A 57,671-nucleotide genomic window follows, 5' to 3' on the forward strand; every position below is an offset into this window, starting at 1 on the left:
ACCAAGCACCAACTGCGCTCGCGCGAACGCAGTTTCCTCTCTATCACGTACAGTGACTGTTGGTTGCTATCTCATGCGTTCTGGAACGCCGATGTGGGCCACGAGAACCGATGTGTTTTTGAAAAACATCTACCGCGTGTACAGTGTCATACCCTATGACGAGTCACACGCGGTCCGCGATCGAGCGGCGACGAGAGCACATCAATCAATGATGTGCCCGAACACAGCAAACCAATCCGGTTCCCCGAAGTTTTTCGAAATCGCAATCTTGCGACATCACGCACGCCTCGCTGAGAAGTGCCTTAAGCCGGCAGCTTTGCGTTGTGATAGATTTCTTGGACGTCGTCGCAGTCGTTTAGCATGCCGACAAATTTCTCGAACATCGGGACGTCGTCCTCTGAAATTTCGCTGCTGGTTTGAGGAATGAACGAGATTTCGTCGACGGCCAAAGTCGTGTCGGGGTAGCTATCGAGAATCGCCTGTTTCGCTTTTGCGTATTCGGTCGTGGGGGCAAAGACGAGAATTTGTCCGTTCTGTTCCTCGACGTCGCTCACATCCACCTCCGCCATCAACAGTGCTTCGAGAACCTCATCGACGGACGGACCGTCAAACGCAAACACCGCGAGATGGTCGAACGAGTGAGCGACTGAACCGGGGGCACCAAATTTGGAACCGGTTTTGGTGAAGCAGTTTTTCACATCCGTGATCGTCCGCATGTTGTTGTCTGTCAAGCAGTCGATGATCACGGCACAACCTCCGGGGCCATAGCCCTCGTACCGGGCGCTGACATAATCTTCGCCACCGACGCCTTTGGCTTTCTCCAGCGCGCGGTCGATCACATGAGCGGGCACTTGGTCGCGTTTGGCTTTCTCGATCAACGCTCGCAGTGACGAGTTGTTTACAGGATCGGCCCCGCTGTTTTTGGCCATCACGTAGATTTGCTTGCCATATTTCGAGTAGACCTTCGTTTTCTGGCCCGCGGTTTTGGCCATCGATACCTTGCGAACTTCGAAACTTCTGCCCATCGCGATTGACTCGTACTTTTTTGAATTGTTGGGGGTGGGGGATGTTAATGATTCCGGTCGCCATCCTAACGTGCCTGGCTTCCCGATGGCAGGCTGCCATTTTTGACACGGTTGACGCGGCGTAATCCCCGCCTCGGTAATCCTTCGAGGCGAGCAAAACGTTTCCCCATCCACCGACTACCGCTCGTTCAACGCGATCAGGCTGCGTTCGGTCAGGTTCTCGTGCGTCGTCGCCCAGCAACGGACGTTTCCGCGAATATCGATGGAATAGAGCGTTTGGTGGGCATCGTTGAAATACAGATCGATGATCGGTGCGCGGTGGCCCGGCAACATCGCCATTTCGAGCCCCGTGTCGGTATCCCAAACGCGGACAACACGATCCATTCCAGCCGAAAACAATCGCGGTTCACTGGGGTGAAACAGAATCGCCAGTACGCTGTCAGTATGGCCGACGAATTTCTGAACGCGTTCGCATTGGGGCAGCTCCCACATCACGACTCGGCTGTCCCAACTGCCTGTCGCGAGACGTGATCCGTCACGATTGAATCGCAACGCACTGATGACACGCTGGTGTGAGTGAAGAATTTGATGGGGCGCGGTCGGGTTCGTGTTCCAAACCGTCGTGGTGCTGTTGTCGCAACTCGATGCCAGCCACTTACTGTTAGGGGAAACGGCAAACGCGCGTCCGGTTCCCTCCTGCGCGTCTTGGACAAACGAGAATTCCGCGGTTTTCGCGTCGAACTTCCAGATTTGGTTCTTGTTTTGAAGGTCAACGGCTCCTTTCATCGCGAACCCGGGCAGATTGATGTAAATCTCGTCGGCGCTGCGAACCAGTTTTAAACGTGCGCACGCAAATCGATCAGTGACGACAAACGGCACCTCTGCTTGGACGAGCGTTTTCCCGGACGTGCGTCCGGCACGCGATCCATCATCAACATCCGACAAATCCTCGATTCGAATCGTTCCATCATCGAGAATCAGCACGATCGTTTTGTCGTTCGGATCGTGAGACGCTTCCATCGCCACGATCGGGCTCGGATATCGAAGTATGGTTCGCGGGTTGTCGACGTTAAGGTTTCGTCGCATCGGGATTTCGAGCACTTCGCTCAGCGCCCCGTCGGCCGCGTTAAATGCGACCAGAAGGCGATCACCAAATTGAGTCGTGCAGCAGGGGCGACCAAATTTCGAAAGATTGAGAACCTTGTCGTTCTCGGGCGACGCATCCCAAAACCGGATGGCTTCGTCGGAACCTCCCGTGATCAATTGTGTGTTACTAAGAAACGCCAAGCAGTTGACGCCTTGCGAATGCGTGTGGTCGCTCTTGATGATTTTCCGATCGGCGACGTTGCAAAACAGTGTTTGACCGTCATCGCCAGCGATCGCGAGCAATTCACCATTAGGGCTGAACTCACACGACCGATATCCTGCCTCTCGGGGTGGAAACGCGAAGAGAACCCTTGACGACGTCTTGTCCCAAATCCGACATTTTCCGTCTGATGAACATGTGGCGAAGACGTCGACTGAGGTGGGATGCCACGCGACGCCGGTAAGAGCACCCGTGGGTTGTTTGATCAAACTGTTTTCCCACGTCGATGTGTCCCACAAAATCACGTTGCCCTGTTTGAATCGAGCCTCATGATGCGTCGACGCAACGCCTCCGGCGCCCAGCAATTGATCGCCCGATGGACTCCAGTCAAGATCACGCACGCAACTAGGCAAATGCTCATCGCGAAAAATTTCTTCACCGCTTGCGACGTCAAAAACAACAAGGAATCCTCGGTCGGGCACGACCTCTTCACGCAGCGGTTGCCCCCCACCAAACGCCACATGTTGAGCATCAGGCGAAAATGCGACTGAGTAGATTGCCGAGTCGGCCAACGTCAGGACGCATGTTTCGATATCATCCGAATCAATCGTTCGTAGGAACCCTTCGCCCGTGTTCGTCCCGTACGCGATCCGCTGTCCGTCAGGTGAACAATCGACCGTAAACAGCCCACCCGGTTGAAAGGTGATTTCCGTGTGTGAGTGCTGGTCACGGGTCAGGTCCCAACGAAAGAGACTACCCGAGCGAGATGCCGAAAAGAGAGTCGTTCCATCGGGCGTCAACGCCAGCGACCGCACGCTGTATTTCGTCCCTTGCGGTGATTGATGTCGTAGTTCGAGGCGATATCGATTGATCAGACGGTTGTAGTAATTCCATTCCCACTTCTGGTGTTGCGGTTGGCATTCTTCGAGTAACTGTTTGGCCTGTTCCGCGTTGTTCATTTCCCAATGCGATCCGATGCGTCCAATCCGATAAGAGGCAAGGTTCGACTCGAGCGTTTTCTGAGCGATCCGGGCGAGCTCGACGGCTTGGGTTGCCTTGGAATACGACGCCTGCAATTCGTCCAGGTAGGATTCGCGAACAATCAGAAGAGACGTCGTCATGACGGCGATCATGACCGCCACGGCGCTGGTCATGGCCGCGGGGTGACGTTTTCCCCACTGGGTCGTCCGTGACAGCAAGCTCGGTTGCTGCATGCGGATCGTTTCATGTCGCCGGAATCGACGCAGGTCATCGGCCAAATCGCGTGCCGAACGGTAGCGATCATTGGGGGACTTTCGTAAGCATGCCGTGCAGACCTGTTCCAATTGAGCGGAGAGATCACGCTTCGATTTGCGAAGAGGTTTGGCCGACTGATAGATCACATTGTGAACGAACGTCGCCGGATCGTTGCCTTCAATCGGCAGATGACCGGTGAGCAGTTCGTAGAGGATCACGCCGAGGGAGTAGATGTCACTCGAGACCCCAACATCGTGGCTGTTCCCTTTCGCTTGCTCGGGGCTCATGTAGGCCGGCGTGCCGAGCAGTTGATTGCCGTGTGTCATCGTGACTTGGTCGGAGGCCACGGCCAATCCGAAATCGATGATAACCGGGCGTGCGGGACTGACAGTGCCTTCGGCGGAGCGTTCCAGCAGAATGTTAGCGGGTTTCAGATCGCGATGAACGATCCCCATCGCGTGAGCATACTCGAGTCCGTCAGCGATTTGAATTGACAACTCAATCGCTTGGTCGACCGACAGTGTGTTTTCCGCGACGTAGTCCTTCAACGTGACGCCGTCGATGAATCGCGAAACCAAAACTGGTAGATCGCCGACCATGACGACTTCTTCGGGAGCGCCAATGCGTGGATGACGCAACCTCGCCTGCCATCTCGCTTCACGACAAAATCGGATCAAAGACGTCAGTGAGCCCAACGCTTCCAAACGCGGAACTTTGATCGTGACCAGTTCCCCGGTTCGACGATCGATCGATTTCCACACTTCGCTTGTCGCTCCCGAGCCGAGTCGTTCGACAAGCGTGAATTGCTTTTGCAGGCGAGTGTAAATTTCCTTTGAGTGAAGGTTTGCTGGGTTGGATCTCGCCGGGGCTGGTTCGGTATCTTGGACGGCGTCCGATGGTGCGTCTGGTGCTTGTTCGGTGTGTGCGTAGGAGGGAACATCGTCTAGGTATTGCTGTTTCCAGTGTTGAGACAACGCGAGTAATTCGTCGCGTGCGAAACCATGCAGTTCTTCATCTAAATCGCCAATCAACGACTCAACATTCGGTTCACCTTCGCCTTCCCGCCATGCCCGTTCGTACTCGTCACAGATCGCATCGATTGCGAACAAGTCATCTTGGCTGAGTGCTCGCTTTTGGGATGGGCTGTGCAAATCATGGTGGGAATCGTGTGGCGCGGTCGACATCACTCGGTCTCCGGCTGTTGGCCGTGTGATAGCCAGATTTCTCGAATGAGTTGCAATTTGCGTTCGACGCTGCGCACTGCGACGTTGACCTCTTTAGCCACTTCTTCGTTGGTGAAACCGTCCATCTTGAGAATCGCGACCCGACGCAGAAGCGGTGTTCGCAAGCAATCCAATAACACCGTCACTTGTTCGTTGAGCAGCATTACCTCGTCGGGCGGCAACGTGCTCGACGCCAGTTCCAACGTGTGAAGTTCACGATGGTCGCGACGCAGCGCCGATCGTTTGAGACGCAGTTCATCGCGTGACAACCGTGCGGCCCGTCGAGCCGTGATCGTCATGAGGACTGGCCACAGCGATTCACGGTCGGTAACCCAAGGAAAGGCACCGTCCGCAGCATCGAGACAGAAATGACCGAATGCACTTCGCGCGACATCCTCAGCATCATCGTTTCGCTCTCGACGCATTCCAAACTTTGAAAACGCAACACGTACCATTCGTGGAGCGTACTTGTTCCAAAGTTGTGTCACGCCATCGTCGTTACCGACACGCAGTAGATCCATCGCACGCGTCACAGACCCGAACTCGTGAATCGATTCCATAGAATGCCTCCAGTCAAATAGATGATACAGCAAACATTGGATCGCAATCGGCGAACATGTCGGTTTCCACGTTCGCTTCAGTTTGCCCCAATCTCATCCCCGCCGGAGGTGCCGCGTCTCACGCTCATTCGCGATGAAGCATGCTCGCAAGGAACACCGCCTTGAATGCCCATGCGGTGTCGAATTGAGCCGAAATCGTGACACAAAAAAATACTTTTGACTTTTTCAGAAATTCGTGACGGGTAGAGAACACCGACAGTAATGTAATTCTTGCGGAAAACAATCCCCCGGTAAGCCCGTATAGGGTGTTCATTTTTAACAGGGTAGTGTACGTCCGTTCTTTCGGTCCTCGTTGGGCCGCTGCCGTTCTTTCTTGCTTTTGGGAGTCGTATTTATGATCCAATCTCGTCGTCAACAAGGTTTCACGCTAGTGGAACTATTGGTTGTCATCGCCATTATCGGTGTGCTTGTCGGGCTGTTGCTACCAGCCGTTCAGGCAGCCCGCGAAGCAGCTCGTCGGATGAGTTGCAGCAACAACTTCAAACAGATCGGGTTGGGGCTGCATAATTATCATTCGGCCTTCAATCGCTTGCCACAACAAAGGACCGGTACTCACGCAACGCAAAACTGGCCGGTCTCGTACAGTGATACCGAAAATGTTTTCCAATTGAGTTTTCTCGTTGGCATTCTCCCCTTCGTCGAGCAGCAGGCCGTTTGGGAACAGATCTCCAATCCGAACGGTTTTCATTCAGACTTGACCACACGCACGCCTCCATGGCCGGCAATGGGACCGAGTGTTGACAACCACGACAACTACGGCCCGTGGGTAACAGAAATCGTCACGTATCGTTGTCCGAGCGATCCTGGACGTGGCGCACCAGCGTACGGGCGAACTAACTACGGTGCGTGTCTCGGAGACAGTTGTAACATGCCAAACGGCGACTACATGTGGTGGGATCACTCATCGGATAGTTCCGCGGCAGGATGGCCTTCCGCAAACGGTGTTGGCCGGGGAACGTTTGTTGCGCGAAAGCAAACGGCGTTTCGTGATATTCTCGACGGCTTGGCCAATACGATCGCGTGCGGTGAACTGGCAACGGATCTTGGTGATCGCGACAAACGCACATCGACTGTTGAGCAAACCGGGGCATCGGGAATTGGTGACGTTCCGACATCGTGCCGAGGGAGTATTGCTGCTGATCGACCGAACTTCTGGTCGCCCACTGCGCAGACTCCCGCGGATGCCGACCCCGGCCAAGGGGCACGGTGGGCACGCGGATATCAGTGGTCAAGCGCGTTTGCGATTTACAGCGGTGTTTACACCAACTTGCCACCTAACTCGGAGATCTGCCAAGAACTGCCCGCGAGCCAGTGGGGTGGACCGATGGCTGACCGAGTCAACACCACCGTTTCGAGTCGCCATCAAGGTGGTGCCCACGTTTTGATGGGCGATGGTGCGGTGAAGTTCGTGACAGATTCTATTGAAGCGGGAAACAGCAACGCGAACATGGTCAACCCTTGGTCGCAACAAGGCATTGCAAGCCCGTACGGTTTGTGGGGCGGTTTGGGAACCAAAGCCAACAAGGAAATTGGCTCTGAGATCTAGGCTACCGCGTACCGTTTGAATCCCACTTTGCAAAATGAGAGTTTGAAATGATATTGAATCGATCCCTAGCGACCGTCTGTTTTGCTACGCTGCTGGTCGTCACCGTAGGATGTAGCGGACGCGCCACAGAGTCTGTCTACGACGCAGACGAGATGGCGAAGTACCGGTCGTCACCGGAGCAAATTGCGGCGGCGATGAAAGCTAGTCAGAAGGCGGCGATTCCTGATCCCAAGCAGATCAAGGAAATGGCCAAAAAATCCGCCCGCTTGGCTGCTGATTCGAGATGATACGCGTCGTAAAATCAGACGCCGATTCGTGTCGCTGAACGAGCGAGACTTCGCCAAAACCGCTTCGCATCAGCGAGGAAACAAACCGTCTGCATTTTATGCCGACGGTTTGTCGTTTGGTGTTGTCCGTTATGGCATTCGTGCATCAATTTCGGTTTGTAGGCCCCAGTGCTTGAACCGGTCGCGCGAGTGGCATGGATCGACGCTGCCCAATTTTCTCAGCAGAGAGCACGGTGATGACGGAATACGCAGTTTGCGGAAGAAACGTGTTTCGATTTTCGAACGGGCATCGGTTCGCGTTCGTGTTTTGTTTCGCTGCCGTGATGACGGGGGTTTCGCAAACTGGTTGCGAGCGATCGCCAGTGCCTGAGCGGAACCAGCAGTCTCTCGTTATCAACAAAATGATGCCGGAGGAAACCGAGTCTCGCCGTAAAGCGGATGCTGAAGTTTCTTCGGAGACGCAGGTCGCCGCTTCGCAACGCGTGACAGGTCCCTTGACTGGTCGGGGCAACTCCGATCCATCCAACCGTGATGAGCTTATTGCCGAGTTCACGCGGTTGTTGGATTTGGGACAAGACGAGCAGGCCGAAAATATCCTTCGGCAAATGCTGATTGGAGACCCAGAAGACTTCGAAGCCCTTTTTCATCTTGCCCGCATCACTTTCAATCGTGGTCAGCATGATGAAGGTTTGAATCTGATCTCTGCGATTCCGCCCTCGCACCCACAACTCGGGATCCCGGCGTTGGGAGTGGCCGCAGATTGGTGTTTCGAGCTCAAGCGATTCGATGGCGCTGAGAGACGTTATTTGCAGATAGCCAAACGCAATCCGCAGATCAGCGTCCCCTTTCGGCAGTTAGCCTATTTGTACAATCGCCAGGGCCGACGGCACGAAGCCGTTGAAATGACGAGGCGACTTTGTTTGGCGGGCGACGTTACCCAGGAGGAGTTGCTGACTCTCGTCGTAGAATCGGATGCGATCTACTATTCACCAGAGATGGAGGCGGCGAAAGGAACTCGGCCCTATTGGCCGATCGGTGAAATGGGTCAGGCACGTTACTTGTGGACGCAATCGCGATATTCCGAGGCCGCCGAACTGATTGAGCCGCTGCTCGTCGATGGGACTGCCAATGCCTCCGAGATTGCCTTCTACGGTGCCGCGATGAGTGAAGCTCAAACGTTGGAGAAATTCGCGTGGTGGTTGGAACGAGTCACCGATGAGGTACAGCAATTTCCGGAGTATTGGTCGGCTATAGGAACGTACCAATTGGCGAATGCACGTTTTGAATCCGCGGTTCGTTGCCTTGCCGAAGCAATCCGTCGCGATCCCACCGACATTCGCTCTACCCGCCGGATGGTCAGTGCGTTCCGGTCGCTCGGCGATGTTGATCAGGTTGATCGTTGGACGCAACGGTTTGAATACCTGATCGAGACGTTGGAAGCCAGTCGCACAATCATCGATGAAGGATCGAGTGAACAGGATATTGAAAGATTCGCTACGTTGTTGCAACAAGACGGGCGAAACGTGGAGGCGTTGGTGTGGCGATGGATTTACGCGATGCGAACGAACGCGGGTCAGCAAACTTTCGAGCGACTCAGTGCACGGCGGGTAGCGGTTCTGCGCGAAGGTACAGCCTTCCCGGATTCATCGACGCTTCTGCGGAGCATTGATGTCGATCAGTTTCCGCTGCCAGAATGGGAAAGTGATTTCGACACGAACAACGAACCGGCGTCCCCGAGTATCGTCGTCAATCAAATTGAAACACCAAGGTTCAAAAATGTCGCGGGGAGTGCTGGTGTCACACACGCGTACCGCGTCGACGTGGACGGTCGAGAGTCGGGTTTTACGATTTACCAAACGTTTGGTGGCGGTGTTGCGGTGATCGACTTTGATCTCGACGGACTCCCGGACTTGTATTTCGCACAGGGCGCCTCCGAATCGCCGCACGCTTCGGCAATCGAATCGGATGCCATGTACCGAAATTTGTCTGGCGCTGACGAGATGCAGTTGAATGATGTCACACTCCCATGCGGATTGATCGAAGATCGCTATACGCTCGGCGTTACGTCAGGAGATTGGAACCAGGACGGATTCCCCGATCTCGTCATCGCGAATTTGGGACCGGATTGTTTGTGCCTCAACCAGGGAGACGGAACCTTCGTTCCTATCACGCTCAACCCCGGTGAGCCGTCCCAGCGGTTGAGCACATCGGTAGCAATCGCTGATGTCGACAACGACCAACTGCCGGACATCTACATGGCGAATTACCTCAATGACGCAGATCTATCGCGGCGTCCACCCGTGGACGCGTCCGGGATGCCGACCGCACCAGTCAACCCGACTTCGTTCGTCCGCGCAAACGACGACGTGTTCGTCAACGACGGCGCCGGCAACTGGGTGTGCGAGCGTGTGGGAAGCGCTGAATCGGATGCGAGCACGAGTCTCGGGATTTTGATTGGGGACCTCACCGAACAATCGGGGAATGAAATTTTTGTTGCCAATGACGAACTTCCAAATCAGCTCTGGTGTCATCAATCACTCGCCCACGAGTGGACTGATTCTGCGGTGTCGCGTGGGTGCGCCTACGCCAGTCTCGGATCACCCACTGGTGCGATGGGAATTGCGGCAGCCGACTTCGACGGTTCAGGAACGCTTGATCTTCACGTCACCAATTTTTACAAGGAGTCGTCCAACTTCTATGTCAGCGATGGAGGTCTGTTTCGCGACCTCAACGTCCGTTACGGTTTCGACCGAATGACATCGTTGATGCTCGGTTTCGGCTGCCAATCAATTGATTATTCCAATAACGGAATTCCGGACTTGGCGATCGTGAACGGGCACGTTGAGAATCTCGAGTCCAAGGGACAGCCGTTTCGACAGCCTATGCAACTGCTCGCTAATCGCGGAGACCGTTTTGAATCCTTGGACGTCGATGATGTCTCTGGTTATTGGTCGGCAAGCCATCTCGGTCGAGCGCTCGCTCGCGTTGATCTGGATCGAGACGGTCGCTCGGATCTAGTGGCGACCGACTTAAGCGAACCGGCCGCGATTTTGATAAACCTCACGGTATCCAATCATCATTGGATTGACTTACAGTTGTTCGGCACGCAGAGTGAGCGTGACGCAGTCGGTGCAACGATCGAAGTACACCGGGGAGATGTGATCACGTCTCACTGGCGCACGGCGGGAGACGGCTATTTGTGCAACAACGAGTCGAGTATCCATGTCGGGTTGGGAGATCACAGCACCGTCGACAAGGTGATCGTGAACTGGCCGAGCGGACACCACCAATCGTTTGAACACCTCAAGGTTGATCGTGTTTATCAGCTCGTCGAATTCGACGTGGGTGCCTTTGAAACCAAGACCACCGTTTCAGCGCATTAGCGTCGCTAGTGCACTGAAGGAATCCTTGGTCGTCAATCTACTTTTCCGGTCGGCTTTGTTCGTCGGATTTCATTCGCGGCAAGGCAACACCGGTGACGTAGGGTTTGATCGCCTGCATCAGGAAATCAATATTGGCTTTGGTGAAATAGCCGGCGACGTTTTTCTCATATGCTAGACGCAGGTCGCGTTCGTGTTCGGACGTCGTGAGGACGAAAACAACGGCGGACTTTAGGTCGGGATCCGAGCGGATCTCGTCAAGGAACTCATGCCCGTTCATGCCCGTCATGTTGAGGTCGAGAAAGATGATGTAGTCGCTTCGGGCGCCTCCGACGAATTCATCTCGAAGCAAATGGATGGCCTCACTGCCGTCTTTTGCGAAACGCATTTCCTGTTTGATGTCGTGTTTCTTGAGCGCGCGTCTGAACACCTCCATGTCCAACTCGTCGTCTTCCACTAGTACGAACGTCATCTTGATTGATTCCATTTTGAATGACCTCAGGCGCTGGAAGATGCATTAACATCATGCACCTTACCCGACTTCTGAAGCGGCCATGTAAAGCTGAACGTGCTGCCTTGCCCCTCACTCGAATCGACGTGAATTTCGCCTCCGACGATTTCAATTTGCTTTTTGACGATAGCGAGGCCCATTCCGCTGCCTTCAACTTGAAGAGACGATGCGCGCTGGTACATCTGAAAGATTCGCTCGTGGAACCGGGGGGCGATCCCGATTCCGTTATCAATGACTGCGAACTCCAACATACCACCATTTAGGTTACCTGTAACCTGGATACGGCCATCGGGGCCCTTGTCGTTGTACTTAATCGCGTTTGCGATCAGATTGAGCAGCACCTGTTGCAGTGGTGTTTTCAATGTTTCAATGACCGGCAAATCGCAGTCGACGGAAATTTGTACCCCGTTGGAAACGTCCATGATATCGAGCACGGAGTCGACGAGTTCATGGACGTCCACCTTCTCAACTCGCTGCGCGGTTCGTCCCACGCGGGAATAACTGAGCAGATCGTCGAGCAGGCTTTCCATTTTCGTGACACGTCCTTGCATTTGCAGGAGGTGTTTTTGCGAGTCTTCGCTCAGCAAGCCTTCGCAGTCTTCTTGAACCCACTCGGCGAGGCATCGCAATCCACGCAGCGGTGATTTGAGGTCGTGCGAGGCCACGTAGGCAAAGTTGTCGAGTTCTTGGTTCGACTCCTCGAGCATGACTGCTTTTTGGGACAGCTCCTCGGAGAGTGATTGTGACCGCTGGAGCAGTTCTTTCGTTTGTTGGTTCTTGCGACTGAATACTTCCGCGGCACGTGCCATGCGGCCGATTTCATCATTTCGCCCGACCGCCGGAATGGATTCGATCGTTTCACCCTGGGCGAGTCTCAAGAATGTTTTTGTCAGGTTTGAAATCGGATCGAAGATCACTTTCGAAAGGCGAAACGCAAGGATCGCGGCAATCATCACCGCCAATGCTGCGGCTAAGACGCCGAAAACGCGGCTGCGTGTCACCGCCCACTGTCGTGCCGCACGGCTGGCTTCTCGCTGTTCGCCGACGAGGTCTTTGATTTCGTTTGAATAGTGCACGAACTCCGAAATTTGTCCGGCCATGACCACATTGACATAGAACATGTAACCACGCGTCGCCTGCACCGCACGCACACCGAGTGATTGGAAGTTCGCGAGCGCTGTCAGCACCCGTTGTTTCGCCTCAGCTGCGTCTTCGTCATCGGCGGGCAACTCGATTCGCCGCACCTCTGATTGCGATTCCTTCAAACTGTCGAGCATCCTTTCGTAATCATCCGAGCTCGGTTGAATGAAATAACGAAGCATGTTCTTACGAGCCGTTGAGAAGGCACGCACCGCGACCAAAAGTCTTCGTGACGCATCGTTCTCGTCGAGGGTAACGAGGTATTTCTCGAGTTTCGCAAGAGAGTCGTCGACCTCCGATTCCTGGCGGAGCAACTTGTTTTGGAACAGGTCGGTTCGGACGTTCCGTTCCGCTGAGGCGAGTTGCAGTTGGTCGCCGAAGGAGGCGATCAACTCACGCATTTGGTCCAGTTTGTCGGTGAGTGGATCGTTCTCGCCGACCTTTTTCTTGAGCCCATCGATTGCCGTCAGCAATTGAGATTGCAGTTCATGTGCTGTGTTGTACTGAGCGTCGGCGCCCGTTTGCGCATAATTCTCGGCGCTGGCTTTGAGTTGCAGGGCACCTCGGTTGACTTGCAGCACCTCGGTCGCAATTTGATCGGAAGATTCAATTGCCCGGAAATTCGACAACAAGACTTCCTGACCGAACCAACCGATCATGTTGCTGAGCAGGCAAATCGCGACCAGCAATCCGGTGCCGATGTGCAGACGTCTCTTGAGCGAATTGGCTTCCGAGGGATACATCATGGGCGCGTGCTCCGTCGACGCAAACGCATTGAGAAAACGCGGACGCACCGAACCGATCGATCGAGAGAATACGGCATTGCAAGCATGCAGTGTAACAAAGTGGTCGGGATGTTAATCGTGGTGCGGAATTGCAGGTGCGTTCGAGTGAATCGGCAAATGATCGTCAGGGTGTGGAGTCTGTGGCATTAAATGGTCCGCAGTCGCTGTCTATCCGGGTTGGTGGCTAAGCGGACAAAAATTCATTCCATCGTCGCAGGCTGTATTCGTACGTGTTCATCACGGTGTTCCACACTGCAATGTTGCTAAATCGTTTGGTGTAGGAGCCTCCATCGCGAACGCGCCCCTTCGCGACAACGCGTTTCCCGCTGGTACCCAACAGGTCCGTCGCCGCTGGCTTGCCGAGGTACCAATATTCCCACTCGGCGTCGGTGAGTTCCTCGCGCGATCGCTCGGGGTTAGAAATGTAATACCCTTGTCGTGCGATGAATGCGCCCGGCCAACCTGACAACCACCAATTCATGTATTCGTAGGCGGCATCCTTTACAATTCCGGTGGTCGCAGAGGACAGACACATCACGCCGTGCCAAGCCCGGTATCCTTCCTTGGGCGAGGCGTAGATGCACGGGATGCCGTTGGCATTGAGTTCATAGACTGCGGGTGAGAACATGCTTTCGATGACAGATTCACCTCGTTTCATCAATTGGACCGACGCCGGCACGCTGCTCCATACGCCACGGAAATGCCCGTCCCGCCGATACTTTACCAATATCGAAAACATGTCATCGAGTTCGCGCCGCGTCAGATTGCCAATATCTCCGAACTGCATCAGCCCTTTCGCTTGCAACGCCAACGCGAGATCGAAGAGTCCGATCGTGGGCTCGTTGACGATCGCAACCTTGCCTGCCCATCTCTCATCGAGCAACCACGCCCAACTTTCCGTTTCGTAGGGCACGCCCTTGGGAACGACGGTCGGGTCGTACCCAAATGAATCGACATTGTGCACGTAGGGTAGGAAGCTGACGTCCTTTGATTGCTGCGTCCCCAGCTTGCCATCGGGTTGAACGTATAAAATAGTGTTCGGTGCGTCTCCCGCACCCATCTTCGCCGTTGGCGTTAACCGTCCCGTTTTGGTCAACGCATTGATTTCATCCCAATACCGAATTCGATTTATATCGATCGACTGGATCGCGTTGGCTTGCCAGAGCACTCGAATGCTGTTGGACCACTGCTCATAGAGGTCAAATGATTCGGGATGAGTGGACGCTCGGTGTAACACTTCCGCACTCCCGCCGGGGGAAAAAACGAGGCGGATTCCCAACTCCTTTTCGGCGCGGCGACGAATCTCTTCTTGAAGCGTGACGTGTGTCCCTAAGACGTGTACAACGGTGCGCCGTTTGACATGAATGACCGGGCCACTGCTACCGTCCGCTATGCTGTTATCATTGGTATCGCTAACACTATCCGACCCGTCGGGGGCTTCGGCATACGCTCCGGTGCAGATACTCGCACCTAGTGCAGCGGCACCTGAGATGCATTGGCGTCGGTTGAGTATCATGAGGGCGGCTTTCTAACGCAACGAGATGAACGCTGGGTGAGACATCGCGGGTTGAAAAAATGGATGGTAGCGTTGTAGGTATACGACCACTATTGGAAAACTGAGCGTCCAAGACGTGCACACTTGTTCGCTGCTGTGTGTGTGCAACTCCCGATCAATAGGTGAGCCAGGTTAAGAATGCATCTATTTTGGATTGAAAGACAAGTGGGGTTCGCCGCTTTCGGTTCCTGAAACCGATTGCAGACGAAAAAAAGCGGTGCATGAGGGGAATCCCTCATGCACCGCAACGTTTACGTTCAAACTGTTAATTGTCTTAACAATGGCTCGCGCTGACGCGTGGACGGCTTACCGCAAATTGATACGTTGAAAACGCGCGGTCCGATACGTCCAGGTGCTCACCGGCGGTGAGCGAGTCGGAATCGGCGAACCCGCACGTCTTCATGAACTCGGTCGGCGAATCGCAACCGAAAATGAACTGTTCACCCAACTCGTCCATCCCTTCGACGAATTTCAGGATCTCGGCATGCTCGGAAGTCCCGTCGACAACGCTGCGTGTCACTATGTCGCACCATAGGCGGCTGTCCGCATGTTGGCACAGGCTAGCTGCCATGGTCAGGATTTCACGGTTTTCTTCTTCGGTGAAATACATTGAACATCCTTCATAGACAACCGCCGTCGGAACAGTCGGATCGAAGTCCGGATGTTCGAGCAAGAGTCGCGAGATGTCGTCGGTTTTGAAATCCGCGGCGATCATGCGACGGCTCACCATCGGTCGGTCTGTCATTTGAGAGATGACGCGCGTCCGCTCTTCGAGCATTTCCGGAAGATCCAGTTCGAAGAACGTCGGCTGTCCCAAGGTGTCGAACAACCGGAACGGACGCATGTCCAGCCCCGCGCCGAGAATCACAACTTGTTTCAAACCGGGAACGCTTTCGAGGGTTTGGTCGATGTGCCGGGTTCTCGCCTTGACCATGTTTTGCAACTGGGGCAAGACACCCTTTAAGCGATTGGCGAGCAGCGCGCCGTGAGGTCCGGCGGCTTGGCGTTCGTGCCCCACGTCCACTCGAATGCCTCGGTCGTCGAACGATGCCCGCAGGCCTGCGATCATACGAGCCGATGCTTTCAGTTTGTGCGCGAACAACGGACTGATTCGTGGCTGTTGCTTGGTCGGCAACAACTGAATTGAAGGTTGAGCGAAGTATTTCATCTCCGCCTCAGCGACAACTTCGTCATTTGAGGTGAACTTCACGGTCAACGTGACAAGGACACGTTTGCCAGCGAAGTAACGCTGTCGCACTGTTTGGGCGAGATCGTCGGGAACGACGCAGGTCGCCTTGAGATGCCCCGTGCTAGGGCTTCGATACTTAACATCCATGGCTGCGAGCCACAGTGATGCTGAGTTCTCTTCTTTGCAACGATGAACACCCGCGAGCGGAATACCGCGTAGGAGCGTTGCTAAAGCTAGGCCGCCGGTATAATCGGCAGAAAGCGAAATAAGCGCAGCTTGATGAGTACCGTGTTGATTGGTAGACGCGAAACATAGCGGAAGTTCGGAAACACAGATACCTTCCTCAACCTCCGTAACACGCCAGTCCACCGACTTAAGCACTGGAATTGCATCATGCAGCAGCCTCGTCATTAGTTCGGGATTGACCCGATTGCAATAATCTTCTTCCCATGAAACCAACTGACCTTCGAATTGTGACGCTACCATGGCTTGCCCCAAAAAGTAAACGTAAGAATAGAAACCGAAACAGACCGTGTTTCTAAGGAGGAGCGGAGGAGATGAAAAGAAAAAAACACCAAGGTCAATGTTTTTCTTCCTGTAAATCCGCGCAAAGTTTGGGTCAGGTAACTTACAGCGACCTACTATTTGCCGGACGCCTATTTGCCGCCTAGTTTGTGGTGGGTATGTCCATCACTTACCTTGCGTTTCGGTCTGCCCCCCCGAAACGCAACGGTCAATTCACAAGCCGTTGAAACAGTGACGTGTTTTAGCTGCGTATCCATAAGGGCATATTGTTGAAACCTCCCATTCCACCTGTCGACGAACCGAGTAGCGATGATCGCTATCGAGTTCTGAGAGAGCTTTCCGATGCGTCGATAGTGTCATGCTATCTCGCGGAAGATCAGCTCTCGCGTGCACGTGTTATCTTGCGAGAGGTGCCCAAGAGCTTCTTCCATCACGGCGGACTTGCACGTTTTGAGAATGAAGCTCGGCAGACATCGAGCATTCGATGCGAATCTTATTCGAGTCCGCTCGAGTATGAGGTGCGAGACGAGACTCTCCGCGTCGTCTACGCGTATATCGAGGGAGAATCGCTCGGGCAGCGATTCCGAACCAAGCCTTTTGAGCCGCAGCAAGTAATGCTGCTTGCGCAAGATTTGCTCAATGCGATGGGCCATGTCCATGAGTTGGGATGCATTCAAAAGGATATTCGACCGTCGAACATCATCATGCAACCCGATGGTCGAGCGGTTTTATGCGGCTATGTCCCGCTGTGGTGTCCCGACGTCTTCGGCAGTGATACGCGATTGGGACGTGAGTGCGCCTCATATACTTCGCCGGAATTGTCCGGAATTATCGATCACGACATTGGAGAAGCATCCGACATCTATTCCGTCGGGTATGTGCTGCACGCAGCCATCACGGGCCAACCGGCGTTTGATGGTGAAATCAGTGAAATCCTCTATCAACACATGACAGCGGACCCCGACTTCAGTCAATATCCACAGGATATGCCCGAGGTCGTGATCCGATTCATCGAGAAGTTGATTCGCAAAGAACCACGTGAACGTTATCAGTCGGTCCGAGCTGCTCAGTACGACGTACAGCAGATTTTGGAGTTTTTGAGCAGCGGTGCTGATTCGCACGGCTTCGTGATCGGAAGTGCCGATCATCGAACCGAATTGACGGATCCCGCATTCGTCGGCCGTGACGATCAACTCGTGGTTCTCGAAAATGGTCTCGACAACACGTTGTCCGGATCCTCGTGTAAGGTCTTGTTGCGGAGTGAATCCGGCATGGGCAAGACGCGATTGCTGAGCGAGATTTCGCGTGTAGCAGCTCGAAAAGGATTCTTGCTTCTCAACGGCCGATCGTCACAACACGCCGCGCAGCAGCCCAACGCACCGTGGCTGCAGATGATCGACCAATTGTCCAAGATGATTGCGACCGATGAGCAATTGCGCGCCCAAACCGCGACACGAATGGAGGCGTATCGAGAGGAAGTCACGACGGCGATGCCGGAACTGGCTAAAACACTCGGTTGGTCGCGTGTTCAGCTTTCGGGCCCCGAGGAACTCGGTCAAAAACGGGTCATTATGGCCTTCCGAACGCTCATCACGGGACTAGGGACGCCCGAGCGTAGCGTGATGGTGACGCTCGATGATTGTCAGTGGATTGATGATCAATCGATGCGAGTGTTGTCCGGAATCTGTGAAACGGATGTGAAGTATCTGTTTCTGTTCGCGGTCGCGCGTCCCAATGGAAACAGCGCTTCTCTTGAGCTAAACGATCTCACAGCGTCGACAGCGTTGTCGCTCGATCCGTTAACCAATCAAGCGGTCAAACAACTCGCTGAGTCGATGGGCGGGCAATTGCCACAGCGTGCGATCAACGTTGTCACCAAGTACGCCGAAGGCAGCCCCTTCATGGCATCTGCGGTGCTGCGCGGAATGGTCGAGTCCAAGATTCTAATCGTGAAGGGTAATACTTGGGTAATCGACGATGAGAAATTGTCGAGCTTCCAAGCCGCGGACGATGCGAGCGAGATTCTCGTTAGCCGGTTGTCGCAACTGCCCCAAGAGGCACGAACCCTGTTGTCCGCTGCGGCGGTGATCGGAAAAGACTTCAGCCTCGATGCGGCGGCGGATCTCGCAGGCATAAGCATGGCGGAGGCACAATCCGCGATCAAGCCCGTCCGGCATCATCGGTTGGTTTGGAGTCGTCCTAACAACGTCGTTTCCTTCGTTCACGACAAAATTCGCGAAGCCGTCTTGAGCGGCTTGTCCAAATCAGCGATTGAGTCGATGCACGGCCAAATTGGTCGCTACCTGGAAGCCAACTCGCCGCATCGATATTTTGAATTGGCGTACCATTTCGATGCCGCTCAAATGCACGAGCAGGCGTTGCCCTATGCGTTGAAAGCGGCCGAAGCGGCTCGCAAGAGTTTCTCGCACGAGAGCGCCGAAACGCAGCTCCGAATCGCCGAACGCGCACTGGAATATGCTGACCGTGAGACGCGTCATCATATCCAGATGATGATGGCGGATGTCCTTATTCTGCAGGGCCAGTACGACAAGACGGACGTGTGGCTCGATCGCGCGTCACATACCGCCACCAGCGACACAGCGAACGCAAAGGTTGCATTGAAACGCGGCGAACTGTCGTTTAAACGCGGTAACAAAGATCAGGCGGTGACGTATTTCGAGGCCGCTCTCACGCAACTCGGCCAACCCGTCTGTAACTCTCGCGGTCAGCTCTGGTGCAATTTGGGGCTTGAAGTTGTCCGTCAAGTTCGAAATTCAATGTTCCCTGGTCGGTGTGGACGCAACGTCGATGCGCCAACAGACGCTGAAAAGATGACGTTGTCGTTGTATAGCCAAATCGCACACGCGTATTGGTATACTCGCGACAAGTACTACACCTTGTGGGCACATTTGCGTGGAATGAATCGGTCGGAACAGTACACGCCTAACCGCTATGTCGCGCAATCCTATTCCGAGCACGCTCCGGTGATGACGCTGCTGCGGTGGGAACGACGGGGCGTCGAGTACGCAAAACGTTCACTCGAGCTTCGCAAATCACTCGATGATGTTTGGGGACAAGGACAATCGCGAAACTTCCTTAGTATTCTGCTGTATTCGTTTTCTCGATTCGACGAATGTGTGGAACAGGCTCGTCAAGCGGTCGATACGCTCGAGCGTACGGGTGATTACTGGGAAGTGCACATCGCTCGCTATCAGTTGGCCGCGTCGCACTACCGGTTGGGCAATTTAGGTGAAGCCGTACGGCTCGCGAGAATCAATTATCACTCCGCCGTCGAACGAGGTGATTTTCAAGCGACCGGGAACATCATTGATGTGTGGGCGCGCGCCGCGATGGGTGACATCCCGCATGACGTGATTCAAACCGAGATGGAACGAGATGTCTTCGACCCTCAACGCAGTTGCGAGGTTCTGCTCGCCAAGGGGGTTCGCGAGTTCTATCAAGAACGATATGCCAACGCGGTAGAACTTTTCCAGCGCGCGATCTACACTGCCGAAGACGCTAGTGTGGAAAACACCTACATCAGCCCGTGCTACGCGTGGTTGTGTTCGGCCACACGCAAATTGTTTGAGACGAAACCCTGCCGAACCCGCAAAACTCGTCGAGATAGCGTTCGTGGGCTGCTTCGCGCCTGTAAGAAAGCCGTTGCGATCGGGACCCGATATACCAATGAACTCCCTCACGCACTGCGAGAACTCGGTGCGGCGTATGCGATTGCGGAGAAGTACAAACTCGCTCAAACCTATCTTCGCCGAAGCGTCGATGAAGCCAAGCGGCAAGGTGCGATCGTCGAACATGCGATGTCGATCGTCCATCACGCCGAGTTGTGCAAGGAACTCGGGTGGCCCTACGACGAGGAAGAATACAAGGACGCACAAGGAATACTTGCCGGGACTCGGCAAACCGGTGAGGTCGTTAACGAGCAAGGCTCGCTTTCGCTGCTCGATCGATTTGATTCGTTGCTCGCGTCGGGGCGGCGCATCGCCACTACCGTGGTTCCCGAGGAAATTCATTCCGAAGTTTGCAAGGCTGCCAAACGAATCCTTCGCGGCGAGAACGTGTTCATCGTTCTCGAAGGCGAATCAGAGGGAGAGTCGGTCACCGTCCCTCAGGGCCAACTCTTTGACGTTGCACTCGTTGATGAAGCGCGTCGGACGCGTTCGACCGTGGTTCAAGACGTCGAGAACATCACTCAGCGAGGCGTCACCTCGGTCCGTGAAGGCACGTTCCTGTGCAGCCCCATTGAAATCGGTGGCAAAACGGTCGCGTACTTGTATTTGACCAATCAACGTTTCTCTGGGTTGTTCGACGACGATGAAGTTCGAATCGCGGATTATCTGACGTCGGCCGCGGGGGCCGCGTTAGAGAAAGCGGACAGCTTCCAAAAGCTGCAAGACCTCAACCAAACACTCGAAGCTCGAATCTTGGAACGCACGATGACCGTCGTGCAGCGGTCACAAGAACTCGAGAAGACGGCGAGTCAATTGCAGATGACCAAGGAGAAACTCGAGACCGCCAAAGAAGCCGCCGAGGCTGCGAACGCAACCAAGAGCGAATTCCTGGCGCGGATGAGTCACGAAATTCGTACGCCAATTACAGGAATCTTGGGATTCACGGAGTTGTTGCTGCGTGGTGTCGTCAACAATGAACAAAGCCGTACGTCACACCTGCAAACGATCCACTCTAACGGCACGCACCTGCTGAACCTGCTCAACGACATTCTCGACATCTCGAAAATCGAAGCCGATAAGATCGTTCCTGAATGCGTTCCGTGTAGCCCAACACATTTGATCGGCGAAGTCGTCACGTCGTTGCAAGCGAAGGCGTTTCAAAAGAACATCGGTTTGCAAATCCAAATGGACGCTCCGATGCCTTCGGCGATTCTGAGCGATCCGACGCGGTTCCGCCAAATCGTCAGCAACTTGGTTAGTAATGCGATCAAGTTCACCGATGAAGGTGGCGTGACAGTTCAGCTCGATACCCAAGGTTCACCTGCCTCGCCGACTCATCTCATTGTTTCGGTGAATGACACCGGTACCGGGATGACACCGAGTCAGCTGCAGAAGATTTTTGATCCATTCACACAAGCCGACACGTCGACGACGCGGAAGTACGGTGGTACCGGACTCGGGTTGTCGATTAGTAAACGACTCGCAGACGCTCTCGGCGGTTCGTTGACGGTTTGGAGTGAGTTGGAGGTCGGAACGAACTTCAGTTTCGTGTTACCGCTCTCAGTCCCTGACGATGTCGAGATGCTCAGCCCCGGTGATGCGATGATTCGTGCCGAGGGCGGCCAGGTCAAAGAGTTTTCGCGAGTGGTCCTACCCGCGACGCGTGTGCTCGTGGTGGACGATGGCGAAACGAACCGAAACCTGATCACGCTGCTACTGGAAGATTCCGGCGGTGTTGTGTTCACGGCCACCAACGGTGAAGACGCAATCCGTCAATTGATCAGCAATCAACTGGACGTTGATCTGGTCCTGATGGACATGCAAATGCCAGTCATGGACGGATACACCGCGACAAGCCAGCTCCGAGCAGTCGGATTTTCGAAGCCGATCATCGCGATCACCGCTAATGCGATGCACGGTGACGAAGCCCGCTGTCGTGCCGCAGGCTGCAGTGGGTACCTGACCAAGCCGATTGATTTGAACGCGCTGTTGCACGTAGTCTACGACGCATCGGAATTCGACGAAACGATGATTGAAGATCTGAATGAGCTACCATTCGAATCTGATGTCGAAACGAATGACACGTCGGATCCGAGCACTGATACACTTCCGATTGATGAAAACGGCCCTAAGAAACGCCGATGGATCGACGGTGAACCTGTGTTGCCGAACGATTGGTTGCGAAGCTTTGCGTGTGAGTTTGTTGACCGCGTTGCGGACAAGTTGCCATCAATCCTCGATGCGAACGATGCCGGCGATCTGGATGAAGTTGCTCGCAACCTGCACTGGATCAAGGGCACCGGCGGCTCGGTAGGTCTGAACCCTCTTTCCGAACTCGCGTCGGACGGTGAAGCGGCGATCGCGTCGTCGGATGTTGACCAAATCTATGAAACACTTCGAGAGATGCAGCAATTCCTCATACGGGCGCAGGAAGAACAAGCCAGTTCGTCAACACCCATCGTCGATGACGTGATTGATGGACTCGGCCAAAGTAAGGGCGGTGTCGCAAGGAGAACACAGATGGACGATCGGACGGTCCATCATTAAGCGTCGGCTCGCGTCCCAACGCAGCAACGGTTGAGAAAGGTTCATTGAGCGATCCAGACCGCTCATCGCATTAATGTCAATCGAGCGTGTTTGGGAGCGATGCCGACGTGCTGCTAGGAGACCCGGCAGGGAAGTGGAGTGTTTGGAATCCGGTTAGCTGAACCATCACGTTAACCTTCCTGTCGGTCTCTAGCGGATCAGTTTCTCTTCGCATGCGTGTCAAACGCAGTGTTTGCACGAATACGGTGTCGTGACGTTGGCGAAATCTACTCGTCAAGCAAACGCTTCGGATAGGCCCGGTGGTGCGGTTCAGGTTTGCGGAATATCTCAGTGCATTGTTTGGATCCCTTGCATTGTTGCGATAAGATTTCAGCGTAATCAGTGGAATGTGAATCGAGGCGATTGGCAGGTGACGGCGAAGATGCCATAAACTGGGCGTCATCCGGATTGCCAGTACAGAAACCAACGTCGATTGAACTTCATGATGTCGAAATCCAGACTCTCTCTGCGTGGTATCGTGCCGCCGTTAATCACGCCGCTTGCCGATCGCGATCGATTGGATCGAGAGGGGCTGGCACGTTTGGTTGAACACGTCGTTGAGGGAGGCGTCTCGGGCGTTTTTATCCTTGGTACGACGGGCGAGGCGCCGAGTCTTAGCTATCGATTACGGCGTGAGTTGATACAAGAAACGATTCGGATCGTTGACGAACGCGTTCCGGTGCTCGTGGGAATCGCCGATACCGCGTTTGTCGAATCGCTCGCGTTGGCGAGGTTCGCGGCCGAGCGTGGAGCCGACGCGGCGGTATTGACAACGCCATACTACTTTCCTGCCGGGCAAACCGAACTGGTGTCCTATGTTCGGAAATTGGTCGCGGAAGTTTCACTCCCCGTGGTGCTCTACAACATGCCTCAACTGACCAAAGTTTGGTTTGATATCGAATCGCTGCGACGGCTTAGCGATCTCGACCGCGTCATCGGTGTTAAAGACAGCAGCGGTGACATGGAGTACTTCGCAAAGCTGTGTGAACTCAAGACTCAACGTTCGGACTGGTCCATTTTGGTTGGTCCCGAAGCAAAATTGGCGGAGGCACAAACGCTCGGGGGTGACGGTGGCGTCAATGGTGGAGCGAACGTGGCACCTGGTCTTTTTGTCGATTGTCACCGTGCGTTATGCGAGGGCGATGACGCGACTGTCGCCGATCGGCAGGCGAAGATTCTGAAATTCCAACAGATCTATGACATTGGCAAATATGCGTCGCGCCACATCAAGGCGACCAAATCGGCGGCTTCTCTGTTAGGCATCTGCAGCGATTTGCCGGCGTTGCCGTTTAACCCGTTCTTGCAACCGGAGCGTGAACGGGTTGCGGAGATCCTGCGCGACATTGGATTGCTGTAACTTGGCAAACGTTGTCGCGGGCTCGTCGGCATTGTCCGCGGTTTTGGCGGGCTCTGCAGTCACGCGAGAAGCGAGCACGCGTGCCGAATGGTGGCCTCTGGCGAATTTGAGATCCTCGCCGAGTCGCGACAATCAGCTCAATTGAGTACGGTGACTCAACACGACAAATTGCCTTGTTCTTAACAGGAAAATCATATTCGCGGACTTCCTGCGGATATGTCTAGACAGGACCCAAACGCTTGGATAGTTTTAGAACCATGGAAATGAACGAAGCCGTAGTTGCACTATCGGCCCTCGCTCAGGAATCACGATTAGCCGTCTTTCGAATGCTCGTCAAAGCGGGCGAAGATGGATTTGCAGCCGGAGAGATCGCAGAGAAGTTGAGCATCCCGCCCGCGACGTTGTCGTTTCATTTGAAAGAACTTGCTCACGCGGGGCTAGTCTTGTCGAGGAAAGAGGGACGCTCGATTATTTATTCGATGAACTCCAAAGGCATCAAATGTTTGATGGGATTTTTGATCGAGGATTGTTGTCAGGGGCGGCCTGAGTTGTGCATCTCGGCGGACGGTTGCGACGACGCGAAAGTGTGCGAGCAGCCCAACAAATCCCCGAAAGGTAAACGAAAGAAAAGCGGATGAAGATACGTGTCGGAATCAACGGGTTTGGGCGGATGGGTAGGCTCGGCATGCGAGCAGCATGGGACTATCCCGAAATTGAAATTGTGCACGTCAACGAGCTCACGGGTGACGCCGAAACGTGCGCTCATTTGCTAGAGTTTGATACCGTACACGGTCGTTGGCGCCGCGAAATCGCCGCCGAAGATGGTGCGATGATCGTCGATGGCAAAAAGGTCACGGTCAGTGCACTCGCAACTCCCGAAGAGGTGCCGTGGAAAGATCACGGTGTCGACATTGTGGTGGAATCGTCTGGCAAATTCCGCACACCAGAAACGCTAAACCCGTACTTCGATCACGGTGTCCGCAAAGTCGTCGTTGCTGCTCCTGTGAAGGACGGTGCTCTGAATGTCGTCATGGGATGCAACGACCATCTCTACGATCCGCAAACGAATCATATCGTTACCGCTGCGTCATGTACTACCAATTGTCTCGCCCCGGTGGTGAAGGTGATTCACGAAAACATTGGAATTGAGCACGGTGTGATCACAACGTTGCACGACGTTACCAACACTCAAGTCGTCGTGGACGCGCCGCACAAAGACCTTCGTCGCGCCCGCTCGTGTTTGAACTCACTCATCCCAACGACGACGGGATCGGCGAAGGCGATCACGATGATCTATCCCGAACTGCAGGGGAAATTGAACGGTCTTGCGGTTCGGATTCCTTTGCTCAACGCGTCACTCACCGATTGCGTGTTCGAGGTGAAGAAACACACGAATGTGGAAGAGGTCAACGGATTGCTTCGCGAGGCCTCGAACAATTCCCTGAAGGGTATTCTCGGCTTCGAAAGCAAACCGCTCGTCTCGGCCGACTACGTTAACGATGTCCGTTCAGGCATTTTCGATGGTCCTTCGACCATGGTGGTCAATGATACTCAGGTCAAGATTCTCGCGTGGTACGACAACGAGGTTGGTTACGCCAATCGAATGATGGAATTGGTTAAGAAGGTTGCTTGTTCTCTGCCCACGTGATCGGCTTCTGTCGCTCGTGCAATGAACGCCCGATGGGTGGGATCATGCGCGGCGCGGCCTTGCATGGGGCGAGCGAGTGAAACGCTCGCGATGCTCGATTGACGTCGTTCGTGACGGTAGTGCTCCGCCTCCCAACCTTCGGTGGAATAACCTCGCTCTTTGTTTTGTCTGGTTTGCTAGTCCCGAAGAAGAAGATTGCTATGGACGTTCGAAACTACGCCCTCGTGACGGCTGCCTATTGGGGATTCACGTTGAGTGACGGGGCGCTGCGGATGTTGGTGTTGCTGTATTTTCATCAGCTCGGATACACGCCCGTCAGTCTCGCGTTTCTGTTCCTTCTCTACGAGTTCTGTGGGATTCTCACTAACTTGTTTGGAGGTTGGGTCGGATCCAGGATAGGGCTGCGTATTACGTTGTTCGCGGGATTGGCATTCCAGGTCATTGCGCTGGTGATGTTGTCGTTTGTGCAACCGACATGGACGCCCGCGATTTCGGTTGCTTACGTGATGGCCAGCCAAGCGTTGTCGGGGATCGCCAAAGACCTGACCAAGATGAGTTCCAAGAGTGCCGTCAAGTTGCTCGTCACAGGCAGCAGTGATGCGGATCGTCAATCGGCTTTGTTCAAATGGGTGGCGATTTTAACGGGATCAAAAAACGCGCTGAAGGGTTTGGGCTTTCTTCTCGGCGGGGTTCTGCTCGGCTGGATCGGCTTTGTTGCATCGCTATGGGCGATGGCTGGTGTGCTCACGATCATTTTGGTTGTTTCGGTGTTTATGCTCAATGCGGACATGGGGCGATCGAAATCGAAGGCGAAATTCTCGCAACTTTTTTCGAAGAGTCGTGAGATCAATGTTTTGTCAATCTCGCGGTTCTTCTTGTTCAGTTCGCGAGACGTGTGGTTCGTTGTTGGGTTGCCGGTCTTTCTCGCATCGCAGCTCAGTTGGGGATTCGCGGGTGTGGGCGCGTTCCTGGCCGCGTGGGTGATCGGGTATGGAATGGTACAAGCGATGGCACCGCGACTGGTGAGCACCAGCGGTGGTGCGACGACGAAGGCTCGAGCGGCACAGTGGTGGGGATTTGCACTCGTCGTAGTTTCCGCGGCGATGGCGTTGGCGATCCAGACAGATTTTCACCCGACGGCGAGTGTCTTGATCGGATTGGCAGTGTTTGGGATTGTCTTCGCGGTGAATTCGTCTGTGCATTCGTACCTGATTCTGGCCTACACGGACTCCGATCAAGTCGCACTCAATGTCGGTTTCTACTACATGGCAAACGCGTGCGGGCGTCTCGCGGGAACGCTACTGTCGGGCGTCATGTATCTGTACGCTGGTCTGGGCGGGTGCCTTTGGACGTCGACCGCGTTGGTTGTCGCTGCCGTCGTCACCACGCTCTGGTTACCTACGAAAGATGAATCGGTTTCAACCGAGTCCGGCAAAAACAACGATTTACCGCTCGAAGTCTCGACCGCTTAGTTGGTTCGCGGGACGTTAGAGTATTCGCTAACATTGCGAGCGATCAACGCGCTGTTCCAGCCAAAAGTGTCAGCGGCGATCTTATGTGATTGGGGTTTTCAGCTCAGCGCGAAAAACGGCGGATCGTGATTTGGTGGGCTCATTGGAGACGCGTCGTTCGCCATCGAAACGGGGACTTGTTCCCTCGGGCGAGGCGTCGCGTGATACAATGCGAGCGCGAGTCTTCCCGCCTTTCCCCACTTTCGAGGCTGCATGATGTATCGAGGAATTGTTTTTGCGATCGCGTTCCTGTCTGTCTTTCTAGTTTCGTCACACGGTTTTGCGGCGGATGTCGCGAGCCTTTTTAGCGATCACATGGTTTTGCAACGCGACGCGCGTGTTCCTATTTGGGGAACCGGCGCGGATGGGGCGCGTGTTCGTGTTTCGTTCGCGGGGCAGTCCGTTTCAACCGTTTGTGCTGACGGCGTTTGGAGGCTGGAGCTGGATCCGCTCACGGCGTCCGCGGATCCGCAGACTATGACAATCGAGATTGACGGCCGACGCGATATTCAGATCAACGATGTTCTCGTCGGTGAGGTCTGGGTCGGTTCGGGGCAATCGAACATGGCGGGGAATTTGGCACGTTATGCGGCGAAGGATCCTGAGTTGGCAAAGCTCGCGAGCGTTGAGACCTTCGCCAACATGCGACTGCTTCGGGGCGGCCCCAAGCCAACTTGGACGCTCGCGAACCAAGAAAACGTCGGGGCATTTTCGGCTCTCTGTTTCCCGTTTGGTGAACGGTTGCAACGCGATCTCAAAGTGCCCATCGGATTGATGGTCGGTGCCGTTGGAGGAACTCCGTCGGGATACTGGATTCCGGAACAGCACTACAAAGACAGTGGAATTTGTAAGAGCGCGATCGATGAGTTTGCAAAGACCTACGATCACGACAAGGCGATGAAGACCTATCAGAAGCAACTCGACAATTGGGAGCGACGCGTTGCCAAGGCGAAGGAGGATGGGACAAAACCACGTGGCCGAAAACCTATCGAGCCAAAAGGGCCAGGATCGTCGAGCCGGGGCGGGCGAATCGGTGGCCTATATGAAACATATATTTCCTCAATGGCCGGGTATCGAATCCGCGGTGTGCTGTGGGATCAGGGAGAAGGACGCAGCGGCGTCGTTGGCGTCGATCAATACACGATGATGAAGGCATTGATCGAGGCATGGCGCAAGGAATGGGGCCAGGCCGAAATGCCGTTCCTGTTCGTTCAGAAGACGAGCGGTGGTGGCTGCGCCGTTTCCAACCGCGATCCGATGACCGCTCAGGCGGACCCGTTTGTAGACGCTTTGCCGGATGTGAAGACTCTGCAGGTGGACGTCGCCCCCGGACGCGAGCCGTTGGATCGGTTCATGTATCAACGTTTGATGCATGATGTCGACAACGGATGGATGATTCCGGTTTGTGATTTAGGTTCAGGCATTCACCCGACCAACAAATGGGCATATGGAAATCGCGCCGCTGCGGTCGCCCTGTCAAAGGTGTACGGGATGAATGTACCTGCGTACGGGCCGATGTTCCGGTCTTACTCGCGAGACGATGGCAAGCTCATTCTTGAATTTGATTGCGCGAATTCAGGTCTGATGGTCGCGCACAGTGAAACGTTGCAGGGATTCGCCGTGGCGGACAAAGACGGCCAATGGCATTGGGCGGACGCGAAGTTGAGTACGACGGACGGTCGCGCGGCCGTCACGGTTTGGTCGGCCGACGTTCGCGAACCCGCTCGGGTTTGCTACGCGTTTGCTGATCGCCGAGCGTGGGCGAACTTGTTCAACAAAGACGGGTTGCCGGCACTCGCCTTTATCGCAGATGTCGACTGACCATTCGCGATTGATTGCCGTCGGTATCAGAAATCATAGCCGAGCTCGACTGCCTATGGCTCACTTCAAGGTCGGGCTGATGGAGAGTCCCACCAGCCCAAATCGCGGGCTACATCAGTCAACCACGCAACGGCGAACCGACGTCATCTCTGAAACAACGCTTCGGGAGAGATCATCGCCTGCTCGACGGCAGGCGAAGCGGAGGTCGAATGAGGTTGGCCACCGTATCGACGCGGTGGCTTTCCCAAACGATTCCACAATTCGATTTGTTTCTCCTTGGCTTCGTCGAGGCTTTCGCCCATTTCCGAGGCGCTTCGTTGTGCGTCGGCAAGAAGTCGTGATACCGTACCGAGTCGTGGATCGGCACGGTTGGTGTTGAGGTTTGCGATCGTTTCGAGTTGGGTTTGTGCGGCCAACAGCTGCTTTTCGAGTTCGGCGAATCGGTCGCCAGCGTTCTCAACCTCGACGAGCGTTTCCTCGTCAAATTCGACTCCCGCGAAAGAGCGAATACCCGCGTCTTGTAAGATTTCTCGCACCGTTGTCGGTGTGAATAGCAATGCAAGCAACGCAATTACCAGAATGATCTCGCGGATCGCGGCAAATCCGTCACGAACCGATGCAAACTTATTGGCGGCTGGATCAGACATGTTTTCGCTCCGGCGACACAGAAATTTAGGTTGCTCTTTTTCGCGATATTCGAGTCTCAGCGTCCAGATCGATTTTGCTGTCTCGATGAAAATTTGTGACCGCAATCGATTCTGAAACGCGTTCGCATCCCAGAACATGGAGCAGGCGAGCGAAGGCAATGCCTCGATCTCTCTTCTGCAGATTGCCCAAAGACAATAGACTGCACCGATCTCCCATTTGGTGGCCAGGATTTCGGCCATAACTTCTGGGGGCAGTGGAACGGACTTTTTGCTTATCTCGGGAGAAGAAGACGATGGATCGATTCGGTTTGCGTGTGGCAGTTGCGTTGTTGTTCGCAACGGTCGGCTATTGGACGCCGGTTTCCGGACAGATCGTTCAGGAGCAGACCGTTCAAGCGTCCGCGGTGGTGCTCAACGAGGTGCTCGTCGGGCCGCTGAGTAAGATTCCACATGCGATGCTCAATGACGCACACGGCGTGGCGATCATTCCGAATGTCATCAAAGGTGGGTTCATCGTCGGTGCCCGTCACGGCCGCGGCCTCTTGTTCGTTCGGGAAAAAAATGGGGTCTGGCACGCTCCCGTTTTTATTACGCTGACGGGCGGAAACCTCGGATGGCAGGCTGGCGTGCAATCGTCCGATATCGTGCTCGTCTTCAAGTCGGAACGCAGCGTCCAAAACATCCTGTCGGGTAAATTAACGCTCGGAGCCGACGTTGCCGCCGCGGCGGGGCCGGTGGGACGTCAGGGAGCGGTGGCCACCGACGGTCAATTGCAAGCCGAAATCTATTCGTACTCGCGGAGCCGCGGGTTGTTTGCCGGCGTATCGATCGATGGTTCGGTCGTCCGTGTCGATCAGCTTGCGACGGGGGACTACTACCGGGCGGCGGTTCCAGGCGGGCCCGTGGTGGTTCCTGAATTGGCTCAGCAATTGACGTTCGCGGTCGCAACGCTCGCTGGCGGACCGACGACCGTTCCGCCGGTGGACGGATCGCTCGCGACGCCCAATCCCGCGTTGGGCGATCCCGGCGCGCTGGCTCAGCGGATGGGCACGCAGGAGCCGGATATTCTTCGGAACCAGCTTGAACAACTCGCCCCCCAACTCGACGTGCTGCTCGATCCGCAGTGGAGATCGTATTTAGCATTGCCGCCGAACCTCTTTGTCGGAGGCTCTCACCCGACGCCCGAAGAGTTGAATGCGGTTGTGGTGCGTTTTCAAACAGTGGCCAGCGATCCTCGCTATCAGGATCTGTCGGCGCAGCCCGCGTTTCAGTCCGTGTTCGGACTGCTGAAGCATTATCAGGTCGCACTGACGGCGGAAGCCTCGACGCTGAATTTGCCACCACCGCCGGCAGGCTGAAGAATCGGTAGCGATACCGATCGTGGTAGGGCAGGCTCGCGAAATCGCCTTGGCAAACAGCCGGGGCATTGAACGAGTCGATCGGCAATATTCAAAGAGATGTTGCCGACTTTGTCAGACTGAATTCTGGCAAGTCTAGATTCGCTGATCCGCCGTGGTTGAAGGTAGCGACGATCACAAATACATGGTTGATCGTATGCGACGGTGGCATCAATCAAAATGGAAACACACCGGCTCCACGCCAGCGGCGATAGCGAGCAATCACTCGCTATCACCTCGGCGGGAATCTCTATCACGCTGAGTTTCATCTCGCCACCGGAAAGGTAGCCGACAAAACACGCCCGCCTCAGGCAGACTCGCGTGTTTGCGTGATGGCTTCGATCGACGTGCCCGCACAGGTTTCGCGTTGCCACTCGCGAATTGATCGGGGCGTCGATCGATCATTCGTCTGTTGAGAATCTGGCAACCTGTTGGACTGGCCTACTGATCCATGTCATCGGCTCGACCAACAGGCTGTTTGTTCAACTCCTCGTCCGAGATGACCATTTCAGGATGTTCATCCAGGTAGGCTCGCATTTCGTCGCGTTCAACGGGGACAGCGGGTTCAGCCGGCTCACATCCCGCTATGAAGACGAGTGCAAAAACGGTGCTTAGAAAAATTGAGCTACGCATGAGATTAAATCGCAATGGAGGACTGAGGTACAAGTGACAGTGAGTCATTCGAGATCACGGGAAATCGCTAATGACTTCACTGGAGGCTCGCGTTCCGAGAGCTCCCCACAACCCATACGGGCTCACGCTGCCCGGGACCGACAGAGGATCATCGTGAGCGGCATGGACGCCAACTTGTCCACGACCCCCATCACCGGCTTCGATCGAATCGGTCACGAACTTAACTGCACCATCACCCATCAGGACATGCACACCACCTTGGTGACGACTACTCGGCGGCGCGACAACGATGGAATAGTAGAAGTTGTTACCGCACAGCTCGGCGTTCGGCGGAAGGATCGTCAACATCTGCGTGAAAATCGGCAGCAGCGATGCCCATTTCATTCCACGCTGTTGGTCACCGCTACCACGCAAGGTATTGGGTGTGGGGGTGTCCGACCAAAAGAGCGGGCGTTCCGGATCGAGACTAACTCGGCATGCAAGGTTACCACCCTGGTTAAGAATGTTGGAAACCATGTTATCGGCGAGGTGAGTTCGTTTATCTCGGTCACCTAGATCCGTCGCGATTTCTCCAGCGAAGATCGTGTTGGAAAGTCCATCGAGCACATCGCGAAACTTCGAGTCCAATTGAACTGCAAAAGCACCTCGCTGAGACGCGCGGACTCGCTCGTTCATTGGCGGCGTGCCTCCGCTTTGTGGGATGCCCGTCAGTCGATTCAGCGCGCCACCGAAGCCGGTGTCGCACGAGTCACCCGTGCACAATGCGTAGTTGGTACGACCTGGTGCGGGAAGACCGACACCTGGATCGCTCGGGCAACGCAGGGTCGGAATGTTCGTAATCCATGGGTCGTAGTAGCCCCACGTCAGGTGAGCGGAGAGAGGCATGCCGGGCCATGGGCCCATCGGGTTGTAAACTCGAACTCCTCCGGAGTCATCCGTCGTTTGATACGGATTGCTGATCTGTTCCCACAACGCTTGTTGTTCGAAAAATGGTGTGAGGGGAACGAGAGCTGATCGCTCCAATCGATTGTTGCCTCGTTGGCCACTTTCATGACGGCCGGCGTGACTACCTTTGGTGCCACCTCCGTGGGTGGGCAGTTGTTTGTAAGTTGAGTGGTAATTGTGAATCGCCAGCCCAATCTGTTTGAAGTTGTTGCTGCAGCTCATCCGGCGTGCGGCCTCGCGGGCAGCTTGAACCGCGGGCAACAATAAGCCCACTAATACTCCGATAATGGCAATTACTACCAAGAGTTCAACCAGTGTGAACCCTACTCGCTTCTGCAATTTCGACATTGCAATCCCTTTCGACAAGTGAAAATACTCAGCCATCAACGCAAACTGCAATCAATGACAATAAACAGGGCTGAGGAAAGCCTGTTCGCGAACTCACCTGGGGAAATAAGCTGGCTCACCACAACACCTGATAAGGCTAGAAGTTCCGGAGCAACGATGATTGGTGTATCGACTTGTCGTTTAATTAAAGTGCGCACAAATTCAGGGTGCAGCAGTCAAGTTTTTCAAGACAACGCAATTGAAGCACGCCCTCTACCAGCCATGCGTTGCTATTGTTTTCTGCCGTTGTATCGGGGTGTGAAAGGCAACACGCGACGCGGAATCGTGGAACAGGGAAGTGCGAATTGCAGGGCGAATTCTCGTAAACTGCGAGATAGAAAGAGTGTTTTACTTGTTCGGCGCGTTCACACCACGAAGATGGTTTCCATTTTAGTCGCGGAGGACAAGTGATCGGTTTGCTGCGATCGTTGCAGCGTTGTGGGTGAGTATGCGCATGTCGAAACGGATGACACTCGCACGCGAAGAACGCACGGTCGCGTTGGTTTGCCTTCGATACACTCATCTCATTGATGAGAAATGGTAACTCGGCAATTTTGACGGGGATTTACCTGTCATCGAATGAAACCTGCTATCATCGGTTTAGGAGCAATAGGTAAACGGCTTGTTGCATGATTGTCATTTGCTCGTCCTATAAGACAGCGATGCCAAGAATTGAATAACTTTTTTTGAGAAGAGATTTGCAATGAAGAAGTTAAGTGCATTGGGGTGTTTGTTGCTATTGTCCATTTGCCTCACTCCAATGGCAATTGTTGGCTGCGGCGCGGATAGTGGATCAAAGGTTGTCAAACCCGATATGTCTGCGGAAGAGATTCAAGCGAAAGCTGATGCCAAAGCGGATGCGGACGAAGTCGACCCTACCTAATTGTCCTTCATCACGAAACAAAAAAATCCCTGAAAGATGCTGAGCGTCTTCCAGGGATAGGAGGCAGTGAAGTTTTCAGCCAATGAATTGGTCGAGGTCAAAATTCCTCGCCGATGACTTCTTTGGATGCTCGACTACCTAAGGCACCCCATAAACCGTATGGGCTCTTGCCGCCAACCAAGTTCTGGTTTGCAGAGTCGTAGTAGTAAGGGATCGTCGCGTCGGAGTTTCCGGCTTCGATCGAGTCAGTAATGAATCTGACCGCGCCGTCACCCATCACGACATGAGCCCCGCCTTGGTGCCGGCTGCCCGCTGCCATCGGTCCTCCGTAGGCCGCACCGTTGGTGGACAAGATGCACGAAGGGCTGTTTGGCGGATGGATCGTGTAAAAACCAGTGAAGACGGGACCCCAGTCTGCCCAGCGAAACCCTCGGCCATCGTCGTTATTGAGCGTGTTAAAACCTGGATACGAGGTTAGCCAAAACTGGGGCCGGGTGGGATCCACGGCGTCGTCGCAAATACCGGGATTGATGTACGAATCTCCGCTGCTGGGCGCGCTGAACGATGAACCGCCGATAATACGCAAATTGGTGCGTGCATCGTTGTCGCCAAGGTCAGTCACAATTTCGCCCGCCATGATGGTATTGGAGAGGCCGTCAAGAGTGTCGCGGAAACGCACTGCGTGGCGAGGCCGAAACAATCCTCGGTGACCCGCACGTGTTCGCTCGGCAACTTGCGCGAGCGTTGCAAGCGAATGGAATTGACCGGTGGTTTGACCATTGGCCGCTGGGTTAGAAAGCTGGTAAACGTAGTGTCCGTCTCCCAAGCATGCTGCATAGTTGGTGCGTCCTTGGCCGGGTAAACCGGTTCCCGGATCGCTGGGGCAACGCAAGGTAGCCAGTTCAGTAGCCCATGGAACATAACCATCTTGAACCCAAGGGTTGGGGCCCATGGCAGGCCACGGTCCGGTCATCGTGGAGCCAAGCGTGTTCTCAAGACTGGGGTTTGTAATCATCTCCCAAAGCGCTTGCTGTTCAAAGAATGGTGTCAAACCAACGAGCATGCTCAATCGACGGGAGTTGCGTCCCCCGCCACTTGTGATGTTCCCGCCACCGTTTCCGAAGCCTTGGTTGTGGGTGGAGTCCGTTCCACTTCCCTGGATAGGCAATTGCTTGTAAGCGGAATGGTAGTTGTGAGCCGCTAATCCAATTTGCTTGAAATTGTTGCTGCAGCTCATCCGCCGGGCTGCTTCTCGGGCTGCCTGAACGGCCGGTAACAGGAGCCCCACGAGCACCCCGATAATCGCGATCACGACGAGTAGTTCTACAAGCGTGAAACCTCTCGACCTCTCTGACTTTTTCATTCCAACCCTTTTCTATAAAGACGATATCGATGTGCCTGGCAGTGCAATCACATTCGCTAGAAAAGTCACCGCCATAGACTTGAAGTCGACTCGAGGTGCGTCGGCAACTGTTCCTCTGAGGGGTACCACGGCCGCTTTCTCGGAGCCTTGTCATATGTTAGAAAAGTTTAAGTTTGCGTTATTGGATAGATCGCTTGCAGATTCGCGAAAGTGCGCACAACAACGAGCTTTCGTTTCCGCAACGAGTGATTCCCTTGCTTAAGTCGTGGGTTAGTTGGCTCGTTTCTGCCGCTAACGAGCGGCGGCTGTTCCGCTTTATGGAGCGTGATGACCTTTGAAGCCAAGTGACGCATCGATGACGGAACCAGGAACGGGCGTTTCGTGTGCGGATCCGGCCAGTGCTTTCATTTTGTCGAGCACGTCTGGGTTTTGCGATGAAACGTCTTGCGTCTCTTCGATATCTTTTTCGAGGTCGTATAACTCGAATGGAGCAGATGCGTTCGGCTGGATCGCCTTCCATTTTCCCATTCGTACCGCGACGCTGTGTCTGTCTTCCCAGTACAGATAGGGATGCTGTTCCTGAACGCGGCCGGTGGCATCTTCGCCGAGCAGGGTTGGCGCGATTGAGATTCCATCGGTGTCTGGCGTAGGCGACGTTCCCGCGAGTTCGGCAAGCGTAGGCATGATGTCGGGGAAGTAACCTAAGTAGCCCGATACCGAATTCGGTTTGATCCGACCGGGCCATCGAACGAGAAACGGAATCCGAAGACCTCCTTCGTAGAAGTTTCCTTTCCCTCCCCGGAAACGTTCACCCGTGTTTGGATTGAGATTGGGGGCGAAGAAGCCATGAGGGTATTTTTCACTTTGGAAATACTCTTGCCCCCCATTGTCGCCCGACACGAATACGATCGTGTTTTGGTCGATTTCTAGATCACGAAGCAACTGCATCACTTCGCCAATTTGGCGATCGACCATTTCAACCATGGCTGCGTAGGTTTGCACATCGTGTTCGCTGCGTTGAACGTTGGCGTCCCACTCTTGGTCTTTGTATTTGATGTATGCGGGATCATCCTTTGGCATTCCCCAGTGCCCATGCGGCGGCGTCCATGGCATGTAGGCGAAGAACGGTTCGTCGTGGTGGTCACGGATGAACTGCAATCCTTCTTGATGGATCAATCCATGAGCGAATGTTTCTCCGATATAGGGATCCCCGGTGTTTCCGGGCAGCGTAACTTTTTCGCTGTTGCGGATGAGATATCGAGGGTAATAGGAGTGTGCGTGTACTTGGTGATAGTAGCCGAAGAACGTGTCAAAACCGTGTTTTTCTGGTACACCGCTGGTGCCGACATCGCCAATTCCCCACTTACCGAATCCGCCGGTGGCGTATCCACGTTCTTTAAGTATTTCTGCGATCGTGACGTCCTCGGCTCGCAGTCCTGCACCGCCGCCATTGAGGCGAACGGTGGTGTGTCCGAGGTGTTTTCCCGTCATGAGTGTGCTGCGGGTGGGGGCGCACACGTTCGCACCAGCGAGAAATTGCGGGAATCGCATCCCCTCTTTCGCAATCTGATCGATGTTTGGCGTGTCCAAAATTGGATGCCCCATCGCGGATGATTCGAAGTATCCCCATTCGTCCATCATGATGAAAATGATGTTCGGCGGGGCAGTTGTGCGGGCCGCCTCGGCTCGGATCGATACCGACAGCGCAAGCAAGAATACAAACGTTATTCGCAATGTCATGGTGATTCCAAAAAGAGAAAAGCGTCTGCATCAAGCGTGACGCTGTGTATTGGAAAATGGCGATACGCCGAATTTGCCTATTTCGAGGCGTGTCATCGATCTGTCACGAAGACGAACCGATATGCGAATCGCAAGAGGACGTGGGAAAGCGTCGTGAACAAGCGGCCGAGTTGACATCCAGAGGAAATCGCCTTGTCGCCGTTTCGTGATGATCTTGACCCGACGACGAAAGACCTCGAAAAGGACTCGCTGTCGGGCGCATTGTCACTTGATCAGACGCTTTGGGTGACCGAGTTGATATGGGGTTCTGGCATTGCCATACCATCAGTTTTGGCGTGAGAATTCGACGCCGGTTTGCTGCAGTTCGAGACTTCCCAAACGACGGGACCGATTGCGTCGACGATGGGGGTCACACCCAATCCCGGTGCTTCGCTCGCCTTCATAAATCCGTTTTCACGGCGAGGTGCGCCGGTCGCGTTACAAACGGTGTTGTAACTGTTAAAGTCGGTGCTAGTGAAACGCATCGGCTCCGGGGTGCTGTGTGCGAGGTGCGCGATCGCGGCGGTGGTGATGTCGCCACCCCAGCTGTCTTCGATCGTCATCGCGATTCCCAACGACACGCACAGGTCGCGAGCTTGTTTCGCTTTGGTGAGTCCACCGAACTTGCTGATCTTGATGTTAACGATATCCATCGCTAAATCGCGGTTGGCACGCATCAGCATCGCGAGGCTGTCGATGTTTTCATCGAGTGCGAACGGCAGCGTCGTGTTTTGACGAACGGCCAAGCATTCTTGGTAGGTGAGGCAAGGTTGTTCGATGTAAACGTCTAGATCACGAACCGCGTTGACGACCCGCATGGCTTCGTGTTGCGTCCATCCGGTGTTGGCGTCTGCGACGAGTCGATCACTCGGGGCCAGGATTTCGCGTGCCGCGTGGATGCGTGCAATGTCCGTGTCCGCATCGCCGCCGACTTTCAATTGGAAACGGGTGTAGCCTTCGTCGCGGTACTTGGCAACGTTGCTCGCCATCTCATCAGGTGGCAATTGCGTGATTGCGCGGTACAGGCGAACACTCTCGCCATAGCGACCGCCCATTAGAGTGCAGACGGGAAGGCCGGTCGCTTTACCGAGAAGGTCCCAACAAGCGATGTCGATCGCGGTCTTAACGTAAGGGTGTCCGTTGAGTACGGAATCCATCTGCACGTTCAGTTTGGTTAACTGAAGCGGATCGGCACCGAGGAGGTGGGGGGCCAACTCTCGCAGTCCGCAGCGAACGCCATCGGCATAGGCTGGTAGATAGCAGGGGCCCAGCGGACAAACCTCGCCGTATCCGATCAAGCCGCTGTCGGTTTCAACACCGACGACCGTACTGTCGAACACCGAAACGGAATTTCCATTGTTCCAGCGGTAGGTTCCTTCTACTAAAGGCAACTCGACACGATGTGCAAAAATCCGTGCAATTTTCATAAATTGATCCGCTGAAAGGAGCATTTCCTGGTTGTGACGCGAGACATAATCTTAATCCCAACGGCATATCCACGCCTTGGATCAAAAGGGTGTGGGACAAAGAAAATGCGCACACTCCAAATTTAGTGTCATTCAACCTGTTTTGCTTGTCGTCGAAACTCCGACGGAGTCACGCCCGTTGCAATACGGAATGCTCTAGTAAACGCGCTCTGATCATAGAAACCGCTCGACAACGCAATATCAGAGATTGGTTTATCGGTTTCATAGAGCAAACGCGAGGCGACAGCGATTCGTGTCTTGCTGATGAACTGACTCGGCGTGAGGCCGAAGAGGCGTTTGGTGAGGCGAGCGAGTCGTTGCAGTGAAAGCTTTGACCGTTCGGCGAGGGCTGATGGCGTGTTGAATTCCGTCAGGTTCTGTTCGAAGTATTCCAACGCGGCAGCAAACTCTTCGGGGATCTCGTGGTTTTCAACCGGAGTCCGCACGTCACGTGAAAAACCAACGATGCCGACAATCTCACCGTCGTCATCGACAATCGGTAGTTTCGTCGTAAGGCACCAAACCGGTTCGTGTGGCAAGTGCCAATGCATTTCCAAGTAGTCGACGAGCGGGCGTCCCGTCCGTAACAATTTTGCATCTTGGTCCGTCGGCACTTGGCCGAATCTCCCGACGCAAATGTCGAGAGGACGCTTGCCAATCACATCCTCAACCTCGTTGAGGCCATGACGTTGGGCGAGAGATTTATTGACGGCGAGGTAGCGTCCCTCGATGTCTTTGACGAAAAATGCGACGTCGGGTGCTTGTTCGAATAGCTGGGCAAGTAGGTCGATGTCGATCGATCGAATCTTGCGAGGCTTCGTTTCAAACTCGTTGGATGTTGGATAATTCATGGAAGAGCACTGGATCAATGCGGGGCGGTCGCCTATCAAAACGCGAGCAAATCGTAGAAGCACGAGTTCGGCAAGTCCGTGCGACGATGGTCTCTACAAAATACGCTCTGATTGATACGGGCGAATCACGCCTGCAGATTAAAAGAATAGGCAAAACGAAAAAACGCGTCTGTCATTTGTGAGCCAGCATGAATGAATTCGGTGCCCCCCTGGGCTTCACAGTTGGACCTACATTCACTTTAGCATCGCCAAAGCCGTCTGTCTCACTGCGAAAGGGACCTGAGGGGTGAAAAAGACCACTCGGCGAAGAAACGGGGCGGGCCGAGCCCGGCTCGGAAAATCAAGACGGTGAATCGTACCAGCAAAACAAGAGGCATTCCGCTTGGGTGATACCCTGCCACATTACGGCGCGGTTTAGGTGGGGGCGTCGGCTGGTACACACCACAGGGGTAACCACGACGTCGGATGGAGAACGAACCTCGTCAGTCTCCTGCGGCCATCCTTTGCATGGTCGCTGGACCGACTTTGGTTGGCTTAGATGGTCTGTTTGCGTTGAGGATGTACTTATCCGATGGCAGTACGTGACAGTCGTTCACAATCCCCGTCGTGAAAAACTATCTCGGCCCCATCGCAAAAAACTAGCTCGGTTCGGAGGGTTCGATGAGACAGCCGTGCCTAGCGATATTAAGATGGGCATGGTCGGGCACGCGGTCATCACAGGTCATTTCAGCGGCACTCTGGTCACCGGCACAACAATCCTCAGTATTGAGTGAACACGCAATCCCGTTCGCATAGGAATGCTTGTATACGAGCAGGCGTATCGGATGCTCAGAGTTAAATCTAATTCGTGGTTCGTTCGCTTTTGCGTTGTGCAAAAGGCTAAATCACATCCCATCCTTACAATTTGGGCGTGAGTTTCATGAGTTGTTTTCGTTTGTGCGGGCAATCAAAGAAGGCGAAACCTTTTCCTCGAAAAAGGGTTAGAACGAGATGGCGTGTCGTCGACTTTGCCGGTTTACTGGGCATTGATCAGATTGCTGGGCATGGACGAGTCACGGGCCACGTTTTCTCGTTCGACTGGATTTTCCCCCTCACGACGGATCGAATCGCAATTCACCACATGGCGAAACGAACTTCAGCGGCCCGCCCTCCTCAATCTCCCTCCTCCCCATCTCTCAACGTTGCAATCCCGTTGCACCCGACATTGTTCAGCGACAACGCGTCGATTTGACCAGCACCCGCGAGTCCCTTTAGGCGAACCCCCTATCTACGTATGAGTGAAACAACCGAACCGGCATCGAATGATTCGCCGGCTCCCGCGTCCGGGACACCTTCCCGCAACGTGGTGAGCATTGTCGTGAACGTGATTGTTTCGGTTGCCGTGTTGGCCGCGTGCTTGTTCGGCTACACGTTGTTAGGAGAACGTCAACGACCGCAACGTTCAAAGCCGAAGAAGTCGGCGGTGACGGTAGTGACGACGGAAGCCTTGACGCCGCATAAAGGTCCCGTCCAAATCGAGGCGAACGGCGTTGTGGTGCCATTTCGCGAGATCCGGTTGGCTACCGAAGTTGCCGGGCGGATCATTGAACAATCCGACAACTTGCGAGCGGGCCGAATGGTTGAGGCCGGTGAAGTGCTGATTCGGTTGGACCCGATCGAATACGAGCTCGAGGTCGAGCGGTTACGAGCACAGGCGGCACAGGAGGCATCTGAAATCGTGGCTGCCGATGTCGGAATCGAAAACACGGGGCAGCTAACTTTGCTCGCCGAACAGCAGTTGCGGATCGCCACGGAAGAGCGTGAACGCGTCGCTTCGCTGGTCAAACGTCAAGCGGCCTCGGTTGCCGAGGTCGACGTCGCGAAGCGAGCGGAACTTTCCGCTCGAGCTGCGTTGGTGGAACTTCAAAACCGCCGCCGCGAATTGGTGGCGAGCAAGCAATTGATCGTCGACAAACAGGCACTCACGGCGACGGCGCTAAAACGAGCCGAACTGGATCTCGCTCGTTGTACGGTTAAGTCTCCGATTCGAGGAATCGTGGTGGCATCCACGGTCGAGGAACAGTCTTTCGTGGCGACCGGAACGACGTTTGTCACCATCGAGGACACGTCTGCTGTTGAGGTGCGTACGAACCTCACGTCGGACCAAATGATCTGGATCTGGAGCAGTCGAGGACGTGTTTCGCTGGCGGGTTCCGCGGGCGTTGAAATACCACATGTGCCGGCAATGATCACGACCGAATTCGGAGCCGAGATTTTCAGTTGGCCTGCGGTGTTGGAACGAATCGACGGGGCCGGCATTGATCCTGGGACGCGAACGTACCCTTGTCTGTTTCGCGTCGATGTTCCCGAGTCGGTGCGATCCTCGACGGAGTCTCGTCGGTTGACCCGTGGGCTCTTTGTGGCCGTCTCGATCGCGGCGGATCCCGATCGCGTGCTTTATCAACTGCCCGAGCATGCGATCAGGCCAGGGAACCGCGTCTGGCTGAACATCGACGGTAAACTCAGTATTGTGCCTGTCACCTTGGTCAGCCGGTCCGATAGCACCGTCATCGTCGAATTGTCTCAGCCGACGACCGCAACAAAGTCGTTTGAGACGGCCGACGTGATTGTTTCGCCCATCAGTGATCCGACCGAAGGAATGGCGGTCGGAACCCCGTCGGAACAAAAGCCACTCGGCGCCGCGCAGATGTCCGGAACGTCCGAGGCGACCACGCTGACCAATGACAGGGGCACCGCGGACGAACCCACGACGTCCGGCGACGAGAAGGTGCAAGGATGAAAAGCCTGATTGCTTGGGCTGTCAAAAACTGGCAGGCCATGAACGTCGTGATGATCGGCGTTCTACTCTTAGGCGGATTCAGCCTTTCAAAATTGCGTCGAGATTTTTGGCCCGATTTCGAACTGTATGTGCTGAACATTTCCGTCGTGTATCCGGGCGCGAGCCCGGATGAAATCGAGGAAGGGATACTCGAAAAGATTGAGGAATCCATTCGCACCGTTGATGGCATCGAAGAGATGACGTCATCTGCCCGCGAGGGGCTCGGTAGCGTTTCGTTGGAGCTGGATCCTGATGCCACGCAAGACGATGCGCAGCGCGTGTTGACGGAAGTCACGACATTGATCGGTCAAATCCCCAGCTTTCCGGAATTGGCGGAGAAGCCCGATATTCGCATGAACACGAACTTCGTGACGGCGATTCGTGTTGCCGTCATGGGGCCTAAATCGCCGCGGCTGACGGGCTCCAACGAGGACAACGCGGACGGCGATGCTGACGATTCGCGTTTGGCCGAGGCTGTGGATGCCGAAGAGGCGAAAGCGGAAGCCGCTCTCGCACTCCGGCGTGTCGCCGAACGGGTTCGCAGCGAGGTGCTCGCGTTGCCATCGGTCTCGGTCGCCGATCTCGTCGGCACACCGGATTACCAGATCGACATTGAGATCCCCGAACAAACCCTTCGGGAATACAACCTGTCGCTGAAGAGCGTTGCCGATATTGTCCGGGCGAACAACGTGGAGCTGCCCGGTGGGACGCTACGTGGTCGCTCTCAGGAGATTCTGCTTCGCGGAAGTGACAAGAGCACTGTCGGCGCAGGGATCGAATCGATTCCTTTAGTCAGTGAACCCGGTGGCGCGGTGCTGACCGTTGGCGATCTCGGACGCGTGCGAGATGAGTTCTCGGTCGACGGCAGTGTCAATGAGGTTAACGGGCGGCCTGCTGTCCTCGTGTCGGTCGAAACGACCAGCGCGGATGACTTGATCAAAGTGTCTGACGACGTCCGAGAATACGTCGAACGCGAGAAGCACAACTTGCCCGCCGGTTACACGATGCTCGCGATGCGTGATCGGTCGACCAGTGTTAAGAACCGGCTGAGTTTGCTGAGCAAGAACGCATGGATGGGGCTCGTGCTCGTCTTTGTCGTTCTGGCGTTGTTTCTCGAGATGCGTTTGGCGTGGTGGGTGATGCTGGGCATTCCGGTTTCACTGTTGGGGGCGTGTATCTACATGTTCTATGGCGGCCAAACGCTCAACATGACCTCGATGTTTGCGTTTCTGATTGCACTGGGAATCGTGGTCGACGACGCGATCGTGGTCGGTGAAAACATTTACGCGCACCGCGAGAAGGGAAAGAGCTATCACCAGGCGGCGATTGACGGTGCCTACGAAGTTATGCCTTCGGTTATTACCGCAATTCTGACCACGGTGATCGCGTTCGCTCCGATCATGTACATGGAAGGCCGCATCAAGCGGTTGACGGTGGTGTTGCCGATGTGCGTCAGTGCGATGCTGTTGATTTCGATGATCGAAAGCCTGACCATCTTGCCGGCTCACCTATCGCATCGTCGCAGTCGGTTTTTGGATGCACTCGGATACGTGCTCTATCCGCTCCGGCCGTTAGGGATGTTGATGGAACATTCCAACGCGGGAATGTCTCGATTGTTGGCCTGGGTGATCGATCATTGGTACACGCCAACGCTACGCTGGTCGCTCCGTAATCCCGCAATCGTGCTCTCGACGCTCGCGGGAATGTTGATCTTGTCTGTTGGAGTGGTCCGTTCCGGGATGGTGCCGTTTTTGTTGTTGCCGAAGATCGATTTTGGCTTCATCACGGTGCAGGTGACCTATCCCGACGGGACACCCGTGGACGTTACCAACCGAGCGACGGAGAGACTCGAGGACGCCATTTGGCGGGTCAATCAACGATCCATCGACGAGAAGTTGACCGCCGATCCAGAAGGGTTTGTGCAAGCCGTCCAGCGAACGGTCGGTTCATCAGGTGATGAAGTCGGCACGTCGATTGCCAGTCATGTCGGTGGATTGTTTATCCAATTGAATGATATCGGTGAGCGTACCGTTTCGAGCGATGACATCGTGCGGATGTGGCGTGAAGAATCGGGGCGATTCCCGGGTGCCGAAGCGGTCGCGTTCGGCGCTACACCTCGAGGACCCGCGTCGCTGCCGATTGAGATGCGATTGATGGCGACAGGCGACAACCTCGATCAACTCGATGCGGCGATCGAGCTATGCAAATCAAAGCTTTCCGAATACCCGTACGTGTCCGATATCGCGACCGATACTCGACAGGGGAAATGGGAGTATCGGATCAAGATTCGCGACGATGCGCAAGCGATGGGGATATCGCTCGCGGATGTCGCCGGTACGGTGCGAGCATCGTACTACGGCGAAGAAGTCATGCGTTTGCAACGCGGCCGGCACGAAGTTCCGTTGCGAGTTCGCTACCCGCGTGCGGAACGCAACACATTGGTCAGCTTCGACGACATACGTATTCGCGGCGCCGAACGGATGGAGAGACCATTATCGGAGGTCGCGGAGGTGGACGTGCAGCGAGGGTATTCCGAAATTCGCCGTGTGAATCAAATGCGCAGCGTGGGCGTCGTTGCGGACGTCGATGAAACTCGGGGTAACGCGTTTAACGTGGTCGCCGATTTGAAAGCGAACTTCGTTCCTGTGTTCAAGCAACAGTTCCCGGGCGTTCAGCTCGAGTGGGCGGGCCAACAGGAACAGACCGACGAGACGGTGAACTCATTGACGCTCGGTTTCTTCTTCGTGCTCGGTGCGATGTTCTTGCTCCTAACGATCCAGTTCAATTCGACTTGGCAGGCGATCTTGATTCTTTCGATCATCCCGTTTGGGTTCATCGGTGCGATCATTGGTCACATCGTTATGAACATCGATCTGACGCTATTTAGCATCTTTGGGATCGTTGCTTTGGCGGGTGTGGTCGTGAACGATTCGATCGTGCTGGTCGACTTCATCAACCGGCGTGTCGCCGACGGGTTGCCGCTTCACGAGGCGATCATCGACGGAGGACGCCGACGTTTCCGCGCCGTGTTGCTAACGTCGGTGACCACCTGTGCCGGAATGATGCCGATCCTATTGGAGCGTTCGAAGGAGGCGCAGGTCGTTTCACCGATGGCAACGAGTCTGACGTTTGGCCTCGCGCTGAGCACGCTCGTCGTGTTGATCCTCGCACCTGTGATGTACCTCGTCACGGCTAAGATTTCGCCGCCGCCTGAGGAGACGTGATTAGCGAGATCGCAGCCAAGCGAGGCGTCAGAAACTGAACTGAATTTGAGACCGCGCCAGCCATCCGCGGTCACCGGGGCTGATGTCGAGAGCGGACGAATTCACCGAGGCGCCGTCGAGGTAGGTTATGTCGACAACGGACTTGGCATGGTTCTCGCGGAAGTACCACGTCAGACCTCCGGCGATCTCTTCGCTACTTTTCGTGGACTGGCCGAGCGTTCCGGAGTCGCCCTCGATGTGCGACCAACGCGCTAGCATTTGCAGTTTGTCGGGAACGATGAAATATCCTGTTTGCAACCAGAACCCATGATCGAACAGGTTGGTCATCGTCGGATCATCCATGCTCGTTACGGTACGGAAATAGTATTCGAACGTGGTTGACCATCCACGGAATTTGGTCGATACATCAACGCTGAAAAGCGAAACGTCATATTGGGTCACGTTTGCGGGAAGAATACTCGCGAGCGTTTGCCCCGAGTCAACAACGCGAAGGCTGTTGAATTCGCTCGTGCCTGCCCGATCGATTTGCGACGTCGCGTAGCCAGCACCGATGCGCATCGCGAGGTGTTCGTGACCGTCGAAATCCGTGAGTGCCCCCGCGCCCCACTCGCCGATCGGTTCGGCGTGGAATCGTGCTGAGAATGCGAAATTGTCATCGAGCGTGCCGCTGCTGCCCGTTTCGGCGCCGCCGGTCACGAGACCGTTGAATAGGGCGGCCTCCCAGAGAACGGGAAACGAAAATCGATTGACGCTACCGTAAACTCCCCACGCTAAACTGCGGTTGACGTCGAAGAACGTGCTCGCCATCGAACGGTCGGAGAATTCAAACTCTTTTCCCGACAACCAGCGTGCCATCGTGAAGGGCATCTTATATTTGCCCGTTCGCAATCCGAACGCACCTTTTTGCAATCCGAACTGTCGGTGCCCAATATCGTAGGACAGCGAGTAGTCGAGTAACCGAACCGTTTCGCCGCTGCTGCTGCGTCCGTCGAGTTGGACGTAGTACGAAAAGTCCGGGGTGAATGCACTCCCCGAAAAGAGCAAGCGTCCGCGTTTGAGTTGGAATTGGTTTAGATCAACGTTGGGTTGTTCGATATCCGAAGTCGTGTGCCGGATTTGGCCCCAACCGTTAATCTTTAAATGAAACGGGAAATTGGATGCGCTCAGGTCTTCGTTTCGTTTGCTCGCGATGACAAACCCGTCGTCATATCCTGCACGTACCCCGTCGAAGACAAGCGTGGGCGGCGGCGTATCAAAGTAGATTTCGTGCGAGTCTGAATGATTGCTCGAAGGAGCCGGTTGTGGCAGTGTGCCCTGATCGATTGATGCCGCGTTGTCATAGTCGGCGGAGATCAGATCTTGAAGCGTTGCGTGTTGGTTCCACTTCGCGTCTTCGCACCATGCACCCGACGGCATCGCAATCGCCGAAAACACGAAGGTCAATAATGCAATGCCAAGACGCACGTGGAATAGCCTGCCGTTACAGAAGAAAAAATCCGACTCTTCGTTTATCGACGTACAATCGTCATATCCCGAGCATGGGGCGGTGACCAACGGCCTAGGGGGCCTGCGTAAGATGTAGCGGCAGCGGCGGGCTGAGAATTGGCGAGCTAGGTCGAGAGCGACAAACTGATTTCCTTTACACTCCCGGCCATGAAGGACGAGAGTAATTCCTGTGAAGATATAGCCGATGTCGGCAGATTTTGGCGACTTACATCCCGCCGGATGCGGCGACAGTGAACGAGCACGCTATGTTTTGAGGTGCTCGCATCTCGTGCTCGGGGTTTGACGCGAGACCACGACCAACGACTGCTGAAGCCTTAGCAGACTTATTCGATCTACTTGAAATGCCAGCGTTTTGAAGACGAAGCGAGATGCCGAATTGGATGCCGAACCGCGGGTTGCCGTGATTTTGGTCGTGCTCACGTTCATCGGAGTCGCATTCGGGTACGCGACGTCAATTGTCGTGGCGAGAGTTTTGGGACCGATCGGGTTTGAGCAATACGCGGTAGCGATCGCAACGTTGGGTGTGCTTTCGTCGGTCGCAGAGATGGGCGTGGGGAAAAACGCGTTGAAAGTGCTGCCTGGGTTTGAGGTTTCCGGGCAGATGTCCATGGCGTCCGGCTATTGGCGATACAGCGTGGTTACTCTGCTGGTCATGAGCAGCACCATCGCGGTCGCCGTCATTGGATGGTCGCTGCTGCATCGAGGTCTTCCGGCCGGAAAACCGCTCGCCACTGCGATGTTGTTCCTGCCGTTTGCTGCCGTCAGTGGTGCCGGAATCGATTTCGTCATGGCGAATCGGATCGCGATCGGGGGTGCGGTGATCGCTCGCATCATTGTTCCTGGAACGACGCTCTTGTTGCTCGCGATTGCCTGGGCGGCCGGGCTGAACGTTTCGATCTCCATGATGGTGGTGCTCTATGGCAGTGGTTGCGTGTTCGGTGCGATACTCGCGTCGATCGTGTTTTGGAAATCATCGCCGCCGGAGTATTTCACGGCACGGCCCGCGTATGAGGTGAAGGGCTGGTTGCGGCAGTGTATCTATTTTGCGGTTTTTGCGTTGCTCGCGGCGGCGTTGTTCCGCGTCAGTATTCTGGTTCTGGAAACGCTGCCGATCGATGCGGTTGAGGTCGCGTTGATGGCGGCGGCGCTCGACACAGGGTGCCTGATCTTGCTGCTCGCGAAATCCACGGACAAACTATTTCAGCCGCAAATGTCGATCGTGCTGGTAGAGTCGGATTGGGAGGCCGGCATGAAGATTCGAACCAAGAGGTTCACTATCATCGGCACCGCATGCGCAGTGTTTCTCGCGGTGATCTGGTTGTTCGGCAAACGCATCCTTGGTTTGTATGGGGAAGAGTTTGAAGCCGCCTATCCTGCGTTAATCTTTGTTTCGATGGGAGCTTCGGCATGGACGTTGTTTTCGCTTTCACCCATCTTTCTCCACTTTCGTGGACTCAGCGTCTATGTCCTAATTGTCACCGGAATCGCAAACGTGGTGCTGGTGGCAGTGACGGCGTGGTTTGGTGTTCCGTACGGCGCGAAAGGCGCAGGACTCGCGTTCGGTGTCGTCCTTCTGGTGACCATTTTAGTGTTCCGTATCCGCGCCGGTGTTGAACTGCGGCGGTTAGAAGCCATGCCCCCCGGGGCCGACCCGGACGCAGTCATTAAAGCAGACTTAAACTGATTCAATGACGCGGGCGGCTGCGTGAAGACGCTTGATCATGATCACGGCCGAGAACGAGACCAATCTACTCGGCACTCGCGTTGTTCAGCGCCTCGTACTTTTTGCGAAGTTTGACCTCGTCGTCGGCGGAGTCGTTCCAATCGTAAATCGAGCGTTCCCATCCGCCGTAATTGGCATTTGGAAGTTGCATCCATTTGACACCCCACATCTCCGCATGCTCGACCGCAATTTCACGTCGTGTCTGCGCCGTCGGTTCGTTTCCGATCGAAACAAAATCGTTGAGATCGTCGCCGATCAAAAGAAGGATCCGATAGCGTTTGGCGATGTGAGCACGCCGTGTCGCTTTGTCTGACGTCCATTCGTCACGTTCACGCTTGCTAAGAATGCGGTCGGCTGCGTCGACTTGGATCAAATCGAGTTTCTCGAGGTTGCGGCGGGTTGCGTTTTCGACAGCGTTCTCTCGGTTTGTGACGAAGAAGACTTCCACCCCTGCTTCCTCAGCACTCGCCAAAAATTCCTTCACGCCAGGAATCGGTTTGGCCGCGGCTTCCTCAACCCACTGTTGCCACGACTCCGGCGTGAATGCCTCATCGGTCTGAATCAGTCTTGCTTGGTAGGGTGAATTGTCGAGAACCGTTTCATCGATATCGAGAATTACGGCGGTTGGTAACAATGGAGTGTCTGTGCTTTCGGCGAGTGCCGATTGCTGGACTAAGTCCGCTGACCAAGTCGGATCGTCGATCGCGTTTTGCAACTGAGTTGTGGCGAGACAATAAGTTTGACGACAAGTCGCGTAGTACTCTGCGGAGGTCTGCATCCACAATGTCGCATCAAGATCCTCGTGCGTCTTTCGCGTGCACGGTTCTGAATTGGTCTCTGTGCGCGGATCGAGGGGGGCTGGATCTGCCGCTTCACCTAGCGAGGCGTCGTCGAGCTGCTCGAAGAACACGGCTTCGTTAAGCAAGGGTGCCTGGTGTGGTTTCAGCTGAGATGTTCGACCGTTGGCGCTCTGCTGGGTTGACGCGACGGGCGGTTGGCATCCCAATTGGCCAATCGCAATCAATGCGACGAACGTCAGCGGTACGAAATGATCACGCACGAGAATTCTCCTGAGGAAACAGAATTGAGAATATTGTCGAACAACCGGTAAGGAAGTCTCGATGGCAACATCATAGTCTCAAGGACAATTTTGATTCCGAGAGGATCGTATCTAAGACGAGTGCCCACTATTTGAGTTGGTAGCAGAGCAGTCGGTCGTGATCGTGGAGGTAGAGTCGGCCCCCGGCGATGACGGGATGTGCCCAAGCGTTCTTGTCGCTGCGATCAGGTTGACTGAACCGACCTTTCTCGCGGTATCCGTCGGGTGTGGCTTCTACCAACGCGACATCGCCGCGTTCGCCGCGAACGTAGAGATGGCCGTCGGCATACGTGACGGATCCTTTGCCGACACACCGGTCTTGCCACTCGATGGAACCGGAGTCCCAATTTAGGCACAGCAGGACGCTGTTGTTCGTTCCATAGATGTAACCGTCATGCAGCACGAATCCGCCGTGGTGGCTCTCCATCTTTTTGACAAAGTAGGCTTCGTTGACGTTCCAATTTCGGCCGCGTTTACTAATGCGTGCGAGTCCTCCTCCGGTGCCATACGCACTCGCCGCGAAGACGCTGTCCCCGTGGACGATAGGTGTTGAGCAGTTTGCCGTGTCGTTGGCCGGAGCGTCGTAATGCCAGAGTGGCGTCCCGCGAACCGCATCAACGCCTACAACGCCACCGTGCAGGAAGGCGACATACTGACGGGTGCCGGCGACGGTCGCGACGATGGTTGAGGAGTATGCGGCGCGAGCGAAATCGCCACCGGTTGTTTGGCCCACGGGCGCGTTCCAAATTGGAGCCCCGTTGTCCTTTCGCAGTGCGACGATACTCGCGTTGTTTCCGCCAGGCGTGCAGATCAATTTGTCGCCATCGATTAATGGTGATTCGGCGTATTCCCAGTGTCCGTGTTCTCCTCCGAAATCACGCTTGAAATTCTTTTTCCATATGGGAGTTCCGTCGGATTGGTTAATACACACTAGCGTGCCGTCGCTGCCGATCGCGTAGATGCGTCCGTCGTTGATAATCGGTGTCCCCTTGGGGCCGGGGAATCCACCGCCGCTGCCTTTGGAACCGATGTTGGCTTCCCAGATCGCGTCGCCGTCTTCTGTTCGTCTCGCAAAAATAAATTCTTGATTTTCTCGCGTGCCGAGAACGTAGACGACGTCTCCAACGACTGCGGGCGTGGAATACCCTTCACCAAATCCGGTGACATTCCATGCCAACTGTGGCCCGCCGGAAGGCCACTGAGTCAGCAGTCCCGTTTCGGGACTCTTGCCGTCTCGGTTCGGACCCCGCCACTGCGGCCAATCTCCGCCCGCCAACGTTGTCTCGGGCTGCGAGGGAGAGGGGGCCGCTTTGTCACGCAGGCTACGCAGATAACTCCGGTCGGAATCCGACAAACGAGAGTGCGCCATGACAACGATCTTGTCGTTGTCTTCTCGCTGCAGTCGCACGCGAGTACCGTCGTCCTCGAGTATCTTCAGTCGTACACCGCTTCGCGTTCCGTCACTGGTGGTCCAGTGTCGATATTCGTCGGCATTGGGTTCCTGGCCGAATGAAGGCTGGCCCGCGAGCAAGCAAGCAAGGAACGCGATGCAGTAAGCGATTCGTTTTGTATTCAATGAGTTATCCCCGATTGCTAGCGGCACCGGAAAATCGATGCGGTGGCGAACGTCCAAACGGGGAAATCATACCATCTTGAGATGCACCGAGGTTCGCGACCGCTGGCGATCGTATCGACGCAAGTTGAGCATTGCGTCCTGAACTCCGGGGAACGCTGATGCGGGCTGTTTACCATGAGGTTATTGGACGGTCGTCGGGACGCTTTTTACCTCGCGAACGAACAATTGGGGGCAATGGTTCGACATGGCTTAGTGCTACCGCGTTTGCGACTATTTACGTTTGCCGGGGAAATTGAATTTCGCGATCGGCGATTCGGTTCGAGCTTCTTGGATTCGCTTGGTCAGTTCGGCGGCGATCTCGGGATGCTGCGCCGCGACATTCGTCGTTTCGGCGGGATCCGACGAAAGGTCGTAAAGTTCGACGGGTGAGTCGGGATCGACCGAAACGTTGTACCGGATCGCTTTCCAGTCGCCTTGGCGAATCGCGACGCGGCCTTTCATTTCGTGAAATTCCCAGTACAGGTAATCATGTTCGGGCTGCTTGCCCCTGCCCAACAACGTCGGCAAGAATGAGACGCCGTCGATATCATCGGGGGTCGGTTGACCGGTAATTTCGGCGACCGTTGGAAGCACGTCCCAGAATGCGGAAAGGTGATCCGATGTTACACCGGCGGGAATCTTTCCAGGCCAATTCGCGATCATCGGGACGTGGATGCCGCCTTCGTAGAGATCGCGTTTGAAGCCGCGTCGCGAACCGTTGGAGTTGAAATATTTCGGATCGTGTCCGCCTTCCGTATGCGGGCCGTTGTCTGAAGTGAAAATGATGAGGGTGTTTTCAGCGATTCCCAATTCGTTCAGCTTGGCGACAAGCTGGCCCACGTCTTCATCCATGATTTCAACCATGGCGGCAAACGCGGCATGAGCTTCGGGCTGCGATCCATATGCAGACTTGCGAAAACGTGGGCCTGAGTCGACGCCATCGTAGGAACTCTCAGGCAGAAATTTGCCACGGTATTTTGCCATCTTCTCTTCCGGTGCAAACATTTCTGCGTGTGGTTGCACGAGCGCGTAGAAACAGAAAAAAGATTGGTCTTTATTCGCTTCAATGAAATCGAGTGTCTGTTCCTGAATCAAGTGAGGTGCGTAATCTTCGGTCTCGGTTCCGAAGTTTCCCCACAGCATTTCACGTTGGTTGTCGTTCCAGAGGAAGTACGGATAGTAGTGGTGTGCTTGTCGCTGGCAGTTGTAACCGTAGAACCGATCGAATCCCATCTTCAGTGGTTCGCTGACGCTGCCCGGTGCACCGAGTCCCCACTTGCCGAATAATCCCGTCGTGTACCCTGCACGCTGAAGCATGTGGGCCATTGTGACGGTGTTCGCCGGCATCGGTTGTTGGCCTTCGGGCATCAGTTCGGCGTTCCCACGCACGGCGGCGTGTCCGGCGTGTTTGCCCGTCAACAAAGAGCACCGCGACGGGGCGCACACGGTACTGCCCGAATAGTGACGGGTGAATTTCATGCCCTGTTTCGCCAAGGCGTCGATATTGGGCGTTTGGAAATGCGTTTGTCCGTTACAACTCAGATCCCCGTACCCGAGATCGTCGGCCAGAATGTAAATCACGTTGGGACGACCGGCGGCGTCGGCGGTTGAACCAAGTCCCGAGATGACCGATGTCGAGACAAACAGGAACAGCGACGCGATGAGCAGATTTTTCATGGGGAGGACTCTATGGCGGGGGGGACTTCGAGGCCTCTCTATTGTGATCTACCAAACGCATCGAGCAAGGTGACACCTGGAGGAAGCGATTCACTGTTCGTTGGGACTCTTCCCCATTTGAGGACCACGTCACTGCGAATCGGCATAAGTAGGCCGCTCGCGTATTGGTCCCGCTTGGTGAGTTGCAACGTTCTTACCGAATGACGCCAACCGGATGACGCCAAACTTCAGGGGGCTGAATCTTGGCAATTCCAGCTACGACGAAGGCGCGTCACCGTTTGAATTGTTTTAGATCGAACGGATGAGTCCGCCCTCGACTCGCAGCGAACTGCCGTTGACGGCGCTGTTCTGAGCCAAGAAAACGGCACCGTCGGAGACTTCTTCGACGGTCGCAAAACGTTGGATGAGTGACGTGGGTTCGTGTTCGCGGAAATAGTTGTCCAGGACTTCCTGCAGTGGGCGACCTTCCTGTTTCGCCAAACCATCGAAGTACGATTCGACGCCATCGGTCCAAGTCGGCCCAGGTAACAAACTGTTCACTCGCACCTTGCTGCCTTTCGTTAACTCGGCCAGTCCGCGTGATATCGAGAGCATCGCGGTCTTGGTCATCGAGTAGTGAATCATCTGAGGCAGCGGTTTGATGGCCGCTTCGCTGGCAACGTTGATGATCGCACCGGAATTGCGTTCGAGCATTCCCGGCATGAGCGAGCGGCATAGGCGAACCATGCTCATCACGTTCGTTTGAAAATAGTCGATCCAAACGTCGTCTTCGAGTTCGAAGAAATCTTCGACGCTGAAGACACCTGCGTTATTGACCAAAACCTCAATGGGCGCAAACGCACCGAGTTGTTCGAGGACTTGGTTCGTCCCCTCCGCGGTCGACAGGTCGCCCCAAACGGCGCCCGTCGCACCAACGGCCGTCTTGGCATCCGTCGCACCGGACTCGGATCGACTGTGGACAATCACGCGTGCGCCCTCTTGAACAAAACGGGTTGCGATCGCGTTGCCGATGCCTTTTGTCGATCCGCTAACAAAAACGGCTTGGTCGTTGAGAGTATTCATATCAATCGGTCTTTGGTTGGATGGAAGGACACCCGCGTTGTTCGGCACCGTACCAACAGGCACGGTTTACTGGACGACCGATGGGAGGCGACTGCATGATTGGAACCGAAGATTGGATTGAGATCGGAAGCCCCCGTGTCCGTATTGCGGTTTCCGTATGCGGCTCGAGGACAGCATTCCGGGTTGAGGAATTCTCACGCTTCGGCTTGATCACGCACTACTTTGCCAATTGTTTGGCTTTGGCCTTTCTGACGCGGTTCTTTTGCCCCGCTTTGGCGTTCTCGTAGTCTTCCATTGAAACGTTTGTTGCGGGCGGAAGCTGCATGAATTCTTCGACGTTGGGAAGTGGGATGCGAGGATTTTCCTTTGGATAGGTGTCAAGGTTCTCGTTAAGAGCGTCTTCCGTGACGGTGTCCGACGGAACGCCGTCTTGAGGAACGTCGGCACCGGCGACCCAAACGATGGCGTTGAGAACGAGTTTTCGATAGTCATCAATCGCCCAATTGCGGTGGTAGTGGCCGCCCGTAAAACCGACGCCGCGTCCACCGTCCTCACGTTGAACTCCCCACATCAACGTTTGACGTTTTCCGATTCCGTCGACGCCGTGTTGGTTCCACAAGTTGATGACTCGTTTGAGTCGTTCACGTGTTGGGACAGCGGTGACGAGATCGAGAACTTGGTCGCGATCTTCCTGGAAACGCATGTTGTAGTAGAACTCGTCGTAGGCTCGAACGAGGTCGGTGACGCCGTTTGAAATCGGATGCTCAGGAAGAGCCTGGAGGTCGGCGACCCAGTGTGGGTTCACGGACCATCCGGTTTCCATCGCGCCGCCGATCCACGGGCGAAAGTAACGCTCGCCCTGTTCAGCACTCGGATGCACCGCGTAGTGCATGAACATCAGCCCCACACCCGATTTGGCGAGTTGATCGGCGCGTTCCCACCCGTGCTGGATGACACTGGTTCCGTCGGAGTAGATGACGACCGCGTCAACGTCTTTGAAAACGGACTGGTCTTCGGGCCATCCGTTGATGACGGTTGCTTGAATATCCAGCCCGCTCTGCTCATTAAGGGCTTTCGCGAGCAGGCGGCAACCGGCGTTGAACTCGTGCTCGCCCGAGGCGTGAGAGCGTCCTCCCGCGAGGAACAACACGTTCGTTGTGTCGGCCGAAGCCGTGTTGGCAAAGACGACTGGGCTGAGTGCGAGAAGCAAGAGTGCGAATTTTGTGGCCATCGGTGTTGGGGAACCTTTTGGTTGTGATCTCGATCAATGTTGTGTACGGCGACGCAGACTGCGAGGCGGTTCGATTATATCGCGAATCGAACCTGCGTGGTCGCACCGATGCCACTTCTTCGCTAGTGAACTGATCCGAATGATCGGGCGTTTCCGCATCGGCGAGGACGCTCCGTATCGCAATCGCGATCGCGTGCTCGGATTGGATTCAAGCTATCAGTGCCTGCTCGCGTCGCCCTTGACGACAATCCACAGTTCAACGGGCGTGTGCTCGGGATCTCCGATAGGCGTGACCGGATCCGCGCTTTAGGATCACGTGGTGTTCGACGAACATCAGCCAACTCTTGCTATCGGGATCAATCGTGCCGGAAGAATCACTCGCGTCGCAAAATCCGCCGAGACGCATTCTCGTGTGCGGGGCGACCGGGTATGTCGGCGGTCGTTTGGTGCCGAAGCTTTTGGATAACGGATATCGGGTTCGATGTTTGGTTCGAAGTCCCGAGAAACTGCGGGCGTTTCCATGGTGCGATCATGAACGTCTCGAGATCGTTCAGGGCAATCTCGATGATCTGCCCGGTGTGCGAGCGGCAATTGCGGGAGTCGACGCGGCCTATTATCTCGTCCATGCGATGATCAGTGCGGGAGGCGACTACGCGAAACGGGACCGCGAACTGGCGAACACCTTTGTCGAAGGATTGAAGGACAGCAGTTGCCGCCGCGTGATGTATCTCGGAGGCCTGGGGGAGTTGGGCCCTAATCTCAGCATGCATTTGCGTAGCCGCGGCGAAGTTGCGGATATCCTTCGACAAAGTGATGCAGAGACGACGGTGTTTCGAGCCGCAATGATTATCGGTTCGGGGTCAGCATCGTTCGAAATTCTGCGTTACCTGGTCGAGCGTCTGCCGATCATGATTACCCCGAAATGGGTAAAGATGGAAACGCAGCCGATCGCGATTCGCGACGTGCTGCGGTACTTGGTCGAGTGTTTGGACGTGCCGGAAACGGCGGGCCGCACGATCGATATTGGTGGGCGTGACATCCACACGTATCAGAAATTGATGCAGATCATGGCGAAATCATTGGGGCTGCCGCGACGGATCATCATGCCGGTTCCCGTGTTAACGCCTCGATTGAGTTCGGCATGGATCTCGTTGGTCACGCCGGTCAACGCGAGCATCGCCCGACCGTTGGCCGAGGGTTTGCGAAACCGAACCGTATGCCGCAACGATGACGCACAGAAATTGATGCCTGGCCCGTTGTTCGGAGTTGAGGATGCGATCGATGCCGCGATCGGAAAACTCAACGACGGTGATATCGAAACGCGTTGGTCGACGGCGGGGGAAATGCCGGGCGATCCGGAGTGGTCCGGCGGGACGGTCTTTGACGATGTGCAAACGGTGAAGGTTGCCGCCAGTGCCGATGCGACGTTTGCCGCGTTGAGCCGAATCGGGGGCAAGTCTGGTTATTGGGGGGCGGATTGGTTGTGGTGGCTTCGTGGACTCTTGGATAAATGCGTCGGCGGGCCTGGCTTACGTCGCGGACGACGCCATCCCAACGAACTCAGTTACGGTGAAGCGGTCGATTTTTGGCGAGTGAGCGGGTACGAACGAGGGCGGTGGTTGCGCTTGCACGCCGAGATGAGGCTCCCTGGAGTCGCCGAATTGGAATTCCGCGTCGAGCCGCAAGGACCGGATCAATCACAGTTCGTGCAAACGGCTCGTTTCCGCCCACGCGGGTTGCTCGGATTGGCCTATTGGTACTCGGTCTGGCCGCTGCACTTATTCGTCTTCCCGCGGATGGTACGCGGGATCAAACGTGACGCGGAGCTAGGTTCGGTTGCGTCGGAATGAGCGCGTGACGCAGTGAGATTCATCGTAGCCAGACTCGCCAACGTTGCGGTGGGCGTGGACGGGTGCCAGAAGTCTCGCGACATTCGCTGCGTTTTTATGCCGCGTTAAGTTGCGGATTGTTTCGGATCGACTCGGCGGAGCGTTGCCAAATGAGCGATTGCGGCGACGGCCATGGTGGCGCCGATCCAGCCGTGGAAATCGATCAGTGCGACCATCCATGAGGTGGTCGTCGATGGCATCATGCACGCGTACATGCTGGCGATCGTCAAAAAGCCAGACAGAATCAATGCCCAAAAGGTCCACGCGGATCCACGCGTCGGTATCGGCGCCGACAACCAGTCGGTCCACCGGAGAATCGCGTACAAGGGCAATCCGATCACGACCACGCCACTGGCGGCCATGTGCGCGAGCAATCGGTAGCCGCCGAAGTGGCCACCCCACCATGTTGGCAGTGAGGTTCCGAAAAGGACGACGGTGGCGATCAGCACGCCCGCAAAAGTTAAACGTCGGATGAGTGCCAACATCATGCTGTTCTCTCTGGGGTAGGTTGTCCGCCCGATGCCATCTCGCCCCGC

Annotated in this window: 37 protein-coding genes (1 of these 37 only partly in view); 15 read left to right on the forward strand and 22 right to left on the reverse strand. The window is 55.2% G+C overall.

Annotated elements, in window-relative coordinates; all coding sequences use genetic code 11:
- Positions 1-302: 302 nt before the first annotated feature.
- From FHS27_RS18545 to FHS27_RS18555, 3 genes are all read right to left on the reverse strand, one after another.
- Entirely contained in the window at positions 303-1,025 is a 723-nt protein-coding gene (locus tag FHS27_RS18545) for a YebC/PmpR family DNA-binding transcriptional regulator (RefSeq protein ID WP_184306378.1), read from the reverse strand.
- 177 nt (positions 1,026-1,202) lie between these two features.
- Positions 1,203-4,751, reverse strand: coding sequence for a serine/threonine-protein kinase (locus FHS27_RS18550; protein WP_184306379.1), 3,549 nt, complete (start codon positions 4,749-4,751; stop codon positions 1,203-1,205).
- Positions 4,751-5,350 (reverse strand): ECF-type sigma factor, encoded by a 600-nt coding sequence (locus tag FHS27_RS18555; RefSeq protein ID WP_184306380.1) that lies wholly within the window; start codon positions 5,348-5,350, stop codon positions 4,751-4,753. The genes FHS27_RS18550 and FHS27_RS18555 overlap by 1 nt, the downstream gene beginning before the upstream one ends.
- Positions 5,351-5,744: 394 nt before the next feature.
- Here FHS27_RS18555 and FHS27_RS18560 point away from each other — a divergent pair, with 394 nt between their 5' ends.
- The 3 genes from FHS27_RS18560 to FHS27_RS18570 all read left to right on the forward strand — a co-directional run bounded on the left by FHS27_RS18560 (position 5,745) and on the right by FHS27_RS18570 (position 10,626).
- Complete coding sequence (locus tag FHS27_RS18560; protein WP_184306381.1) at positions 5,745-6,956, forward strand: DUF1559 domain-containing protein; 1,212 nt, start codon at positions 5,745-5,747, stop codon at positions 6,954-6,956.
- Between the two features lie 47 nt (positions 6,957-7,003).
- The gene (locus tag FHS27_RS18565; RefSeq protein ID WP_221225208.1) at positions 7,004-7,243 is read left to right on the forward strand and encodes a hypothetical protein; all 240 of its coding nucleotides are present in this window, start codon (positions 7,004-7,006) and stop codon (positions 7,241-7,243) included.
- Positions 7,244-7,509: 266 nt separating this feature from the next.
- The gene (locus tag FHS27_RS18570; protein WP_221225209.1) at positions 7,510-10,626 is read left to right on the forward strand and encodes an FG-GAP-like repeat-containing protein; all 3,117 of its coding nucleotides are present in this window, start codon (positions 7,510-7,512) and stop codon (positions 10,624-10,626) included.
- A gap of 37 nt (positions 10,627-10,663) precedes the next feature.
- On the opposite strand, the gene FHS27_RS18575 is transcribed toward FHS27_RS18570, so the two are convergent.
- From FHS27_RS18575 to FHS27_RS18590, 4 genes are all read right to left on the reverse strand, one after another.
- A complete protein-coding gene (locus FHS27_RS18575) occupies positions 10,664-11,110 on the reverse strand; it encodes a response regulator (protein WP_184306384.1) in 447 nt (148 codons plus the stop codon).
- Positions 11,111-11,121: 11 nt separating this feature from the next.
- Positions 11,122-13,020 (reverse strand): sensor histidine kinase, encoded by a 1,899-nt coding sequence (locus FHS27_RS18580; RefSeq protein ID WP_184306385.1) that lies wholly within the window; start codon positions 13,018-13,020, stop codon positions 11,122-11,124.
- Between the two features lie 223 nt (positions 13,021-13,243).
- Positions 13,244-14,575 carry an ABC transporter substrate-binding protein gene (locus FHS27_RS18585; RefSeq protein WP_184306386.1) on the reverse strand — a complete coding sequence of 444 codons (1,332 nt, stop codon included), beginning with the start codon at positions 14,573-14,575 and terminating at the stop codon, positions 13,244-13,246.
- Between the two features lie 313 nt (positions 14,576-14,888).
- The gene (locus tag FHS27_RS18590) at positions 14,889-16,289 is read right to left on the reverse strand and encodes an SAM-dependent methyltransferase (RefSeq protein ID WP_184306387.1); all 1,401 of its coding nucleotides are present in this window, start codon (positions 16,287-16,289) and stop codon (positions 14,889-14,891) included.
- A gap of 308 nt (positions 16,290-16,597) precedes the next feature.
- Here FHS27_RS18590 and FHS27_RS18595 point away from each other — a divergent pair, with 308 nt between their 5' ends.
- The 6 genes from FHS27_RS18595 to FHS27_RS18620 all read left to right on the forward strand — a co-directional run bounded on the left by FHS27_RS18595 (position 16,598) and on the right by FHS27_RS18620 (position 28,940).
- Positions 16,598-22,564 (forward strand): hybrid sensor histidine kinase/response regulator, encoded by a 5,967-nt coding sequence (locus tag FHS27_RS18595; protein ID WP_184306388.1) that lies wholly within the window; start codon positions 16,598-16,600, stop codon positions 22,562-22,564.
- Positions 22,565-23,045: 481 nt separating this feature from the next.
- Positions 23,046-23,960 carry a dihydrodipicolinate synthase family protein gene (locus tag FHS27_RS18600; protein WP_184306389.1) on the forward strand — a complete coding sequence of 305 codons (915 nt, stop codon included), beginning with the start codon at positions 23,046-23,048 and terminating at the stop codon, positions 23,958-23,960.
- 257 nt (positions 23,961-24,217) lie between these two features.
- Positions 24,218-24,598, forward strand: coding sequence for an ArsR/SmtB family transcription factor (locus FHS27_RS18605; RefSeq protein ID WP_184306390.1), 381 nt, complete (start codon positions 24,218-24,220; stop codon positions 24,596-24,598).
- Positions 24,595-25,608, forward strand: coding sequence for an ArsJ-associated glyceraldehyde-3-phosphate dehydrogenase (locus tag FHS27_RS18610; protein WP_184306391.1), 1,014 nt, complete (start codon positions 24,595-24,597; stop codon positions 25,606-25,608). Before FHS27_RS18605 ends, FHS27_RS18610 begins: the two co-directional genes overlap by 4 nt.
- A 200-nt stretch (positions 25,609-25,808) precedes the next feature.
- Complete coding sequence (arsJ, locus tag FHS27_RS18615; protein ID WP_184306392.1) at positions 25,809-27,080, forward strand: organoarsenical effux MFS transporter ArsJ; 1,272 nt, start codon at positions 25,809-25,811, stop codon at positions 27,078-27,080.
- A 252-nt stretch (positions 27,081-27,332) separates the two neighbouring features.
- Positions 27,333-28,940, forward strand: a complete 1,608-nt coding sequence (locus tag FHS27_RS18620) for a sialate O-acetylesterase (RefSeq protein WP_221225210.1) — start codon at positions 27,333-27,335, stop codon at positions 28,938-28,940.
- Between the two features lie 143 nt (positions 28,941-29,083).
- On the opposite strand, the gene FHS27_RS18625 is transcribed toward FHS27_RS18620, so the two are convergent.
- Complete coding sequence (locus FHS27_RS18625; RefSeq protein WP_184306480.1) at positions 29,084-29,587, reverse strand: hypothetical protein; 504 nt, start codon at positions 29,585-29,587, stop codon at positions 29,084-29,086.
- A 293-nt stretch (positions 29,588-29,880) separates the two neighbouring features.
- Between FHS27_RS18625 and FHS27_RS18630 the strand changes: the two genes are divergently transcribed.
- Positions 29,881-30,945, forward strand: coding sequence for a lipid-binding SYLF domain-containing protein (locus tag FHS27_RS18630; protein WP_184306394.1), 1,065 nt, complete (start codon positions 29,881-29,883; stop codon positions 30,943-30,945).
- 480 nt (positions 30,946-31,425) lie between these two features.
- On the opposite strand, the gene FHS27_RS18635 is transcribed toward FHS27_RS18630, so the two are convergent.
- Entirely contained in the window at positions 31,426-31,617 is a 192-nt protein-coding gene (locus tag FHS27_RS18635) for a hypothetical protein (protein WP_184306395.1), read from the reverse strand.
- 54 nt (positions 31,618-31,671) lie between these two features.
- Complete coding sequence (locus FHS27_RS18640; protein ID WP_184306396.1) at positions 31,672-32,910, reverse strand: DUF1559 domain-containing protein; 1,239 nt, start codon at positions 32,908-32,910, stop codon at positions 31,672-31,674.
- Positions 32,911-33,652: 742 nt separating this feature from the next.
- On the opposite strand from FHS27_RS18640, the gene FHS27_RS18645 reads away from it, so the two are divergent.
- A complete protein-coding gene (locus FHS27_RS18645; protein ID WP_184306397.1) occupies positions 33,653-33,832 on the forward strand; it encodes a hypothetical protein in 180 nt (59 codons plus the stop codon).
- Between the two features lie 97 nt (positions 33,833-33,929).
- Here FHS27_RS18645 and FHS27_RS18650 read toward each other — a convergent pair whose 3' ends face one another.
- The 4 genes from FHS27_RS18650 to FHS27_RS18665 form a co-directional block, all read right to left on the reverse strand.
- Positions 33,930-35,195 (reverse strand): DUF1559 domain-containing protein, encoded by a 1,266-nt coding sequence (locus tag FHS27_RS18650; protein WP_184306398.1) that lies wholly within the window; start codon positions 35,193-35,195, stop codon positions 33,930-33,932.
- A gap of 315 nt (positions 35,196-35,510) precedes the next feature.
- On the reverse strand, positions 35,511-36,935 hold the full coding sequence (locus FHS27_RS18655) for an arylsulfatase (protein WP_246420135.1): 1,425 nt from the start codon (positions 36,933-36,935) through the stop codon (positions 35,511-35,513).
- 272 nt (positions 36,936-37,207) lie between these two features.
- On the reverse strand, positions 37,208-38,401 hold the full coding sequence (locus FHS27_RS18660) for a cis-3-hydroxy-L-proline dehydratase (RefSeq protein ID WP_184306399.1): 1,194 nt from the start codon (positions 38,399-38,401) through the stop codon (positions 37,208-37,210).
- Positions 38,402-38,529: 128 nt separating this feature from the next.
- Complete coding sequence (locus FHS27_RS18665; RefSeq protein ID WP_184306400.1) at positions 38,530-39,291, reverse strand: AraC family transcriptional regulator; 762 nt, start codon at positions 39,289-39,291, stop codon at positions 38,530-38,532.
- A gap of 1,273 nt (positions 39,292-40,564) precedes the next feature.
- Between FHS27_RS18665 and FHS27_RS18670 the strand changes: the two genes are divergently transcribed.
- Positions 40,565-42,070: an efflux RND transporter periplasmic adaptor subunit gene (locus FHS27_RS18670; protein WP_184306401.1), complete on the forward strand. Its 1,506-nt coding sequence runs from the start codon at positions 40,565-40,567 to the stop codon at positions 42,068-42,070.
- On the forward strand, positions 42,067-45,333 hold the full coding sequence (locus FHS27_RS18675; RefSeq protein WP_184306402.1) for an efflux RND transporter permease subunit: 3,267 nt from the start codon (positions 42,067-42,069) through the stop codon (positions 45,331-45,333). Before FHS27_RS18670 ends, FHS27_RS18675 begins: the two co-directional genes overlap by 4 nt.
- A gap of 27 nt (positions 45,334-45,360) precedes the next feature.
- On the opposite strand, the gene FHS27_RS18680 is transcribed toward FHS27_RS18675, so the two are convergent.
- The gene (locus tag FHS27_RS18680; RefSeq protein ID WP_184306403.1) at positions 45,361-46,797 is read right to left on the reverse strand and encodes a porin; all 1,437 of its coding nucleotides are present in this window, start codon (positions 46,795-46,797) and stop codon (positions 45,361-45,363) included.
- A gap of 394 nt (positions 46,798-47,191) precedes the next feature.
- Here FHS27_RS18680 and FHS27_RS18685 point away from each other — a divergent pair, with 394 nt between their 5' ends.
- A complete protein-coding gene (locus FHS27_RS18685) occupies positions 47,192-48,523 on the forward strand; it encodes a lipopolysaccharide biosynthesis protein (RefSeq protein ID WP_184306404.1) in 1,332 nt (443 codons plus the stop codon).
- 64 nt (positions 48,524-48,587) lie between these two features.
- Here the strand turns inward: FHS27_RS18685 and FHS27_RS18690 are convergent, their stop codons facing one another.
- The 5 genes from FHS27_RS18690 to FHS27_RS18710 all read right to left on the reverse strand — a co-directional run bounded on the left by FHS27_RS18690 (position 48,588) and on the right by FHS27_RS18710 (position 55,246).
- Positions 48,588-49,622: a 5'-nucleotidase, lipoprotein e(P4) family gene (locus FHS27_RS18690; RefSeq protein WP_184306405.1), complete on the reverse strand. Its 1,035-nt coding sequence runs from the start codon at positions 49,620-49,622 to the stop codon at positions 48,588-48,590.
- A gap of 127 nt (positions 49,623-49,749) precedes the next feature.
- On the reverse strand, positions 49,750-51,237 hold the full coding sequence (locus FHS27_RS18695) for a PQQ-like beta-propeller repeat protein (RefSeq protein WP_246420137.1): 1,488 nt from the start codon (positions 51,235-51,237) through the stop codon (positions 49,750-49,752).
- 270 nt (positions 51,238-51,507) lie between these two features.
- The gene (locus FHS27_RS18700; RefSeq protein ID WP_184306407.1) at positions 51,508-52,953 is read right to left on the reverse strand and encodes an arylsulfatase; all 1,446 of its coding nucleotides are present in this window, start codon (positions 52,951-52,953) and stop codon (positions 51,508-51,510) included.
- Positions 52,954-53,241: 288 nt separating this feature from the next.
- Positions 53,242-54,015 (reverse strand): SDR family NAD(P)-dependent oxidoreductase, encoded by a 774-nt coding sequence (locus FHS27_RS18705; protein ID WP_221225211.1) that lies wholly within the window; start codon positions 54,013-54,015, stop codon positions 53,242-53,244.
- Between the two features lie 217 nt (positions 54,016-54,232).
- Positions 54,233-55,246: a ThuA domain-containing protein gene (locus FHS27_RS18710; protein ID WP_184306408.1), complete on the reverse strand. Its 1,014-nt coding sequence runs from the start codon at positions 55,244-55,246 to the stop codon at positions 54,233-54,235.
- Positions 55,247-55,608: 362 nt separating this feature from the next.
- Here FHS27_RS18710 and FHS27_RS18715 point away from each other — a divergent pair, with 362 nt between their 5' ends.
- Positions 55,609-57,096, forward strand: coding sequence for an SDR family oxidoreductase (locus FHS27_RS18715; RefSeq protein WP_315854621.1), 1,488 nt, complete (start codon positions 55,609-55,611; stop codon positions 57,094-57,096).
- Positions 57,097-57,200: 104 nt separating this feature from the next.
- Here the strand turns inward: FHS27_RS18715 and FHS27_RS18720 are convergent, their stop codons facing one another.
- Both FHS27_RS18720 and FHS27_RS18725 read right to left on the reverse strand, forming a co-directional pair.
- Positions 57,201-57,623 (reverse strand): hypothetical protein, encoded by a 423-nt coding sequence (locus FHS27_RS18720; protein WP_184306409.1) that lies wholly within the window; start codon positions 57,621-57,623, stop codon positions 57,201-57,203.
- Positions 57,620-57,671, reverse strand: the final stretch of a protein-coding gene (locus FHS27_RS18725) for a hypothetical protein (protein ID WP_184306410.1). Its footprint extends 2,288 nt past the window's final position; the window shows 52 of its 2,340 coding nt (coding positions 2,289-2,340); its start codon lies beyond the right edge, outside the window; its stop codon occupies positions 57,620-57,622. The genes FHS27_RS18720 and FHS27_RS18725 overlap by 4 nt, the downstream gene beginning before the upstream one ends.

Source organism: Aporhodopirellula rubra, assembly GCF_014192335.1.
Taxonomy (GTDB): domain Bacteria; phylum Planctomycetota; class Planctomycetia; order Pirellulales; family Pirellulaceae; genus Rhodopirellula; species Rhodopirellula rubra.

Bases quoted from the DNA above. Each gene is read 5' to 3' on its own strand.
- FHS27_RS18665 (WP_184306400.1), bottom strand. From the start codon at position 39,291: ATGAATTATCCAACATCCAACGAGTTTGAAACGAAGCCTCGCAAGATT.
- FHS27_RS18575 (WP_184306384.1), bottom strand. From the start codon at position 11,110: ATGGAATCAATCAAGATGACGTTCGTACTAGTGGAAGACGACGAGTTG.
- FHS27_RS18555 (WP_184306380.1), bottom strand. From the start codon at position 5,350: ATGGAATCGATTCACGAGTTCGGGTCTGTGACGCGTGCGATGGATCTA.
- FHS27_RS18625 (WP_184306480.1), bottom strand. From the start codon at position 29,587: ATGTCTGATCCAGCCGCCAATAAGTTTGCATCGGTTCGTGACGGATTT.
- FHS27_RS18630 (WP_184306394.1), top strand. From the start codon at position 29,881: ATGGATCGATTCGGTTTGCGTGTGGCAGTTGCGTTGTTGTTCGCAACG.
- FHS27_RS18675 (WP_184306402.1), top strand. From the start codon at position 42,067: ATGAAAAGCCTGATTGCTTGGGCTGTCAAAAACTGGCAGGCCATGAAC.
- FHS27_RS18655 (WP_246420135.1), bottom strand. From the start codon at position 36,935: ATGACATTGCGAATAACGTTTGTATTCTTGCTTGCGCTGTCGGTATCG.
- FHS27_RS18635 (WP_184306395.1), bottom strand. From the start codon at position 31,617: ATGCGTAGCTCAATTTTTCTAAGCACCGTTTTTGCACTCGTCTTCATA.
- FHS27_RS18545 (WP_184306378.1), bottom strand. From the start codon at position 1,025: ATGGGCAGAAGTTTCGAAGTTCGCAAGGTATCGATGGCCAAAACCGCG.
- FHS27_RS18670 (WP_184306401.1), top strand. From the start codon at position 40,565: ATGAGTGAAACAACCGAACCGGCATCGAATGATTCGCCGGCTCCCGCG.
- FHS27_RS18585 (WP_184306386.1), bottom strand. From the start codon at position 14,575: ATGATACTCAACCGACGCCAATGCATCTCAGGTGCCGCTGCACTAGGT.
- arsJ (WP_184306392.1), top strand. From the start codon at position 25,809: ATGGACGTTCGAAACTACGCCCTCGTGACGGCTGCCTATTGGGGATTC.
- FHS27_RS18620 (WP_221225210.1), top strand. From the start codon at position 27,333: ATGATGTATCGAGGAATTGTTTTTGCGATCGCGTTCCTGTCTGTCTTT.
- FHS27_RS18560 (WP_184306381.1), top strand. From the start codon at position 5,745: ATGATCCAATCTCGTCGTCAACAAGGTTTCACGCTAGTGGAACTATTG.
- FHS27_RS18700 (WP_184306407.1), bottom strand. From the start codon at position 52,953: ATGAAAAATCTGCTCATCGCGTCGCTGTTCCTGTTTGTCTCGACATCG.
- FHS27_RS18590 (WP_184306387.1), bottom strand. From the start codon at position 16,289: ATGGTAGCGTCACAATTCGAAGGTCAGTTGGTTTCATGGGAAGAAGAT.
- FHS27_RS18650 (WP_184306398.1), bottom strand. From the start codon at position 35,195: ATGAAAAAGTCAGAGAGGTCGAGAGGTTTCACGCTTGTAGAACTACTC.
- FHS27_RS18605 (WP_184306390.1), top strand. From the start codon at position 24,218: ATGGAAATGAACGAAGCCGTAGTTGCACTATCGGCCCTCGCTCAGGAA.
- FHS27_RS18600 (WP_184306389.1), top strand. From the start codon at position 23,046: ATGATGTCGAAATCCAGACTCTCTCTGCGTGGTATCGTGCCGCCGTTA.
- FHS27_RS18660 (WP_184306399.1), bottom strand. From the start codon at position 38,401: ATGAAAATTGCACGGATTTTTGCACATCGTGTCGAGTTGCCTTTAGTA.
- FHS27_RS18565 (WP_221225208.1), top strand. From the start codon at position 7,004: ATGATATTGAATCGATCCCTAGCGACCGTCTGTTTTGCTACGCTGCTG.
- FHS27_RS18645 (WP_184306397.1), top strand. From the start codon at position 33,653: ATGAAGAAGTTAAGTGCATTGGGGTGTTTGTTGCTATTGTCCATTTGC.
- FHS27_RS18710 (WP_184306408.1), bottom strand. From the start codon at position 55,246: ATGGCCACAAAATTCGCACTCTTGCTTCTCGCACTCAGCCCAGTCGTC.
- FHS27_RS18640 (WP_184306396.1), bottom strand. From the start codon at position 32,910: ATGTCGAAATTGCAGAAGCGAGTAGGGTTCACACTGGTTGAACTCTTG.
- FHS27_RS18610 (WP_184306391.1), top strand. From the start codon at position 24,595: ATGAAGATACGTGTCGGAATCAACGGGTTTGGGCGGATGGGTAGGCTC.
- FHS27_RS18580 (WP_184306385.1), bottom strand. From the start codon at position 13,020: ATGATGTATCCCTCGGAAGCCAATTCGCTCAAGAGACGTCTGCACATC.
- FHS27_RS18705 (WP_221225211.1), bottom strand. From the start codon at position 54,015: ATGAATACTCTCAACGACCAAGCCGTTTTTGTTAGCGGATCGACAAAA.
- FHS27_RS18550 (WP_184306379.1), bottom strand. From the start codon at position 4,751: ATGTCGACCGCGCCACACGATTCCCACCATGATTTGCACAGCCCATCC.
- FHS27_RS18720 (WP_184306409.1), bottom strand. From the start codon at position 57,623: ATGATGTTGGCACTCATCCGACGTTTAACTTTTGCGGGCGTGCTGATC.